The organism is Sulfitobacter sp. 1A13353, from assembly GCF_043557255.1.
GTDB lineage: Bacteria > Pseudomonadota > Alphaproteobacteria > Rhodobacterales > Rhodobacteraceae > Sulfitobacter > Sulfitobacter faviae.
Genome location: NZ_JBIFFS010000003.1, coordinates 1 through 56273 on the forward strand (window position 1 = coordinate 1; position 56273 = coordinate 56273).

Genomic DNA, 56273 nt, shown 5'->3' on the forward strand with positions numbered 1-56273 from the left:
CGATGGTACTGCGTCTTAAGACGTGGGAGAGTAGGTCATCGCCAAACCTAATAAGTTCCTAGACTACAGTATCTCTCTACGATGATCAGAATAACAAAACCGCCGCAGCGCAAAGCTGCGGCGGTTTTGCGTTGGAGGGGGCTTTCTGGCGGCCTTCGAACTTTGGCGGCGCGAACGTTAAGCGTGCCGAAGAAATTCTCAAGAAAAATTACCTTTTTCTGTTCGAATGCGCTTGCAGCTCCCGCACTATAAGTCTAAACGGAGGGCATTGGCGCGGGATGGAGCAGCCCGGTAGCTCGTCAGGCTCATAACCTGAAGGTCGTAGGTTCAAATCCTACTCCCGCAACCAATATTCGCGAAGTATCGCTTTCAGAAAGACCCGCCCTCCCGGCGGGTCTTTCTGCATTTGGGGGGATGTCCCCTTGCTCTATCCCTGTTCAAATTCGTGTTCCGCCAGCTTTGCGAAGAAGACTATTTGCGTCGGTAGAAGGGAAGAGAGTTTAGCACAGGGGCGGGTCAGCGGTTCAGCGCCCGGTTCGAGCGTCTCCCATTGTAATGCGCCTCACCGTATCTGCCCCCGCAGCAGCCAAACGAAAAACACGCCGCCGATCAGTCCCGTAACGATGCCGATGGGCATATCGTCGGGGGCCATGATGGTTCTGGCCACGATGTCCGCCCATAAGAGGAACACGGCGCCGCATAGGGCTGAGATAGGGAGCAGGCGGCGGTAGTCGCCGCCGACCAAGAGGCGCACGATGTGGGGGATCATCAGGCCGACGAAGCCGATCACGCCTGAGAAAGCGACCATGACCCCCGTGATCAGGGCGCCAATGACGAAGATCGTGAGCCGGAAACGCGCCACGGGGATGCCGAGGGTGGTGGCGGTTTCATCGCCGACGGTCATGGCGTTCAGATGGCCTGACCTGAGCCAGAGATAGGCGCCGCAACCCAGTAGGATCACGGCGGGGTAGATGAGTTGGTTCCATCCCGCCAAGCCGAGGCCGCCGAGCATCCAGAACACCACCGTATGTGTGGCCCGTGGATCGCCAAGGAAGATCAGCACATTGGCGGCGGACATGACGATGAAGGACACGGCGACGCCGGCCAAGACCAGCCGGTCGGCGCTGGTGGCGGCTGCGAATTGCGTGACGGCGAGAACGATCAAGATCGCACCCAGCGAGCCGAGGAAGGCGAGCAGGGGGACGGTCAGCCCTCCGAGGAACAGCCCCGTGTGCAGCAGGGCCAGAATGGCGCCGAATGCGCCGCCTGCCGAGATGCCCAGCAGATGCGGGTCTGCTAGCGGATTGCGGGTGACGGCCTGAAGGCTTGCGCCGACGATCGCCAATCCCGCGCCGACGAGACAGGCGAGGATGGCCCTCGGCAGGCGGATGTTCCAGACGATGGCCTCCCGCCCGCCGGACCAGTCCACGGCCACGGCGCCGGGGGCGGCCTTGTTGGCCAAGATTCCCCAGACGGTTTTGACGGGGACCACGACGGCCCCCACGCTCACCGCAATCGACAGCGATGCCAGCAGGATTGCGATGCCGAACAGGCAAGTGATCCACACCCCCCGCGTGGGTTTCCGAGGCGCTATCGATCGCGGTTTAAACGTCATGAATGCTCACTGCCCCGAAACGCGGTGGCGAGGGTTTTGACCGCTTCGATGTTGCGCGGGCCGGGTGTGGCCTCGACATATTCCAGCACGACGAAACGGTCGTTGCGCACGGCATCGATGTCGGCGAAGGCGGGGTTCTCCATCATGAAAGCGCGCTTTTGATCGGCGGTGACTTCGCCATAATTGACGATCACGATGACTTCGGGATCGCGCGCGACCACGGCCTCCCAACCGACGGTGGCCCAGCTTTTCTCAAGGTCGTTCATGATGTTCGTGCCCCCCGCGGCCTCGATCAAGGCGTTTGGCATGGCATAGGCCCCGGCGGTGAAGGGCACATCTTCGCCGCTGTCATAGACAAAGACGCGGGGGGCGGTCTCAAGCGGGGGCAGCGCCGCTAGGAATGCGTCGAGTTCAGCTTGGTAGCCTTCGATCAAACTTTCCGCGCGATCCGAGACGTCGAAGATCGTGCCGAGATTGCGCATGTCGTTATACATATCCTCCATCGAGGATGGGGCTTTTTGACCGATATGGATGCAGCTTTCGGTGAGTTCATAGACTTGAATGCCGAAGGGGGCGAGCGTTTCTGGCGTCACTTCGCCGCCGACCTTCATGCCGTAGTTCCAACCGGCAAAGAAGAAGTCTGCATCCGCCCCGATCAGCACCTCCCGCGAGGGGTATTTCGACGACAGTTCCGGCAGCGCTGCGACACCTGCGGTCATCTCTTGGTCCAGTTTGTTCCAGCCCGAGATGCCGGTATAGCCCACCATGCGGTCTGCGAGGCCGAGCACCAGCATCATCTCAAGCAGGTTCACGTCATTGGCGACCGCGGCTTGGGGTGGGTGATCGAAGGTGACTTCGCGGTCGCAGCTTTGCACGGTGGTCTGGGCGAAGGCCGATCCGGCGATCATCAGGGCGGCGAGAGTGGTGAGAGTAAGTTTCATAAGAGTTTTCCGTTTCAATCTGGAAGGGCAAAAGAGAAATGCGCCGCGCCGCTGGGGGTGAGCCGCTCGCGCTGCGCGTCGACGCGAAATGTTCTTGAGACGAGATCATCGGTCAGAACCGTATTTGGCGGGCCGAAGCCCTGCGGATAGCCGTCTTTCAGCACCAGCACCTCGTCACAGATGCCATCGGCCATATTGAGATCATGAAGCGAGACGACGATGGTCATGTTCAATCCGCGGATCAGGGACACGATTTCAAGCTGGTGGCGTATATCGAGGTGGTTGGTCGGCTCATCCAGGACCAAGACCTGCGGCTCCTGCGCCAAGGCGCGGGCGACCATGACGCGCTGCCTTTCCCCGCCCGAAAGGGTGCCGACATCGCGGTGGGCGAGGGGGTGCAGGCTGAGCCGGTCCAAGACGCGGTCGATGATCTGCTCGTCCTTGCGGCTGGATGACGAAAACGCCGCGCGATGAGGCGTGCGGCCAAGGCGGACGATCTCCAAGACCGTCAGCCCAAAGGACGGCGTCTGTTCTTGCAAGACAGCGGCGATGCGCCGCGCGGCGGCACGGGCGGAGAGGGACCAAATATCCTGCCCGCCCACATGGATCGATCCCGTTTGGGGCGGTTGAAAACGGTAGAGCAGACGTAAAAGGGTGGATTTGCCCGCGCCATTCGGCCCCAACACGCCCAGAACGCCGCCCGCTGCGACGGTAAAGGACGTAGGGTGCAGAACCGGCTGGCCCGATTTTCCCGGCGCCCAGCTTACATCCTTTACTGCAAGGTCGGCGGCTCTCATGAGACGCGCAGGTGGCTGGGTTTCAGCTCGATCATCGCCGCGGGCACCCGCGCAAGGGTGGATTTGCGCAGTTTGCCGGGGCGGTCCAGCGAAGAGCACCAGCCGTCATTCAATGTGGCATAACGCTGGGCGAAGGCCACAAGGTCGTCGATGTCTTCGTCAGGGTCGATGTCGCCAAAGAGGTAGGTCGCCTTTTTGCTGGCGTGATAGGCCACCGTGCAGGGGCGGTCGCAGCCCGCCATACAGGCCACGCCCGCGATCTCGAAACCCTCAGGGATCGCCGCGCCGGCTGCCGCGATTGCGGCGCTCAGCCTCTGGATTAGGTCAAAGCCCGGCCGGCAATCCTTGCCCTTGTGTTTGCATGAGGTGCAAACCGTAATCCTGTGGTTTTGATGCGTATCCATGTCGCCCTCCGCGATCGCGCGGGGGATCGAGCAGCCATGTTCTACAGCAAGGGAGTTTCCCTGTCGCCATCATGTTCTCCTAACCAGACACCCCGTCTGGGTTGAGTTGCAATTACGGCCCTCTCGGTGCCGGTGATGGCAGGTCTCCTGACTCGCGGATCGACGCTCGCCCGAACCTTCCCAAGCCTAAAGCTCAGTGGTTTTGCCGGGGTCGCTCACCGCTCACAGTTGCGGGGGCAGTTACGGTTTCGGCGCGCGCTGCTTGCCTTACCGTATTCCCTTTTCATCCCAGACGCCGCTGCGGCGGCTGGAAACCATCGCCATGATCTGTGGCCGAAGAGCCATGCCGGGTCAAGCTGCTATCCCGCCTGTCGCTCCGGCCCATCGCGCCGGGCGCGTAGCATATCGAGGCTCCGGTTCAGTTCGGGGTTGGTCATATCGCGGGCGATGACGACAATGCGGGACTGCCGGTCGTCCTTTGGCCAGTCGCGCAGGGGGACGGGCGGATCGAAAAGATGCTGCACGCCGTGAAAGACAAAGGGGATGGGGACGTCTTCCAGATGCACGATGCCTTTGACCCGCAAAAGATCGGACCCGCGCAGCCTGACCAGCGTGTCGAGCCAAAGGTCGAAAGCCTCGGCCGGGATCGGTGCGTCTAGAACGATGGAGGCCGACCCGATCCGCGCATCATGTTGGTGGGTTTGCATCATGGGGGCGGATGCCGTGGGCGCGGCGAAGCCCGAGAGGTTGTCAAGCGGATCGGACTTTTCGACGGGCGTGAGCCATTCCATAACGTTGCTCGCATCAACCGCCCGCCGCATACCGCTGAGCCCCCAGAGCGATGCAACCGGGATAAGCCCGCGTTCGGCCTTGATGATGCGCGCCGTTTGATTGAGGTCGCGCAGCCTGCCTTCAAAGGCGGCAAGCGCTTGCTGGGTCACCAAGTCGGATTTGCTGAGCACCAGCAGATCGGCCATCGCCACCTGCGAGACGGCTTCGAACTGCTGATCCAGCGTGTCCGGCCCATTCGCGGCATCGACGACCGTCACAACCCCGTCCACGCGGAATTTGCGGGCCAGATAGGGATCGGCCAAAAAGGTCTGGAGAATGGGGCCGGGATCGGCCAGCCCCGTCGTCTCGATCACAACGCGGTCGAATTGCACGCGCCACGTCTGCCTGCGGCGCTTGAGGTCTTGCAGCGTCCGCGACAGATCCCCCCTGATCGAGCAGCACAGACAGCCCGATTGCATGAGAATGACCTCTTCGTCGGCGGTTTCGATCAGATCGTGGTCAAGCCCGGCCTCGCCGAATTCATTCACGACGACTGCGATTTTGGGAGCCTCTTCGCTTGCGACGATGTGATTGAGCAGCGTGGTTTTCCCCGCGCCGAGGAAGCCGGTCAGCAGGGTGACGGGAATGCGTTTGTCGGTGGCGGGCATGGTTTGCGGGCTCTGCTATGGATTATTTCAGAAACGTTATAACATCACAATATGAGGTGCAACCCGTAGGCCGGTGCCCCGAGCTTGCCAAATCCATGCGCTCAGCGCCTAAATTTTGGCAGGTCCACCTCAAACCGCCCAATCGAAGGGCGTTGTTGCTGCGCCGCAGAAAGCGACCTTGGGTTAGGGCTTGTTCCAACGCGCCCTGAAATTGAGGCTGCAGAGGCCTCGCTATGGGGCGGCGCCAAGGGAGTTGTCCGGCAAGGGGGCATCCGCGCGCGATAACAATAAACGCTGTGTGGAAGAGGCATCATCGCGTCTTTGCTTTTCCGCACACCAAACGGGGATACCGTCATGAAATTTTCCACCAAACGCACAGTCACGGCGACCGCTGCCCTTCTGCTCGCAGGTTCAGCCGCCGCTGCAGCCTGCGACGATCCGATCAAGGTTGGCGTGCTGCACTCCCTCTCGGGGACGATGGCCATTTCCGAGACGACATTGAAAGACACGATGGAGCTTTTGATCGCGCAGCAGAACGCCGCGGGCGGCTTGCTGGGATGTGAGATCGAAGCGGTCGTCGTTGACCCGGCTTCCGACTGGCCGCTGTTCGCAGAAAAGGCGCGTGAGCTTCTCACCGTCTCGGAGGTGGATGTCATCTTTGGCTCTTGGACCTCGGTCTCGCGCAAATCCGCGCTGCCCGTTCTGGAAGAGCTGAACGGCCTGATGTTCTACCCCGTCCAATATGAGGGCGAGGAAAGCTCGCGCAATGTGTTCTACACCGGTGCGGCCCCGAACCAGCAGGCGATTCCGGCCACCGATTATTTCCTTGAGGAACTGGGCGTCGAGAAATTCGCGCTGCTGGGCACTGACTATGTCTATCCCAGAACCACCAACAACATTCTTGAGCAATATCTGCTGGATAAGGGCATTCCCGAAGAGAACATCTTCGTCAACTATACGCCTTTCGGCCATTCCGACTGGTCCACGATCGTGTCGGATGTAGTCGAACTGGGCGCGGATGGCTCGCAGGTGGGCGTGATCTCAACCATCAATGGCGATGCGAATATCGGCTTCTACAAAGAACTGGCCGCGGCGGGCATCTCTGCCGATGACATTCCGGTCGTCGCCTTCTCGGTCGGGGAAGAAGAGCTTTCGGGCCTCGATACCGCTGACCTCGTGGGCCATCTCGCGGCTTGGAACTACTTCCAATCGGCTGAATCCGAGCAAAATGACGAATGGGTCGCCGCTTGGAAAGAGGCGATGGGCGAAGACCGGGTAACCAATGACCCGATGGAGGCGCATTACATCGGCTTCAACATGTGGGTAAACGCGGTCACCGAAGCGGGCACCACCGATGTGGATGCGGTGCGTGTGGCGATGTATGGGCAGGAATTCCCGAACCTCACCGGCGGGACAGCTGTCATGCTGCCCAATCACCACCTCGCCAAGCCTGTGTTGATCGGTGAAATCACCGAAGACGGCCAATTCGACATCATCAGCCAGACCGAAGAAGTGCCGGGCGATGCATGGACGGATTTCCTGCCTGAATCGGCGGTTCTGGTCTCCGACTGGAAAGACCTCGAATGCGGCATGTACAACAAAGAGACCGAGACCTGCGTTCAGTTGACTTCGAACTACTGAACCCAAGCGCCGGGCGCGTTTTCAGCCGTGCCCGGCATCCGTTTTGACCACTCCCTCTCCGAAAGCCCCATACCTCATGGTTCGAATGCTGCTCAGCCTGATGTGCTTGCTGGCCTCTGTCGGTTTTGCATCCGCTCAGGACCTCCAGTCCCTTTTGCAGACCCACGAAGCAGAGGTGATCAAACCCTCGCGTAAATCGGTCGGTGTCCTATTGGACGATCTGGTGGCCTCGGGCCTGCCGCAGGTGCCAGCCTTTCTGGAGCAATGGGCCGAGCGGAACGTCTGGCAAGACGATACCTCGGGCCTGTTCTACTTTGGGGCCGAGGCGGATGATACGCTCGCGCTGCGCGACATAGATACGGGCGAAGAGGCCACTGCGCCCTCGGATGGGTTCAGCCAATTGCGCCCCAATGGCGGCGTGCGGCGGGTCATCGGCACGGCCTTGGTGCAGTTTCAACTGTCCGATCCCGATCCTGCGCGCCGCCGCGCCGCGCTTGAAAGCATCGCGCGCCGCAGCGATGCCAGCCAGCTTGGCCCGCTCGTGGCCTCACTTGATGGAGAGGATGATCCCGCCCTGCGCGCCCGGAAGGCGCAATTGGCCAATTTCCTGACCGCGCGCTTTGGGCAGGCGGCTGATGAGCGCATTCGCGCGATTGAAAGCCTTTCCTCTGACACCTCCCTCGAAGCGCGGGCGGTGCTGAGCCAGATCCTCTCGGCCAAGACCGGCGTGGCCGAACAGCAGCCCGAGGGCAACATCGCCCGCATTCTTGATCCAATGGCAGCACCCTTAGCAAGCTATGAGACGCTGGTGGAGGCGGGCCTCGCCCCTGGGATCGTGCCACACGGCGAGATACGCGCGGCGCTGGAAGCCAAGATCGTCGATGGCCGCGTGGGCGGCGTCCCTCTGGCGCAATTGGATGACCCGGCGCGCCGGGTGGATGCCTATCGCGCGCTTGCCGAGGTAGGCAGCGTGCCGCCTCTGGTGACGCAGGATGATATCGATACCGCTCTGCAGAACGCGGTCTTCTATGAGCGCTACGCAGAGGAGGACGCCGCGATCACCGACGCGGCCCGCGCCACGCTCGACGCGGTCGAAACGCGGGTTGGCTGGGCGCAGACGTTGGATTTGACACTCGACGGTCTTTCGCTGGCCTCGATCTATTTCCTCGCCGCGATTGGGCTCGCGATCACCTTTGGGCAGATGGGGGTCATCAATATGGCCCATGGCGAGTTCATCATGATGGGCGCCTATACGGGCTATGTCGTGCAACTCGTCATCCCCGACTACACGATGTCGCTTCTGATCGCGCTGCCGCTGGCCTTTGCCGTGACCTTTGGCGCGGGCGTCGCGATGGAGCGGCTGGTGATCCGCCATCTCTACCATCGCCCGCTTGAAACCCTCTTGGCGACCTTCGGCATCTCGATCGCCCTGCAGCAGATCGCCAAGAACATCTTTGGCACGCAGGCCCGCCCGCTGACATCGCCCGAATGGCTGCGCGGGGCGCTGGTGATTTCGGATGTGGTTCAGATCAGTTTCATCCGCATCGCCATTTTCGTGCTGGCGCTGATCTTTCTGTTCTTGCTGCTGTATATTCTCAAGCGTACGCGCCTTGGCTTGGAGGTGCGCGCGGTGACGCAGAACCCCGGCATGGCGGCCTCAATGGGGATCAACCCGGACCGCATCAACATGATGACCTTCGGGCTGGGCTCCGGCATCGCCGGGGTCGCGGGCGTCGGCATCGGGCTTTATGCGCAGGTCACCTCCGAGATGGGCACGAATTACATCGTGCAAAGCTTCATGACCGTCGTGGTGGGCGGTGTCGGGTCGGTCTTCGGCACGCTGGCGGGCGCCGGTCTGATCGGTTTCCTGCAAAAGGGGATCGAGTGGTTGAACCCCTCCAATACGCTGGCGGCCCAGACCTACATGATCCTTTTCATCATCCTGTTCATTCAATTCCGGCCCAAGGGCATTGTCGCCCCCAAAGGCCGGGCAGCGGCGGATTGAGCCATGACCCAGACGCACAGCCAACGCAGTTCCTTCATCGGGCGCAATCCTTCGGTTCTCTACTTCCTCGCCGCGCTGGGCCTGTTCACGGCCCTTGTCACGGTGATGTCCGAAGCGGTGGGCACCGGGCTTGTCTCGACCTCTTTCGTCAAGACGCTGGGCAAAACCCTTTGCCTGTGCCTCGTGGCCATCGCGATGGATGTGGTCTGGGGCTATTGCGGTATCCTCAGCCTTGGGCATTTCGCCTTTTTCGGGATCGGGGGCTACGCCATCGGGATGTGGCTCATGTATGCGCGCACCGAAATCATCGTGGCCGACAGCCTCGCCGGTCAGACCATCCCGCCCACGCCGCAGGAGATATCGGACGCCATCGGAAACCAGATTTTCGGCGTTGTCGGCTCATCCGACTTTCCGCTGATCTGGGCCTTTGCGGACAGTCTGTGGATTCAATTGGCCTTCGTCGTGCTGATCCCCGGCGCGCTGGCGCTGATCTTTGGCTGGCTTGCGTTCCGCAGCCGCGTCAATGGGGTCTACCTGTCGATCCTAACCCAAGCGATGACACTGGCGCTGGCGCTTTACCTCTTCCAGAACGACAGCGGGCTGCGGGGCAACAACGGCCTGTCGGGCCTGCAAAACATCCCCGGCTTCGCCGACAGCGGGCAAGACATGGTGTCCATCGTCTTCTTCCTCGCCTCCGCCTTGGCGCTCGCATTGGGCTATCTGTTCTTCGCTTGGATCACCGACAGCAAGCTGGGCAATATCATCCAAGCCATCCGCGACGATGAATCGCGCGTCCGCTTCCTCGGCTATCATGTGGAAAGCTATAAGCTCTTCGTCTTTACCATCACCGCCATCGTCGCAGGCATCGCAGGCGCGCTCTATTACCCTCAGGCGGGCATCATCAACCCGGCTGAGATCGCGCCCATCGCCTCGATCTATCTCGCGGTCTGGGTCGCCATTGGCGGGCGAGGCCGGCTTTACGGGGCGGTCATCGGGGCGGCGGTGGTCTCGCTCCTGTCCAGTTGGTTCACGGGGGGCGGCGCGCCCAGCATCGATCTGGGGGTCTATACGATCCATTGGGTCGACTGGTGGCTGGTGCTGCTTGGCCTGAGCTTCGTACTTATCACGCTGTTTGCGCCCAAGGGCATCGGCGGCCTCTTTGACAAACTGGTGCGCAAGTCATGACTTCTCTTTTGGAAATGTCCGGAATCTCGAAATCCTTTGACGGATTTCAGGCGATCAAGAACCTCAGCCTCCAGATCGGGGAGCCGGAGTTGCGCGCCGTCATCGGCCCCAATGGGGCGGGCAAAACCACCTTCATGGATATCATCACCGGCAAGACGAAGCCGGATGAGGGCTATATTCGTTTCGGCGAAGACAGCCGCTCGCTCATCGGCCTGTCGGAAAACCAGATCGCCATGCTGGGGATCGGGCGGAAGTTTCAAAAGCCCACGGTTTTCGAGGCGCAAAGCGTGCGCGAAAACCTTGCCATGGCGCTCAAGAACCCGCGGGGCACCTTCTCGGTCTTGTTCTATCGCAAGAGTGCCGAGGGGGCGGCGCGGCTGGAACAGATCGCCGATGAGATCAACCTGACCGCCCATCTCTTCCGCCCTGCCGGAGAGTTGAGCCACGGGCAAAAACAATGGCTGGAGATCGGGATGCTGCTTGCGCAATCGCCGCGCCTGCTGCTGGTGGATGAGCCCGCCGCGGGCATGACCGCGCATGAGCGCGAGCACACCACCGACATCCTGAAGAGGGCGGCCGAGACCCGCGCGGTTATCGTGGTGGAGCATGATATGGAGTTCGTGCGGCGGCTGAACTGCAAGGTGACCGTATTGCACGAAGGATCGGTGCTCGCCGAAGGGTCACTGGATCATGTGACCAACAATCAGACTGTAATTGACGTTTATTTGGGGCGCACCGATGCTGGAGATTGAGAACCTGAGCCTGAAATACGGGCAATCCCAAATCCTGCACGAAATCACGTTGAACGCGCCCGTGGGGCAGGTGACCTGCGTGACCGGCACGAACGGGGTCGGTAAGACCAGCCTGCTGAAGGCCATCGCCGGGCGGCACCCTTTTTCGGGCGGGCGGATCAGGCTTAATGGGGAGGAGTTGCAGCCGGGACGTGCGGCACTCTCGGCCAAGGCGGGCGTCGGATATGTGCCGCAGGGGCGTGAGATTTTTCCACTGATGCCTGTGCAAGAGAACCTTGAGACGGGCTTTGCCTGCCTGCCCAAGTCCGAGCGCAGGATCCCGGACGACATTTTCGATCTCTTCCCCGTCCTCGCTGAGATGAAGACCCGGCGCGGGGGCGACCTTTCGGGCGGGCAACAACAGCAGCTTTCCATTGCCCGCGCACTCATCGCGCGGCCCAGCGTGCTGCTGTTGGACGAACCCACCGAGGGGATTCAGCCCAATATCATCCAGATGATTGGCCGCACGATCCGGCTTCTGCGGGATCGGGGGGAGTTGGCCATCGTGCTGGTCGAGCAGAACTTCGATTTTGCCTATAACAACGCGGATCATTTCCACGTCATGCAGCGTGGCCGGATCACCCAATCGATCCCAAAGTCCGAAGCGAAACGAGAGCAGCTTTTGGATGCGCTTGCGCTCTAGCTGACCCCTCAAAACGGGATCGCGCAGGACTCCGGATGGGGGTTTAGGCGCGGAAACCTCCTATTATTGTGGGGGCGCGTGGCAGCAAAGTCTTGACTTCCCGACCGTCAAACGGTGTACCTGCGCGAAACCTGAAATAGCCCTAGGAAGGGACCATCATGCACGCCTATCGCAGCCATACCTGTGCCGATCTGAGCCTTGAGAACAAGGGTGACACCGTGCGCCTGTCCGGCTGGGTGCACCGGGTGCGGGACCACGGCGGTGTGCTGTTTTTGGACCTGCGCGACCATTACGGGATCACTCAGGTCATCTGCGACCCTGACAGCCCGGCCTTCGCCGAGATGGAAAAGGTCCGTGCGGAATGGTGCGTGCGCATTGATGGCACCGTAAAGGCGCGGGACGAGAGCCTTGTGAACCCCAAGTTGCCCACGGGCGAGATCGAAGTCTACGCGCGCGACATCGAAATCTTGGGTTCTGCCGCGGAACTGCCGCTTCAGGTCTTCGGCGATCAGGAATACCCCGAGGAGACGCGTCTGCGCTATCGCTACCTCGACCTGCGCCGGGAGAAGATGCAAAAGAACATGGCGCTGCGCTCTGACGTGGTGGCCTCGATCCGCAAGCGCATGTGGGATCAGAACTTCCGCGAGTTCCAGACGCCGATCATCACCGCCTCCTCCCCCGAGGGCGCGCGCGACTTCCTCGTGCCGTCGCGTCTGCATCCGGGCAAGTTCTACGCCCTGCCGCAGGCGCCGCAGCAGTTCAAACAGCTGCTCATGGTCTCGGGCTTTGACAAATACTTCCAGATCGCGCCCTGCTTCCGCGACGAAGACCCGCGCGCCGACCGCTCGCCCACCGATTTTTACCAGCTCGACATGGAGATGTCCTTTGTCACGCAGCAGGACGTCTTCGACACGATCCAGCCGGTGATCGCAGGCATCTTCGAAGAGTTCGGCGGCGGCAAGAAGGTCGACGAGACTTGGGAGCAGATTTCCTATAAGGATGCCGCGCTGTGGTATGGCTCCGACAAGCCCGACCTGCGCAATCCGATCAAGATGCAGGTGGTGAGCGAGCACTTCCGCGATTCCGGCTTCGCGATCTTTGCCAAGCTGCTTGAGCAAGAGGGCACCGAAATCCGCGCCATTCCCGCGCCCACAGGCGGCAGCCGAAAGTTCTGCGACCGCATGAACGCCTTCGCGCAGAAAGAAGGGTTGCCCGGCATGGGCTATATCTTCTGGCGCGATCAGGGCAACGGAATGGAGGCGGCAGGCCCGCTGGCCAAGAACATCGGGCCCGAGCGCACCGAAGCGATCCGCCAGCAGTTGGGTCTGGGCGTCGGCGATGCGGCCTTCTTCCTCGGCGGCAAGCCGAAGAGCTTCGAGGCCGTCGCAGGCCGCGCGCGTAACGTCATCGGCGAGGAGTTGAACCTCACCGACAAAGAGCGTTTCGCCTTTGCATGGATCGTGGATTTTCCGATTTACGAGCGCGACGAAGAGACCGGCAAGATCGACTTCGAACACAACCCCTTCTCCATGCCCCAAGGCGGGATGAAGGCGCTGGAGGGTGATCCGCTCAAGGTGCTGGGCTACCAGTATGACCTCGCCTGCAACGGCTACGAACTGGTTTCGGGCGCGATCCGGAACCACAAGCCCGAGATCATGTTCAAAGCCTTTGAAATCGCGGGCTACGGCGAAGACGAGGTGCGCAAACGTTTCGGCGGCATGGTCAACGCCTTCCAATACGGCGCCCCGCCCCACGGTGGCTGTGCTGCGGGCATCGACCGTATCGTCATGCTGCTGGCCGAAGAGCAGAACATCCGCGAAGTCATCCTCTTCCCGATGAACCAGCGTGCCGAAGACCTGATGATGAACGCCCCCTCCGAGCCCAGCAGCGATCAGCTGATGGAACTGGGGCTGCGGGTCATTCCGCAGGAGTGATCCTGTCTGAATGAAGTCTCGCCCCCGGCTCAGTCGGGGGTGATATTGCCCGGTAGGATGCCCAGCACCAGAACCGGGCAGCCGCCGCTGCGCCCGGCGGCGATGCGGCTGATCAGCTTGTGGGTGCCGGTGGTGCTGGCCCCGAATTTCGCGCTGACGGTCTTGTCGGTCTCATTGCCGAATTTGTCCAAGCAATTGCCGAGCGATTTGAAAAAGTCGTTCGACAGTTCGCGCGTCACGATGACGCCCACGTCGATCACCCCCGCTTCGAAGAAGCTGCGAAAGGCGTATAGGTCGCGGTCGTAGGTCTGGTCCTTGCTGTTCCACTCATAGTCGAACGCCACCCGGCCACGCCAGAAATCGACCATATGATTGTGGATGAAGTCTTCGCGGATGATGCGGTCGACTTCGGGCGCGCTGTCGCCCTTGCCCGCGGTGAGCTGCACCAGCAGGTCGGCCTTGATGCGCACCTCTTCGTGGAAATTCTCGGCTGCCGCATATTGCGCGAAACGGGTGGTGGCCGACATGCGGTTGCCCCCCGGCGCGCGGATTTCATCGCGGCTGATGGTGAATTGGCGCAGCACGCGGATGATCGCGGCCAGTTCCTCGGGCGCGCGCTGTTGCAGCACGGCGGCGGCGCTGCGGTAGCTGGTGACGGAATAGCGGTCGCGCAGATCGACGGGCAGCAGGTCTTCGACAAGCCTTTCGTCGTCGAAAACCGCGTCGTCAATGCGCCGCGCCAGATTACTCAGCCGCGACACTGGAATTGTAGCTGTAGGTCTTCCAATCGGGCTTGTAATCCGCCTCGGCCTGATTGCCCCAAACGGTCCAACCCTCTCGTACCCCACGCCCAAAGAGTTCGAGGTAGGGGCCCCAAGAGCAGCTTTCGATCAGGTCATATTGCTCATCCGGCTTGCGCGAATGCTCGCGCTTGCGGGTTTGCAGCATGTTCACCTGCCGCCGCCCGGCGTCGAGCGTGCGCACGTTCTTACCACGCACGCCGAAAAGCAAAATCTCGGTCACATTGCGGAAGTAAAACCCCACGCCGCGCCCATCACTGCCGCCATCCTTGCGGATTTTGTGCCAGATGATGTTGGATTTATACTCAAACCCCCAAGCCTTGAGCACCTGCAACCCTTCGGGCAGGAGGGCATTTGGCACCCACATGTAGCAATGCGCGCGGTCTTCGAGGTGATCGGCCACGGGCAGGGCGCAGATATCCTCAACCGTCATCGTGGGATAACGGGCCAAGCGCTTATGCTCGGGCGCGACCTTTCCGGTGCGGTTGGTAAAGCGCCACGGCGGGTCCGCCATGACGCATCCAAACCGGTCTTTGCCCAGAAAGTCGCGTAGGTCTTGTGATGGATTATCGCTCATATCCAATATATTGCGTTCCCTCGGGCTTTCTTGCAACCGCAACCTGCCCGGCGGGGCTGGATATCCACAAGAACGTTAAGGGAACACATCTAGCAGGGAAGAGCGGCTTGGGTCAATCCTCAAGGCTGTCTTCGCGCTTTTCCTCGATGAGTTTGGCTTCCTTTTCCTTACGCTTCAGGAACTTGTCGCCGAAGGCCTCGTTCTGTTCCTCGCCGATAACCTTTTTCGCGCGGGTGAAAAGCTCGTCTTCTTCCTCATCCATGTGATGCTCGTAATCGTGCTTGAGCTGCTTGAAACGAGTCAGCCAAGCCGACGAGGACATATCGGTTTCGCGCAATTCCTCCATGATGTCGTCGAGCTGTTGGTGCTCATGCACCGAATGACGGGCGTGATCTTGGCCCCATGTCTCGGACATTAGTGTGGAATAAAAGGTCTCTTCCTCGGCGGCGGCGTGGGATTTCACATCATGGTAAAAGCGGTCCCAAGCTTTGCGGCGCTCGGCGCTGTCGCCTGCGGTATCGGCAATGGTGTTCAGCAGGGCGCGGTGTTCATCATGATCTTCTTTGATCGCGTCATAGATGGAGGGCATGGGAAAATCCTTTGGTGTTACCTGTGGCTAACGCCGCAGCCACCGGCAGGTTCCCGCCTTAGAAGACCGTGCCCTGCGCCGCTTGGCTGGCAACCTCTTGGAACAGCCCGCCGGTTTGCGCGTGAAATGCTGCCAATGCGACGACCACCAGCCCAAGCGCATTCGCGCCCACAACGATCCAGTCGACCGGCTTTGCGGCTGTCGCGCTGTCCTTGGTGTGCTGGCTCATCTCACCCTCCCGGGCCTTTGCGGTTGCGACGATGCTGAAGGCTGATTGTGGCATCAATGTGTAGCTTGGAGGCTGAGACTGGGGTCTGATGCGATTATTTCAAGTTTATTCAGCTTGGCGGCTCGAAAACGCCGGTGCATAACTTTTCCATGAACAGTAAATCTGACCCGCGCCCCGTTGGGCCCCTTGTTGAGAATTGGTCCGAGCCGCCGCGCCCGGCGGGTGAGGTGCTCACCGGCCGTCATGTAGTGTTGGAACCGCTTTCGGCCGAGAAACACGCGGCGCTGCTCTATCCCGCCTATCTGGGGGAGGATCACGTTTGGGATTATCTCCCCTACGGGCCATTCTCGTCGGCGGCGCAGTACCACCGTTGGGTGCGCGACAATGCGGGAAAGGCCGATCCCTATTTTATGGCGGTGAAAGACCGCGCCCGGGATCAATGGCTGGGCGTGGCGAGCTTCCTGCGGATCAAGCCCGAGGCGGGCAGTATCGAAGTGGGCCATATCAACTTCAGCCCCGCGCTTCAGCGCACCCCGGCGGCGACCGAGGCGATATTCCTGATGATGCAATGGGCCTTTGGGGCGGGCTATCGCAGGTTCGAGTGGAAGTGCGACGCGCTCAACCGTCCGTCGCGCCGCGCGGCGCAGCGTCTGGGGCTGAGTTATGAGGGCGTCTTTCGGCAGGCGGCCATCGTCAAAGGACGCAACCGCGACACGGCTTGGTTCGCCGCGATCGACACGGAATGGCCCGCGCTGAAAGAGGCGTTCGAGGTCTGGCTTGCCCCCGGCAATTTCGACGGGCAGGGGCAGCAGAAAGAGCGGCTTGGCGATCTGACCCGCCTTGTCCGGGTGGCGGGGGATCCGACGCTTTAACCCGTCAGGCTAGATCGCCAGCTTTTCAGCAAGGCGGTGCTGGATCATCCCGGTGATGGCTGCGGTCTCTGGCCCCGCAGGTTGGCCCAGGGCACGTTTATGGGCCAAGGCGCGGGCAGCTTCTTCCAAACGTTGGTCATTGGCCGAACGGGCCACCCCGCACAGGAATTGCGCGACGTAATCCAGCGTGTGATTGTCGGGCGCGTCCCCCAGCACGTCAGCGATATGGGCAATGTCATCTTGGAAACCGATCCGGTCGGGGGTGACATCCTCATCCGGCAGGATACGCGGCCCCCGGGGGCGGCGGTCGTCGGACAGTGCGGCGAGGATGGCTTGCTGAAAGGAGGACAGCGAGGTGATCGGCTTGGACAGGAACCCATCCACCCCCGCCGCGCGGGCGTCAGGCTCCATATGGCTGTCGCCAGAGATGGCGATGATCGCCTCGACCCGCGGTGTGCTTTGCATGAGTTCGGCAATCAGGTCCAACCCGCTGCCGTCAGGCAGGCCAAGGTCGACCAGCGCCACGCTGGGGCGGTAGACCTGCAAATGCCGCCGGGCCGAGCGCAGGCAGTCCGCCCGTCTGATCCGCGCGCCCGAGCGCAGGCAGAGCAGGCGCATCGCCTCACAGGCGAAACGGCTGTCTTCGACCACCAGAACGGTAAGGCCTAGCAGAGGCCGCTCCGCCGTGGGGGTGAGGGTCGGTCTTTCAAAGGGGTCGGTATCGTCCATCATCGCCTCCAAGAACAACTGCAGCGCCATCGTTACGCCGCGTTGGCTAATGACGCGTTAACGTGACGCATTGTTGTTTACCGGGGCGGCGGGCATAAAGCTGGCAAATCACGAGGAGCATTCAGGATGATCGGACGTCTTAACCATGTGGCCATCGCGGTGCCGGATCTCGAAGCGGCGGCGGATCAGTATCGCCACGCGCTTGGTGCCAAGGTCGGCGCGCCGCAGGCCGAACCGGACCACGGGGTGACCGTGATCTTCATCGAACTGCCGAACACCAAGATCGAATTGCTGCACCCCTTGGGCGAAGACAGCCCGATCAACGGCTTTCTGGAAAAGAACCCCGCAGGCGGCATCCACCACATCTGCTATGAGGTCGAGGACATCCTCGCCGCGCGGGACCACCTGAAATCCACCGGCGCGCGTGTCTTGGGCTCGGGCGAGCCGAAGATCGGGGCCCATGGCAAGCCGGTATTGTTCCTGCACCCCAAGGATTTCAACGGCGCGCTCGTCGAGCTTGAGGAGGTCTGATCATGGGTATCGTTTCCGGGCTCGTCCTCTTTGCCGTCATCTGGTCGATGACATTCCTGATCGCCCTGCCGATCCGGGTGCAAACCCAAGGCGACGCGGGCGCGGTGGTGCCGGGCACCCATGCAGGCGCGCCCGAGCAGCATCATCTGGGCCGCAAGGCGCTGTGGACCACGCTGGTCGCCGCGATCATCTGGGCGATCAGCGCGACGATCATCCTGTCGGGCTGGATCAGCGTGGCGGATATCGAAGGCTGGCTGCATCCGAATGCGGCACCAACGCATGGTACAGGTGGGTAAAGGTCGCCGCGCCTAGGATCGGGATCAGCAGGTTCAGCAGCGGTACCGAAAGCGGCACCGCCATCAGCACCCCGGCCACCCAGATCGTGCCCGCATGGCGGCGACGCAGGCGCTTGGTCTCGTCCCGCCCGTGGCGGCGCAGCGCGGCGAGGGTGAAATACTCCCGCCCCAGCAGAAACCCGTTCAGCCCCCAGAAGATAAACAGCGCCGCTGGGGCGAAGAGCAGGTAAAGCACCAGCGCCAGCAGGTTCGCCCCCACCAGCACGCCCATGAAATTGACCGTATCGCGGATGGCGTCGCCCATGCTGACTTGGTTCGCGGGGGGCAGATGGGGGTAGTGCACCTCTTCCACCGCATCGGCCACTTCATCCAGAAACATCGAGGTGATCGCCGAGGCCACGGGCACCATCAGGAAGACCGAGAGGACCATCAGCAGGATCAGCGCGCTCCAACTCAGCAGATCGTCGAGCCAGTTGACCTCTCCCAGCACGGGCAGCCAAGCGTCTTCGGGGGTGACCCAGTCCACCAGATAGGCAAAGCCCGCCGTGGCCGCGATCAGCAGCGCCAGCGACAGGCCCACGCCCAAGAGCACCACCTTGCGAAAGCGCGCATCGCCCAATTGGCCAAGCGCCCGGGTGAATGACCTGAGGATCGCGTTTACAGCCATGTGGTGATCCCGTCGATGTCCGGGCGCGGACGCTCCGGCGGCGCGGTGGTTTCGGTGCCAATGTGAATGATGCCCGCGATGCGCTCATGCGAGGCGAGGGCCAAACCCTCTTCCATAAAGCCCCGGTCATGGGCGGGCCAACCGCTCAGCCAATTGGCGCCCCAGCCTGCGGCGAGGGCGGCATTCAGAAGCGCGAGGCAAACCGCCCCGGCGGAATAGGTCTGCTCCAGCGGCGGAATTTTGGGAGAGGGCTTTTGCACCTCGATCACCGCCACGGCAAGGTTGCCCTGATCGAACTGGCCACGCCCCTTGGCGATCTCTTCGGCCCCAAGGCCAAGCGCCGCGCCGCGTGTCTCGACCACCTCGGCCAAACGCGCCATCGCGGCATGGTCGATGACCACGAAACGCCAAGGCTCCAACTTGCCATGATCCGGCGTGCGCGCGGCGGCGGTCAGAAGCGGGCGTAGGGCCTCGGCATCGGGCACCGGCAGGCCCAGTGTCTTGGCCGGGCGCGAGCGGCGGTTTTGCAAAAAGGCGAGGGCGGAAGGGTCAGCTACGGGCATCGGGGTCTCTTACAGGTCCAGTTGCTGCGCCATATCGTCAATCGACTGGCGGAGGAAGGCATCAAAGGCGGGCGAGGGTTGGCGCGCGTTGAGCGACCGCGCCATCGGGGCCGGCGCGTCGATTGCGCTGCCGCTCAGCGCGGCGATCGTGGCATGACCGCAGAAGGGGACATAGGCCTCGGAATAGCCGCCCTCATGCACCAGCACCAGCTTGCCATCGCAAAGCCGCTCGGCGGTGCTGCGAATGCGTTTGGTCATCTCGGCAAAGGTTTCGGCGGTGGCCTGCATCCGTGCCAGTGGGTCGATGATCGCCGCGTCATAGCCGCAGGCGACGATGATCATGTCGGGGGCGAAAGCTTCGATCGCCGGGATCACCACGCGGTCCATCGCATGGAGATAGGCGGTATGGCCCGAGCCTGCGTGCATCGGCAGGTTGATGTTATAGCCTTCGCCCGCCCCGCGTCCGCGATCCTTCAGGCCGCCGGTGTCGATGGGGTAATTCCCCTCTTGGTGGAGCGAGATGGTCAGCACGTCATCGCGGTCATAATAGATCGCCTCGGTCCCGTTGCCGTGGTGCACGTCCCAATCCAGCACGATGACGCGCTTTGCCAGCCCCTTGGCCTGCGCGGCCTCAATGGCGATGGCGATATTGGCGAGAAGGCAGAAACCGTTGGGCAGATCCGGCAGGCAGTGGTGCCCCGGTGGGCGGCTGAGGGCATAGGCATTCTGTAGCTTGCCCCGCGCCACGGCATCGACGGCGGCGATGGACAGCCCGGCAGAGAGCGCGGCCAGTTCATAGCCGCCACGGGCGAAAGGCACCGCATGGCCCAGCTCACCACCCCCCGCATCCGAAAGGCGTTTGAAGTCGTCAAGATAGGTTTCGGGATGCACCCGCGCCAAGGCCTCCCGGTTGGCGGGGGCAGCGCTGCGGGTGTCGAGTTCGGCGAAGAGCCCGGTCACCTCCATCAGGTTCTTCATCCGGCGCTTGGTCTCGGGGTTTTCCGGCAGGCCTCCGGCGGCGAGGGGCTGCACCAGCCCGCCCACCGGCATGGTAAAGACGTAGTTGCCCCCTGCGTGCCAAAAGCAGCGTTCGTCCCAGAAAAAACCTGTGGTCATCTTGTGCTCCCCTTCATCCTTGCGGGGAAGGTGGCGTAGGGCGGCGGGATTGTCCATGGCGCGGGGGGCTCACGCGGGCGGTGGCGCGTGAGGTGGGTGCGGGATTTGGTATTTGAGAAAGGATGAAGGGGGGAAGGGGGCGCTTTGGGTGGAAAGCGTAGGGCTTGGGGTGGCCCTAGCGCCTTTGGGGGGCGCTAGGGGTTTTGGTGGTTAGCCGACCATGCCGACGATCTCATAGGTGCGTTTGAGGATCGGGGCGGTGATCTCGCGCGCTTGTTCCGCACCGCGGGCGAGGATGCGGTCGATCTCGGCCGGATCGGCCATCAGGCGCTGCATTTCGGCGGTGATCGGGCCCATTCTGGAGACGGCCAGTTCCGCCAGCGCAGGCTTGAAGGTGCCGAATTGCTGGCCGCCGACTTCCGCCAGCACCTGATCGACGGATTGGTCGCTGAGGGCGGCGTAGATGTTCACGAGGTTGCGCGCCTCGGGGCGGTCCTTCAGGCCCTCAGCCTCGGACGGGAGGGCGTCGGGGTCGGTCTTGGCCTTGCGGAACTTCTTGGCGATCGTGTCGGCATCGTCGGTCAGGTTAATGCGGCTCGCGGGCGAGGGGTCGGACTTTGACATCTTCTTGGACCCGTCGCGCAGGGACATGACGCGGGTGGCCGCGCCTTCGATCACCGGTTCGGTGAGCGGGAAGAAGTCGACGCCGTAGTCGTGGTTGAACTTCGCGGCGATGTCGCGGGTCAGCTCTAAGTGCTGTTTCTGGTCCTCGCCCACCGGCACATGGGTGGCGTGGTAGATCAGGATGTCGGCGGCCATCAGCGCGGGGTAGGCGAAAAGCCCCAGCGAGGCGGCTTCGGCGTTTTTGCCGGCCTTGTCCTTCCACTGGGTCATGCGGCCCATCCAGCCCATGCGCGCGACGCAGTTGAAGACCCAAGCCAGTTGCGCGTGCTCAGGCACTTGGCTTTGGTTAATCAGGATGGATTTTTCAGGGTCGATGCCCGAGGCGATGAAGCCGGCGCAGAGCTCGCGGGTGCTTTTCTTCAGGTCCGCCGGGTCTTGCCAGACTGTGATCGCGTGCAGGTCAACCATGCAGTAGATCGATTGCACGCCCTTTTCCTGCGCATCGGCGAAACGTTTCAGCGCGCCGAGGTAGTTGCCCAAATGCAGGTCGCCCGAGGGCTGAATGCCGGAAAACACGCGCGGGGTGAATTGGGTCTCGGACATCGGGAGGCACCTCTGGGCTGGAAAGTCTTGCGCGGCAGGCTTACTTCTGGCCGCGAACCCCGTCAAGGAGCGCCCATGCAAGACCCAGACCTCCAGCCCCCCGTGAACCCGCTGCCGCCCGCGGTTGTCATTCTGTTTCTGGCCATTGCCGGGGTCGAGGTGGTGCTCTCTCTGGCCGAGGCCGGGCTGGTGGGCGGCCCCGCTGCCGTGGGCTGGCGGCTGGCGCTGGTGCGCGACTTTGGTTTTTCGGGGCTGATCTTTGACGCGATGATTGGCGCAGGCCAGTACCCGATCGAACATATCTGGCGGGTGGTGACTTACCCCTTCATCCATCTGGGCTTTACCCATGCGATCTTTGCCGTGGTGCTGCTTTTGGCCTTGGGCAAGTTGGTGGCCGAGGCGATGGGGCAATTGGCGTTTGTGGTGATCTTCGTGCTGTCGGGCATTGGCGGGGCGCTTGTTTATGGGGCGCTATTGAACGATCCGGTCTGGCTCGCCGGGGCCTATCCCAATGTTTACGGGCTGATCGGTGGCTATAGTTTCGTGATGTGGCGGCGGCTGCTGGGTTCGGGCGGGCCGCAGTATCAGGCCTTTACGCTGATCGCGCTGCTGATGGGGCTCCAGCTGTTCTGGGGTATGTTTTTCGAGACTGGCTTTCTTTGGGTGGCGGAGCTCGCCGGGTTCATCTGTGGTTTCGGGCTGAGCTTTCTGGTCGCGCCCGGGGAATGGACGCGACTGCGGGCGCGGTTGCAGCAGCGTTAACCGCGCCGCATCGCCGATTTGAACTCCGACAGGCGGAATGCGCCGATCAGCTGGCCGACACCGAAGTAGCTGACCGCGGCGATCACAAGCAGCAGCACCAGCGCCAGTCCGCGCCACCACGGCATGCCGAGCATCGGTTGCAGCGCGGCATTGCCCAGCCAAAGCGCGACGCCCATGGCGGCCGAGGCGATGAGGATGCGCCAGATGCGTTTGTGGAAGCGCGCGTCGAACTTTACCGCATCGCCAAAGCGCCGTGCGCCGATCGCGAGGCAGGCGAACATCGTCCAGCCTGCCAGCGTCGTGGCGACCGCCGGGGCGATCCAGCCGATGAAGGGGGCAAGGCCGACGGCGAGCGCCGCGTTCACCACCATGGCGATCACGGCGAAATGGAAGGGGCGGCGGGTGTCTTCGCGCGCGAAATAGACTGGTTGCAGGATCTTTTGCAGCACGAAGGAGGGCAGGCCGAGGCCGTAAACCATTACCGCCGTGGCAATCGCGGCGGTGTCATCGACGCCCGAGGCGCCGCGCTCGAACAGCACGGTGACCAGCGCGAAGGGGATCACGATCAGCGCGACCGAGGAGGGGATTGTCAGGGCCAGCGAAATCTCGGCGGCGCGGCTCAGCGCGGTTTGCGCACCTGCGTCGTCTCCGGCCCGCAGGCGGCGCGACAGGTCGGGCAGCAGCACGATGCCCACGGCGATGCCCACCACGCCCAAGGGTAGTTGATAGAGGCGGTCGGCGGCGAAGAGCCATGAGACGGCCTTGTCATATTGGCTGGCCACCAATTGCCCGACCACGAGGTTGATCTGCATCACGCCCGAGGCCAGCGCAGCGGGCAGGGCGATGACGATCATCGCGCGCATGTCGGGGGTCCAGCGCGGGCGGGAGGGGCGCAGCGGGAAACCCGCTTGGGCCGCGGCGCGCCATGTCAGCGCCAGCTGTGCCACACCGGCGACGGGGATCGACCAGATCAGCCAAAGCGCCACTTCGCCCCCGGTAAGCGCGGCAAAGGTCATGGCGGCGATGACGAAGATGTTCAAGAGCACCGGTGCTGCGGCGGCCACGGCAAAGCGTCCGGTGGCGTTGAGGATGCCTGAGAACAGCGCCGACAGCGACATGCAGAGGATATAGGGAAAGGCGATGCGGCCAAAGGCGACCGTCATGTCAAAGCGCGGGTCTCCGACGAAACCTTCGGCGGTCAGCCAGACCAAGCCGGGCATGAAGATCATGCCCAAAGCGGTCAGCGCCAGCACCACCAGCGACAAGCCGTTGAAGGCATCGCGGGCGAATGTCCCGGCGCCTTCCTCCCCCTCCAGCTTTTTGGCGAACATCGGCACGAAGGCCGCGTTGAACGCGCCTTCGGCAAAGAAGCGGCGGAACATATTGGGCAGGCGGAAGGCGGCGACGAAAGCGTCCATGACCGGGCCGGGGCCGATGAGTGACAGCAGCAGCACTTCGCGCAGGAAGCCGAGCACGCGGCTCAGCAGGGTCCAGACCCCGACAGTGAAAAAGCCGGACATAAGACGGATAGGTTTCATCGGAGGAGCCTTAATTTGCGCTGCGGTGATCCCTAGCGCGGGCGGTCACCCGGTGCAATCGCGGTGAGCGGCAGGAAATGCCCCGCCGCCCGCTGGGGCAAGGCGGCGCTTATCCCCCCGTGGGGTAGATGAACCCATTGATCGGATAGGTGCTGCCAAAGGCGCCCGGCTGGCTTTCCAAGCGCACGGCGGACCAGTCGTTGTCGTCGGAGACGTCGATCACCGCCATTTTCAGCGAAACCTCGTTGCGCTTCCAATTGGCGTGATCCACCCGGATTTCGCGGGGTGAGACGATGTCGGAAACCACAGCGATATGGCCCATCGGCATGGAGCGGGTGGCGCTGAAGGCCATCACAGCACCGACGACAGGGGCATCGCCGCGCGGGTAAAGCCCCTTGGCCTTGCCCCACCATGTCTCCGCATTGCCGCGAATCTGGATGCCGCTGACATTGCGGGCGAAGGGCACGCACCAAACGCGCTGGCCCTTGGCGCGCATGTCTTTGGCGGTCTGGACGGCCATGAAATGCCGCTGGGGATCGATGCCGCCGAAATCATAGGTCTGCGGGAGGTCAGGCGCTTTGGCGCAGGCTGCCGTGAGAAGAAGTGTGGCGCAAAGGGCCATCAGGCCCCGGTTCGGCAGTGCGGCGCGTGTCACGCTCATATGTCCCTCATTCATGGAATCCCGTCTCAGCGGCGGGTTGCAGGGATTTTGAGGATCTGATGCGCAAAGCAAAGCGGCCAAAGAGCGGGTGGCGAAAACCCGCCGATGAGGCGGAGGCTGGGGGCTAGCCCTCCGCCCGCTCGACCCCTGCGGCAATCGCTTCGCGCAGGCGTTTCTCCAAGGTGCGCTGCTTGGCCTCGGTATAGTATTTCAGGCCGAACATATCCTTGACGTAGAAAGTATCGACCACCTGTTCGCCATAGGTCGCGATCACCGCATTGGCGATATAGACGTTGGAGGCCGCCAAGGTGCGCGTCAGATCATAGAGCAGACCGGGCCGGTCGCGGGTGTCGACCTCGATGATCGTGTAGATTTCCGAACCTTCGTTGTCGAAGGTGATATGTGTGGGCACTTTGAAAGCGCGCTCGCGCTTCTTGACCTTGTCGCGGGATTTCAGCGCGTCGCGGGCAACGATCTCACCGCGCAGGGTCTTGAGGATCATCTCGCGCAGCCGCGGCAGGCGGCTGGCCTCATAGGGCTGATCTTCGCTGTCCTGAATCCAGAAAGCGTCAGTTACGAAACCGTCCTTCGTCGTGTAGCTGCGCGCATCCACCACATTGGCGCCGACCAGCGCCAGCGCGCCTGCAAGCCGGGCAAAGATGCCGGGGTGATCGGCCATGACGAAACAGGCCCGCGTCGCACCGCGGTCTTCGTCGGGGTGCAGATCAATGCGGATATCGTCATTGCCGATGTCGCGCAGCAGTTCCGCAAAGGCGACATGCGCGGTGACATGCAGACCCTGCCAATAGGGCGGATAATGGCGGGCCGTCTCGCGTTGCAGGTGTTTGCGCGGCCAATCGGAGAGCGCGGCGCGCAGGGCTTTCTTGGCCTCCGCGCCCCGGTTTTCGCGGTTGAGGTCTTCGAGCCCGGTTTCCAGCGCCCGCTCGGTCTGGCGATAGAGCGCGCGGATCAGCACCGCTTTCCAATTGTTCCATGTGTTCGGCCCGACGCCACGAATGTCGCAGACCGTCAACACGCAAAGCAGGTCGAGCCGTTTGACCGTCTGCACCGCCTTGGCAAAGTCGCGCACTGTGCGCGGATCGGCAATGTCGCGTTTCTGCGCCATGTCGGACATCAGCAGGTGATAGCGCACCAGCCATTCCACCGTATCGACCTCATCGCGTTTCAGCCCCAGCCGCGGGCCAATGCGCCGTGCCAGTTTCGCGCCGATGATGGAATGGTCCTCGGGCCGCCCCTTGCCGATGTCATGCAGCAGCAGGGCCACATAGAGCACCTTGCGGTTCACCCCACGTTTCAGGATCGAGGAGGCGACGGGCAGTTCCTCTTCCAGCTCGCCCTTTTCGATCCGGGCGAGGTTGGCGATACATTGGATGGTATGTTCGTCGACGGTGTAGGAATGATACATGTTGAACTGCATCATCGCGACGATCGGCTCGAACTCAGGAATGAAGGCGCCTAAGACGCCCAATTCGTTCATCCGCCGCAGGGAGCGTTCGGGATTGCCGTGTTTCAATAGCAGGTCGAGGAAGATGCGCCGGGCTTCGGGCGTGCGGCGCATATCATCGTCAATCAGCGCGAGGTTGGCCTTGATCAAGCGCATCGCATCGGGGTGGATCAACATGCCCGTGCGCAGTGCCTCTTCGAAGATGCGCAACAGGTTCAGCTTGTCTTGCAGAAACTCTTCGTCGTCCTTCACCGCGATGCGGTTGTGGACCACCTGAAACCCGTCGCGGATTTTCGGGCGGCGGCGGAAGATGCGTTCCAGCAGCGGTTCGGCCTTCATATGGGAGGCTTCGAGCCCGCTGACGAAGATGCGCGTCAGATCCCCCACCGCGGTGGCATGGCGGAAATAGGCCTGCATGAAAATCTCGACGCCCCGCCGGCCCCCGATGTCCTGATAGCCCATCGCTTGGGCGACCTGCACCTGCATGTCGAAGGTCAGCTGTTCCGTCGCGCGCCCGGCAATTAGGTGAAGATGCCCCCGCACGGCCCAGAGAAAAGCCTCGGCCTCGCGGAAGGTGTCGTATTCATCGGCGCGGAAAACGCCGAGATCGACCAGATCCGCGACCCGGTCGACGTCATGGATGAACTTGGCGATCCAGAACAGCGAATGCAGATCTCGCAGCCCGCCCTTACCTTCCTTGACGTTGGGCTCGACCATATAGCGCTCACCCTGTTTCAGGTGGCGGTTGTCGCGCTCTTCCAGTTTCGCTTCGATGAAATCCTTTCCCGCGCCTGAGAAAAGTTCGTTCTTGAGCCGTTCGGAAAGCTCTTGCGCAAGGGTCACATCGCCGTCGATGAAGCGGTTCTCCAGCAGGGCGGTCTGAATGGTGAAATCATCCGCCCCCAGCCGCAGGCAATCTTCGATGGTGCGCGTGGCGTGGCCGACCTTCAGCTTCAAATCCCACAGGATATAGAGCATCGATTCGATCACGCTCTCCGACCATGCGGTGGCCTTGTAGGGAATGAGGAACAGCAGATCGACATCGGAAAAGGGCGCCATCTCTCCCCGGCCATAGCCGCCGACGCCAATCATGGCGAGCCGTTCACCCTCGGTCGGGTTCGGGTTGGGGTGCAGCACTAGCGTGGCGATCTGCAAGACGCAGCGCAGCAGTTGGTCGGTGAGATAGGTGTAGGAAGAGGTCATCGCCCGCGCGTCGAATGGCGATTCAGCAAAGCCCGCCGCAATGGCCTTGCGGCCCGCCTGCTGGGCTTCTTGGATCAGGGGAACGATCTCGGCCCTGAGGGCTGCGCCCTCCAGCGTGCTGTCGCGCTGGGCGAGGGCCTGCCAGATGGCCGTGTCGTCAAAGATTTGTTCGGGCGCGCAAATCAGGCGCGGGTGTCGACGCGCGCCTGATGTTGTTGTCGGTTTCGCGAGGTCCAATTCAGAAACCAGCCCCGCCAAAGCCGCGCGGTGCCGGGTCGAGCACGACGACGCGGTTGTCGCGGATCGTGGCCACGGCCAGCGCACGTTCGTTGGTGCCATCGCGGCGCAGGCGGAAGATGCCGCTGGCGCCTTGGAAACCCGCCCCTTGGGTCAGCGCGGCCCCGGAAAGCGCGTTGGATTTGCCGCCCTTCACCAAGGAGCCGATTGCCGCGATCCCGTCAAATGCCAGCCCGGCCAGAGGGTGCGGATCACTGCCATAGGCCGCGGTGTAACGGTTCGAGAAGGCACCGCTCGCCGCCCTGTCGGGCAGGGCGAACCAGCCGCCCTGAACGCCGGGCAGTTCCAGCGTTTGGGCGGGGATGTCCCAACGGGTCAGGCCGACATATTGTGTGGTCGCCGATTGGATACCAGCCTCGGGCAGAAGCTGCGCGAAAAGCGGCAGAGCACTGGCCGAGGAGGTGGTGAGGAAGAGCGCATTGGCGCCGCTGCCTTCGATGGTCGCTTTGACGCGCGGCACGGCGGCCACGACCGACTCTTGGCTCAGCGCGTAATCGACGGTGCCTGCCAGCGTCGCGCCATTGGCGCTGATCGCTTGAACGATCGCGTCACGGCCCAGTTGTCCGGCAAGGTCCTGACCATGCAGCACGACCATTTTGTCTTTGCCGTTGCGCTTTGCAAAGCTCACCAACCGGTTGGCGGTATTGGCAAAAGTCGGCCCAAGCACGAAAACATTGCCGCCCGCGATGGTCGGGTTGTTCGAGAAGGAGATCACGTTAACCCCGGAGGAGGCCACGGCCACCCCAGCCGCATTGGCCGCTTCGCCGTAAACCGGGCCAAGGATGATCTTGGCCCCTTCATTCACCGCCTGCGCAGCGACGGATGCGGCTGTGCTGGCATTGCCTGCGGTGCCATAAACGCGCAGGTCGATCTGGACGCCATCCAGATCGCGCATCGCAAGACGCGCGGCGTTTTCGAGGTTCTTGGCCAGCAACTCATCACCGGCCGTGCCGCCCCGCGGAACCAAGAGCGCCACGGGGACGGGGGCCGCAGGGTCAATGCGCGGGCCGCCGGAATTGGCGCCGCCCGTGGCGACAGGCTGACAGGCCGCCAGCAGGACCGCGAAGAGCGGCAGCAAGAGCAGGTGCATCTTCTTGCGGATGGCGCGGAAACAGGCAATCATTTGTATTCACTCCCCGGTGGTGGCAAGACGACGATGGTCGCCGGAACATGGCCGCGATCATAGTGACTGCGAAAGGCGGGTCCAGCGTTGAAATTTGACAAGACAGAGCTAGCCCCGGGACTTTATTTCGTGGGCGTCCCCATCGGCACCGCGCGCGATATCACGCTGCGCGCGCTCGACACGCTGGCCTCGGCGGATCTGCTGGCGGCAGAGGACACGCGCAGCCTGCGGCGGCTGATGGAAATTCATGGGGTGCCGCTTGATGGACGCAAGGTGCTGGCGCTGCACGATCACAGCGGCACATCGGTGCAAGAGCGGCTGATCGCGGCCATCCGCGAGGGCAAATCGGTCGCCTATGCGTCGGAGGCGGGCATGCCGCTGATCGCCGATCCGGGGTTTGAATTAAGCCGGGCCGCAGCCGAAGCGGGCGTGATGCAGACCTGCGCGCCGGGGCCATCGGCCGTGCTGACCGCGCTGGCCTTGGGCGCCCTGCCGACGGATGCATTTTTCTTTGCGGGTTTCCTGCCCAACAGCAAATCGGCCCGGATCGCGGCGCTGGAAAAGCTGCGCGACGTGCCGGGGACGCTGGTGTTCTACGAATCGCCCAAACGGCTCGGCGCCATGCTGCGCGATGCGGCAACCGCACTGGGTGTGGGGCGCAAAGCGGCAATGTGCCGGGAGTTGACCAAGAAATTCGAAGAGATTCAGCGCGATACCCTCGAAAATCTCGCCGAGCTTTATCAAGCGAAGGCGCCAAAAGGCGAAGTGGTGGTGCTGATTGATCGCAGCCGTTCAGACTCTGTTAATCACCTTGACCTAGAAACAGATTTGCAACGGGCGCTTACAGATATGTCGATGCGTGACGCTGTCGATTTGGTGGCGCAGGCCCATGGCCTGCCGCGGCGGCAGGTCTATCAAGCGGCATTGGCGCTCGGCAAAGGTTAGAACGCGGATCGGAGCGATGAAAATGGCACAGGGCAATACGGGGATACGAACTGCGGCCAAACGCCAACGGGGGCGCATGGCCTATCACGCCGGGATCGCTGCCGAGAACCGCATCGCGCAAGACTATGAAAGGCGCGGTTTTGCCATCGCGCGCCGCCGTTGGCGGGGCCGCGCTGGTGAAATTGATTTGATCCTGCGCGATGGGGCTGCCTTGATCTTTGTCGAGGTGAAACAAAGTCGTAGTTTCGCAAGGGCTGCCGAAAGCCTTTCTGCCAGACAGATGCAACGCATCTACCGCTCCGCCGAGGAATTTCTTGCCGGCGAACCTGCAGGAAGCCTGACCGAGGTGCGCTTTGACGTGGCGCTTGTCGATGGGCAGGGGGCTACCGAAATCATCGAAAACGCCTTTGGCCACGGCTGACCCATTGCGCATAGGCCCCTGCTGCGCCATCTAAGAAGCGATCCCAGAAGCCTGCACCGTCGGTCCGGGTCGGATCACGACAAAGGTAAGCAGCGGGGGACGCCGATGAAAATCGCCTTTCAAATGGACCCGATCGGGGACGTGAACATCAATGCCGACAGCAGCTTTCGGCTGGCCGAAGAGGCGCAGGCTCGGGGGCATGAGCTGTTCTTCTACACGCCCGACCATCTGGCGTACCAAGAGGGGCGGATCACCGCGCGGGGCTATGACTTTACGGTACAGCGCGTGCAGGGCGATCACGCCCGGTTCGGAGAAGAGCGCGAGGTCGATTTGGCGGATTTCGACGTGGTCTGGCTGCGCCAAGACCCGCCTTTCGACATGCATTACATCACCTCGACCCACCTGCTGGACCGGCTGAAAGAAACCACCTTGGTGGTCAACGATCCCTTTTGGGTCCGCAATTACCCCGAGAAACTTCTGGTTCTCGACTTCCCCGATCTGACGCCGCCCACCACGATTGCGCGCGACCTTTCGACCATCAAAGCCTTCAAGGCGAAGCATGGCGATGTAATTCTGAAACCGCTTTACGGCAATGGCGGGGCCGGTGTGTTCCGGCTGGACGCCAATGACCGCAACCTCACCTCCCTGCATGAATTGTTCACCGGCTTCTCGCGTGAGCCGCTCATTGTTCAAAAATTCCTGCCTGCCGTATCCAAAGGTGACAAGCGCGTCATCCTCGTGGACGGGGAGCCGGTGGGCGCGATCAACCGCGTCCCGGCGGCAGGCGAGACACGGTCGAACATGCATGTCGGCGGGCGGCCTGAGAAGGTCGGGCTGACCGAGCGTGATCGGGAGATCTGTGCGGCCATCGGGCCATTGCTTAAAGAAAAGGGCCAAATCTTTGTCGGGATCGATGTGATCGGTAACTATCTGACCGAGATTAACGTGACCTCTCCCACCGGCATTCAAGAACTGGAACGGTTCGATGGCGAGAATATCGCCGGAAAAATCTGGGAGGCGATTGAGGCCAAGTGCGGGTGAGCCTGCGCCAGCATCTTCTGAACCGCTACCTGCGTCTGACAGAGAAACCTTTGCTGGCGCATGCAAACCCGCAGTTCCTGCGGGCCACGATGGAGATGCAGGCGCGGCTCTTTTTCAAAGGGCCGCGCGAGGTGCATGCAGAATGGCGTGATCTGCCGGGGGCGGGATCGGCGCTTTGGCTTACGCCGCCGCAGGCCTGTCAAGGGCGTGTGATCCTCTACGTTCATGGCGGCGGGTTTGTGTTTGGCAGCCCGGAGACGCACCGGGCGATGGTCGCGCGCCTTTCCCTGCTGACTGGCGCGCGGGCGGTGCTGCCGCGCTATGCGCGCGTGCCCGAAGCGGCCTTTCCCAAACCTGCGCAAGACATCCGCGCGGCGTGGGATGCGCTGCGCCAGATGGGCTTCGCCGCGGGGGACATCGTGATTGGCGGCGACAGCGCGGGCGGCGCGCTGGTTTTCGATCTTTTGGCGCAGCTTTGCCGCGAGGGGGCGGCGCTGCCTGCTGGCGCCTTTGGGCTTTCCCCCTTGTTGGACCTGACGTTTTCAGGCCCAAGCTTCACTCAGAATGCCGAAAGCGACGTGTTGTTGCCCGCCGCCCGCGCGACGGAAATGGCGCGGCTCTATCTTCAGGGGCAGGATGCGGAGAGCCCCCGGGCGAGTCCCATTCTTGCGGATTTCAACGGCGCACCGCCCGTCTGGCTCACCGTAAGTGACAGCGAAATCCTGCGCGATGACAGCCGCCGATTGGCGGCCCGTCTGCGCGAAGCGGGCGTGTCGGCCAGTTTGCAGGAGCTCCATGACCTGCCGCATGTCTGGCCGCTGTTTCAGAACCACCTGCCCGAGGCGCGGCAGAGCCTTGCTGCCCTCGCCGATTGGATCAATGCCGTGCTGCCGGATCGGGCAGGCGAAAGCTGATCGCCTCGGCCATATGGGGGCGGCGGACCTCGGGTTCCCCCGCAAGATCGGCGATGGTGCGCGCGACACGCATGACCCGGTGATACCCGCGCGCTGACAGGGAGAACCGTTCCGCTGCGCGCAGAAGCAGCGCGCGCGCTTCGGCATCCGGGCTGACGACGGTTTCAAGCAAGTCACCCGCCGCATCAGCATTGGCCGAAATCCCGTCATGCGGCGCGTAGCGCGTGGATTGAAGCGCCCGCGCGGAGGCGACCCTTGCCGCGACCTCGGTCGAGGTTTCTCCGTTGGCGGGCAGGTTGAGGTCGCTGTAGCTGACGGGCGGCACGTCGACGCGTAGGTCGAACCGGTCCATCAGCGGGCCGGAGATACGCCCGAGATAGTCTTCGCCGCAGGCCGGGACACGGGCGCAGGCGCGGGCCGGGTCGGGCAGGTAGCCGCATTTGCAGGGGTTCGCCGCCGCGACGAGCATGAAGCGGCAAGGGTATTTCACATGGGCATTGGCGCGCGCGATCATGACCTCGCCAGTCTCGATCGGTTGACGCAGGGTTTCGAGGACCGTGCGGTTGAACTCGGGGAATTCGTCCATGAACAGCACGCCGTTATGGGCCAGAGATGCCTCCCCCGGACGCGCCTGCCGACCGCCGCCGATGATCGCGGCCATAGAGGCCGTGTGATGCGGCTCGCGAAAGGGGCGGCTGCGGGAAATGCCGCCCTCATCCAGGAGCCCGGCGAGGGAGTGGATCATTGAGGTCTCAAGCGCCTCCGATGCCGTCAGCGGCGGCAGGATGCCGGGCAGCCGCGCGGCCAGCATGGATTTGCCCGACCCCGGCGTGCCGACCAGCATCAGGTGATGCCGCCCGGCGGCGGCGATCTCCAACGCGCGTTTGGCGCGTTCTTGGCCCTTAACCTCGCGCAGGTCGCGGCCCGCCAATGCGAGGGGCACCTCGCCCGGCTCGGCGGGGGCGATCGGTACTTGCCCGGTGTAGTGGCGCACCACGTCGCCCAGATTGGCGGCGGCGATGACCTGTGTCTTGCCCACCCATGCGGCCTCCGCCCCCGACCCCGCGGGGCAGAGCAGGCTGCGGTCCTCGGCGGCGGCGGCCATGGCGGCGGGCAGGGCGCCGACCACGGGCATCAGCGTCCCGTCGAGCGAAAGCTCCCCCAAGGCCACTACATTCTGGGTAATGTCATCCGGCAGGATATCCAGCGCCGAGAGCAGCGCCAGCGCGATGGGCAGGTCGAAATGGCTGCCTTCCTTGGGCAGGTCGGCGGGGGAGAGATTGACGGTGATGCGTTTGGACGGCAGCGCGATGGCCAAGGCGCTGAGCGCCGTGCGCACCCGGTCGCGGGCTTCCGAGACGGCCTTGTCCGCCAGTCCGACGATCGAAAAGCCTGGCAGCCCGGCGGTGACCGCGCATTGCACCTCGACGATGCGGGCGTCGACCCCTTGAAATGCGACCGTATAGGCCCGCGACACCATTACCCCTGCTCCGTCTTGCTATGGTTAATCGGTAGGCAAAACGGGTTTAGGAATGGTTAACGGCGCTGTGGCTCAGGGCGTATGATTGATCCCTTCAACCCGCCATTGGCCGTTGTCGTGGGACAGATGCGTCACCGAAAGGTTGTCGATCTTATGGGCCATCGCCTCCAGCGGGCCGCCGCCTTGGGCCTGCTGCACCTGCGTGAGGATCACGCCGAAATGGGCCACGGCGATCACATGGGCATTGGGGCGGGCCGCGTTGATCCGTGCCACAACTCGGTCGACGCGCGCCTTGGTCTGGTTCCAGCTTTCGCCCTCGGGGGCCATGACATCGCCGGGGGTCTCCCAATAGGCGCGGCTGAGGTCCGGGTCACGCGCGGCGACTTCGGAGAAATGCAGCCCGTCCCAAGCGCCGAAATGCAGCTCTCGCAGCCCATGCTCATGGGGCAGGCGGCGGCGGGCGGGCTGGGCCAGCGCATCCGCCGTATGCACAGCGCGGATCAGGTCCGAGGAGACGAGCAGCGCCTCATCCGGCAGGTGCAGGTTCAACCGTGCCAGTCGGGGCGCATCGGAAAGGTCCGCCGGGACATCGCGCCAGCCGACGAAGTTCTTCTCATGGGTCGGGCCGTGGCGCACCCAGTGCCAAATGGTCATGGCATCTCCCCTTTCAACAGTTGCGGCAGGCCGACGACGACCTGCACCACCGTCTCGGCCTCGGCGGCCAAGGCGATGTTGAGCCGCCCCTGCGCCTCGCGGAATTGGCGGGCCATGGCGTTTTCGGGCACGATGCCTTGGCCGACCTCATTCGAGACCACGACCCAATGCGCGGCGCAGCCCCGCAGGGCCTGCAAAAGCTGCGCCTGCGCGGCCTCCAGATCGCTGCCTTCCATCAGGTGATTGCTCAGCCACATGGTCGCGCAGTCGATCAGCACGATTTCGCCGGCGGGCAGTTTCGCCAGCGGTTCGGTCAGATCTAGCGGGCATTCGACGGTGCGCCACCCCGCATCGCGCCTTGCTTGATGCTTGTTCACGCGTTCTTGAACTTCGTCATCCCAGATGCGACCAGTGGCGAGGTAAGTCTTTGACATGCCGATGGAATTTACGAGGGCCTCTGCCCATTCCGACTTGCCCGAGGCCGCCCCGCCTAGGGCAAAGGTAGTTCTAGGCAACATCTTCTCACCAAATATTTGAACCAAATGGCATGTCTCTGCGTATCTCCACCAAAGGCCCATCACAAGGTGCGCCGCGCATTTCTCAAGGGGGATACCAAATGTCATTGCAAACCGCTCGCGAATTTTCACTCACCCGCACCGCAATGAAGGCCGAATTGCTCGATGCCGAGACGGAGTTGGAATTGGCCTATGCGTGGCGCGATCACCGGGATGAGGCCGCGTTGCACCGTTTGATCACCGCCTACATGCGTCTGGCGATCTCGATGGCGGGCAAGTTCAAGCGCTACGGCGCGCCGATGAACGATCTGATCCAAGAGGCCGGTCTGGGCCTGATGAAAGCCGCCGACAAATTCGACCCCGACCGCGGCGTGCGTTTCTCGACCTATGCGGTTTGGTGGATCAAGGCGAGCATTCAAGACCATGTGATGCGCAATTGGTCGATGGTGCGGACAGGGTCGACCTCCTCTCAGAAATCGTTGTTTTTCAACATGCGACGCGTGCAGGCCCGTTTGGAGCGTGAGGCCACGGCCATGGGCGAGACGTTGGATAAGCACCAGCTGCGCCAGATGATTTCGACCGAAATCGGCGTGCCGCTGCATGATGTCGAGATGATGGAAGGCCGTCTGTCAGGGTCGGACTATTCGCTGAACGCCACGCAGAGCGCTGAGGATGAGGGCCGCGAGTGGATCGAAGCACTGGCTGACGAAAGCGCGCAGGCGGCGGAGCGTGTCGAGGAAGAGCATGACACGGCGCAGCTGCGGAACTGGTTGCTGGCGGCAATGCAGGGTCTGTCCGAGCGTGAGCAATTCATCGTGCGCGAACGCAAACTGCGGGATCCTGCGCGTACTCTGGAAAGCCTCGGCGATGAGCTTAGCCTCAGCAAAGAGCGGGTCCGCCAGCTTGAAGCCGCGGCCTTTGGCAAGATGCGCAAGTCCCTCGAGATGCAATCGCGTGAGGTCTTTGCCTTTCTGGCCTGACCCCATATCGCGATGCCCGCCAGGGCTGGCAGATTTCGCCGCCCCGGATTAAGGTCTCCCTAATGCAAACGGGGGGCCTTTATGCTGTCGGGCAAACATATTCTGCTGATCATCGGCGGCGGCATTGCCGCCTATAAATCCCTCGATCTGATCCGGCGTCTGCGCGAACGCGGCGCCAAGGTCACACCGGTCCTGACCCGCGCGGGCGAAGAGTTTGTCACCCCGCTTTCCGTATCTGCCTTGACCGGGGTGAAGGTCTTTCGCGATCTTTTCGACCTCGGTGATGAGGCCGAGATGGGGCATATCCAGCTCAGCCGCGCGGCGGACCTTTTGGTGGTTGCCCCCGCCACGGCAGACCTGATGGCCAAGATGGCGCAGGGGGCGGCGAATGATTTGGCCTCAACCTTGCTTTTGGCCACCGATACGCCGGTGCTGCTGGCACCTGCGATGAACGTGCGGATGTGGCAGCACCCCGCGACGCAGCGCAACATCGCTACTCTGCGCGGCGATGGCATCACAATGGTCGGGCCGAATGACGGTGACATGGCCTGCGGCGAATACGGGCCGGGACGGATGGCCGAACCGCTTGAGATTGTCGCGGCAGTCGAGGCGCGGCTTGGGCAGGGGCCGCTTGCGGGCAAGCGCATCCTCGTCACCTCCGGCCCCACGCATGAGCCGATCGACCCGGTGCGCTATATCGCCAACCGCTCCTCGGGCGCGCAGGGCACGGCGATCGCGCGGGCGCTGGCGGATCTGGGGGCTGAGGTCGTTTTTGTAACCGGCCCCGCCGAAGTCGTCCCGCCCGAAGGCGTCGAGGTGGTGCCGGTGCAAACGGCGCAAGAGATGATGCAGGCGGTAGAGGCCGCACTGCCCGCGGATGCCGCTGTCTTTGCCGCCGCGGTGGCCGATTGGCACGTGCAGGGGGCAGGGGACCGTAAGCTGAAGAAATCGAAAGACGGGCTGCCCAGCCTGACTTTCGCGGAAAACCCCGACATCCTGAAAACCGTCAGCCAGCGCGGCGAAGGTCGCCCACCGCTCGTCGTAGGCTTCGCCGCCGAGACCGACGACGTGCTGGCCCATGCCACCGCGAAACGGGAGCGCAAGGGCTGTGACTGGATCGTCGCCAATGACGTCTCCCCCGCCACCGGCATCATGGGCGGGCGCGAGAATGCCGTGACACTGATCACCGAGACCGGGGCCGAGGATTGGCCGCGCATGGGCAAAGATGCCGTGGCCGCCCGTCTGGCCGAACGTATCGCCGCGGCACTTGCCTGAGGGGGCGCTATGACCACGATCAAACTCTGCTGGGCCGATGGCGCGGACCGCAGCCTGCCACTGCCCGCCTATGAAAGCGCCGGGGCGGCGGGGGCGGACCTGCGGGCCAATCTGCCCGGCGGCACGGTCACCTTGGCCCCCGGCGCCCGGGCGCTGATCTCCACCGGGTTGCAGATGGCGATCCCGCAGGGGTTCGAGGTGCAGATCCGCCCGCGCTCGGGTCTCGCGCTGAAGCATGGGATCACCCTGATCAACAGCCCCGGCACCATCGACAGCGATTATCGCGGCGTCGTGGGGGTGATCATGGGCAATATGGGGGCGGAGGCCTTCACCGTCGAACATGGCATGCGCATCGCCCAGATGGTCGTGGCCCCGGTGGGGCAGGCGGGCTTCGATCTGGCCGAGCGCCTTGATGAGACCCCGCGCGGCGCGGGCGGGTTCGGCTCGACGGGGGCGCGGTGATGCTGGCTGTTTTGATTATCGCGGCGGCGCTTTGGTTCGGCGGCGGCTTCCTCGGCCTGCCGCGCGGGCTGCGCGCGGGGCTGATCGGGCTGATGTATCTGGCGTTGGTCGCGCTGCATCTGCTGTTTCCGGCCACCCACCCGCTGCGGCTCGCCACCGGCGGCAGTGCCGCGCCTTGGCTGCTCTTGGGCGGTTTCATCGTGCTGGTGCTGCTCTACCGGCAGGGGCTGGCGACCCTGCGCGCGCGCGCCACGCCGGACGCGCCGACTGAAGACCCCACCTCGGGCCGTTTTTCGGAGAGTGAGTTGAACCGCTACGCCCGGCACATCGTGCTGCGTGAGGTCGGCGGCCCCGGGCAGAAGGCGCTGAAAAACGCAAAGGTGCTGGTGATCGGCGCGGGCGGTCTCGGCGCGCCCGTATTGCAATATCTCGCCGCGGCGGGCGTCGGCACCATCGGGGTGATCGACGATGACGCGGTCGAGAACGCGAACCTGCAACGGCAGGTGATCCACAAGGACGCCGCCATCGGCACGCCCAAGGTCTTTTCCGCGCAGGCCGAAATGCTGGCGCAGAACCCCCATGTCACCGTGCGCCCCTACCACCGCCGGCTGACCGACGAGATCGCCGAGGAACTGGTGGCCGACTATGACCTCGTGCTCGACGGGACCGACAATTTCGACACCCGCTACCGGGTGAACGCGGCCTGCGTTGCGACGGGCACGCCGCTGATCTCGGGCGCGCTCAGCCAGTGGGAGGGGCAGCTCAGCGTCTTTGATCCCGCCCGCGGCGCGCCTTGTTATCGCTGTATCTTCCCCGAAGCGCCGGCGGCGGGGCTTGCGCCCTCCTGCGCCGAGGCCGGGGTGATCGGCCCGCTGCCCGGAGTGATCGGCACGATGATGGCGCTGGAGGCCGTGAAGCTCATCACCGGGGCGGGCAGCCTGCTGCGCGGCGAGATGATGATCTATGACGGGCTTTACGGCGAGACGCGCAAGATCGGCCTCAAACGCCGCGCGGGCTGCGAAACCTGCGGCGGGTGATTGCAAGTCACCCCGGCGCGCCCCATCTTGGGCGCAAAGGAGACCTGCATGACTAACCCGCTTCTGACCGATTGGGAGACTCCCTTCGGCATCGCCCCCTTTGACCGCATTTCCGACGATGATTTCGCCCCCGCTTTGGAGGAGGCGCTCACCGCCCACCGGGCCGAGATCGACGCCATTGCCGAGAACCCCGAAGCCCCCAGCTTTGCCAATACCATCGAGGCGCTGGAAGCCTCCGGCGATGCGCTCGACAAGGTCCTGAGCGTGTTCTTCACCGTCGCAGGCGCCGACAGCAACCCGGCGCGCGAGGCGTTGCAGCGCGACTTCTCACCCAAGCTCGCCGCGCATCAATCGGCGATCTCGGGCAATGCGAAGCTATTTGCCCGTATCGCCGCCGTCTGGGAGGCGCGCGATACGCTCGACCTGACCAAGGAACAGGCCCGCGTGCTGATGCTGACCCACCGCGGCTTCGTCCGGTCCGGGGCCGCCCTGACGGGTGATGCCGCCGAGCGGATGAAGGAGATCAAGGCGCGGCTTGCGGTGCTGGGCACGCAGTTCACCCAGAACCTGCTGGCGGATGAGCGTGACTGGTTCATGGAGCTTTCCGAGGACGACCTGACCGGCCTGCCGGACTTCGTGATCGACGCCACCCGCGCGGCGGGACGGGAGAAGGGCGCGGATGGCCCGGTGGTCACGCTGTCGCGCTCGCTGATCACGCCCTTCTTGCAATTCTCCGACCGCCGCGACCTGCGCGAAAAGGCGTTCCGCGCTTGGGAGGCCCGCGGGGCGAATGGCGGCGAGACCGACAACCGCGAGATCGCGGCCGAGACGCTGGCCCTGCGCAAGGAACGCGCCGAACTGCTAGGCTACGAAAACTTCGCCGCCTACAAGCTGGAAACCGAGATGGCCAAAACGCCGGAGGCGGTGCGCGAGTTGCTGATGTCGGTCTGGAAACCGGCAAAGGCGCAGGCCGATGCCGATGCCGAAGTGCTGACCGCGATGATGCGCGAGGACGGGGTGAACGGTGCGCTGGAGCCGTGGGACTGGCGCTACTACGCCGAGAAGCGGCGCGCCGCAGAACATGATCTCGATGAGGCGGCGCTGAAACCTTACTTCCAACTCGACCGGATGATCGACGCGGCCTTTGACTGCGCCAACCGGTTGTTCGGACTGGAATTCGCGCCGCTGGATGTGCCGCTCTACCACCCCGATTGCCGGGCGTGGGAAGTGACGCGGAACGGGCGTCATGTGTCGGTCTTCATCGGCGATTATTTTGCGCGCGGCTCGAAACGCTCGGGCGCGTGGTGCTCGGCCATGCGGGCGCAAGCGAAGTTCCCGCGTGAACAAACGCCCGTGGTGGTCAACGTCTGCAATTTCGCCAAGGGCGATCCGGCGCTCTTGTCCTACGACGACGCGCGCACGCTGTTTCACGAATTCGGCCATGCGCTGCACCAGATGCTGTCGGACGTGACCTATGAAAGCGTCAGCGGCACTTCGGTCGCGCGGGACTTCGTGGAATTGCCCAGCCAGCTTTACGAGCATTGGCTGGACCAGCCGGAGGTTTTGCAGAAATTCGCGACCCATGCGCGGACGGGCGAGGCGATGCCGCGCGAGATGCTCGACAAGGTGCTGGCCGCGGCGACCTTCGACATGGGCTTTCAGACGGTGGAATATATCGCCTCCGCCCTTGTCGATCTGGAGTTCCACGACGGCGAACCGCCTGCCGATCCGATGGCGAAACAGGCCGAGGTGCTGGCCGAGATCGCCATGCCGCAGGCGATCCGCATGCGCCACGCCACCCCGCAGTTCGCACATGTCTTCTCAGGCGACGGCTATTCCAGCGCCTACTACAGCTACATGTGGTCCGAGGTGATGGACGCGGACGCCTTCGCCGCCTTCGAAGAAGCGGGCGGGGCCTTCGATGCCGAACGCGCCGAGGCGCTGGAGGAACACATCCTCTCGACCGGCGGCAGCCGCGATCCGGCAGAGCTTTACACCGCCTTCCGGGGGCGTCTGCCGGGGGTTGAGGCGCTGCTCAAGGGGCGCGGGCTGGCCGCCTGAGCTTTGCCGCGTCCGGGCTCAATACCCCCGGTCGCGGTCCACCAGATGCAGCAGAGGCTCGCCGGCCTCGCTGCGGCGGATGTTTTCCGCGATGACTTCCGAGGCCGTGTCGTTGCGCGTGGCCGCCGCGATATGCGGGGTCACGGTGACGCGCGGATGCGCCCAATAGGGGTGATCCTCGGGCAGCGGCTCCACCCGGAAGACATCCAGCGTGGCATGGGCGATCTGCCCGCTGTCGAGCGCTGCCAAGAGCGCATCGTCGTCGATCAGCGGCCCGCGACCGGGGTTGATGATAAAGGCACCCTCGGGCATCTGCGCCAGCGTCTTGGCATTCAGAACGTTCTGCGTGGCGGGCGTGTCGGGCATCAGGAGAACGGCGATCTCGGCGCGTTTGAGCGCTTCCGTCAGACCTTTTTCGCCATGCAGGCAACGCACGCCCTCGATCTGCTTTTCACTGCGTGACCAGCCGGTCACGTCAAAGCCCAGACCCACCAGCGCCTCGGCCACCGCTTGGCCGAGCGCGCCGATGCCCAGCACCGCCACGCTGCGCTCGCGGGCCAGCGGCGGCGTGCGCGGCGCCCATTTGGCATCCCTGCGCAGGATATCGGTATCCATCCCCAGATGATGGCGCAGCACATGGCCCGTACACCATTCGACCATGCCGTGGGTCAGGCCGAAATCGACCATCCGCGCCAGCGGGATTTTCAAGGTCTCGTTGCCGGTGATCGCCTCCACCCCAGCCCAGAGGTTCAGCACCGCCTTGGCGCGGGTGTAGGGGGTGAAGTCCTGCAAATCGCTGTTGGGGGCGTAGACGATATAGTCGACCTCTTCGGGCGGCAGGTCGGTGGCCAGCGTGAAATCCTGCCCCGGCAGTGCCTTGCGCAGCGCTTCGTTCAAAGGCTGTTCGTAGCCGTCCCAGCGTTCGGCTTTGGCGGCGAAGAGAATGTTGATCGTCATGGATTACCTCGGTCTATGAACATGCGCCGATTGCACCAAGCCGAAGGCCAGCAGCAGCACCAGCATGGCCGAGCCGCCATAGCTCACCATCGGCAGCGGCACGCCGACCACGGGGGCCAGCCCCATGACCATCGACATGTTAACGGCGAAAAAGAGAAAGAAGTTCAGCGCGATGCCAAGGGTCAGCAGGCTTGAGAACCGGTCCTTGTTCTTCACCGCCGAGGCCACGCAGAACAGGATGATCAGCGCGTAAAGCCCCAGAAGGGAGACGCCGCCGACGAAGCCGAACTCTTCGGCCAATGTGGTGAAGATGAAATCGGTGTGTTTCTCAGGCAGGAAGTTCAGCCGCGATTGGGTGCCCTGCATATAGCCGCGCCCCGACCAGCCGCCCGAGCCAAGCGCGATCTTGGACTGGGTGATGTGATAGCCTGCGCCAAGCGGGTCTTGGCTGGGGTCGAGAAAGGTGTCGATGCGGCGGTATTGGTAGTCTTTCAGCAATTGCCACGGTGTCCCGCGCGATTGGAATACGGCGGTGACCAGCCCGATGGCGGCGGTGATGACGGCGGCAAAATAGGCCCAGTGTACGCCCGCGAGGAACATCAGCCCGCCCCCGGCAGTCAGCAGCAGGATCGAGGTGCCAAGGTCGGGCTGTTTCAGCACCAGCGCGGTGGGGATCACGATGATCAGGATCGGCACCAGCACCCAAAAGGGGCGCGAGACCTTCTTGACCGGCAGCCAGTCGTAATAGGCGGCCAGAAACAGGACCAGCGTGATCTTCATCAGCTCCGACGGTTGCAGCCGCATGAAGCCGATGTCGATCCAACGCTGCGCGCCCATGCCGACCGAGCCGAAGAGTTCGACCGCGACCAGCAGCACCAAGGTCGCCCCATAGGCCACGCCCGACAGGTTGCGCCAAAGCCAGATCGGCACCATCGCCACGGTGAACATGATCGCCATGCCCATGGCGAAACGTTTCATCTGCGGTTCGGCCCAAGGGGAGAATGACCCGCCCGCGACCGAATAGAGCATCAGAAAACCGACGCCCGCGACACTGGTCAGCAGGATCGCCAGCGGCCAGTTCATAAAGAGGATCTTGCGCAGCCCTGTGGGGACGGATTTGACCGTATGCTCAAGATAGCTCATGCCTGATCCTCCCCCTCTAGATTGGCGGTGGTCTCGGGCGTGGTGTTGCGCAGTTCCTCTTGCTGGGTGGCGATGCGGCCCCGGTCGGACTTGGGGTAGGCTTCGAGTGGCGGCTCGCCGCCCGCCATGGCCTGCAACATCACGTCGCGCGCAATCGGGGCTGCGGCTGTCGAGCCGCCGCCGCCGTGCTCCACCAATACGCAGGCTGCGTATTTCGGTTTGTCATAGGGCGCAAAGCAGACAAAGAGCGCGTGGTCGCGGCGTTCCCACGGCAGGTCGGCGTTGCTGGTCACGCCGCGGGCGCGTTCGGCGGCGGTGATGTTGCGCACCTGACTGGTGCCGGTCTTGCCTGCCATGCGCATCGTGTCATCGATGATGCGGCTGCGGTAACCGGTGCCGCGGCGGTCGTTCACCACATCGTACATCGCCTTGCGCAATTGGCGCAGATTGTTTTCGTTCAGCCCCATCGGTTCGCCCGCGCCGCTGGGTTGCTCCACCCCGTCGATGGATTTGATCAGCCGCGGCGTCACCGCGCGGCCCGTGGCGATCCGCGCGCTCATCACCGCCAATTGCAGCGGGGAGGAGAGGGTGAAACCCTGCCCGATAGAGGCGTTGACCGTGTCGCCGACGACCCAATCCTCACCCCGGGCCGAGCGTTTCCACTGCTTCGTGGGCGCCAGCCCGCCCGCGACCGACGACAGCGCCAGATCATGTTTGATCCCAAGGCCAAAGCGGTTCGCCATGGCGGTGATCTTTTCGATCCCGACCTTTACCGCCAGATCGTAGTAATAGACGTCGCAGGATTGTTTCAGCGAATGTTGCAGATCGACCCAGCCGTGGCCCGCGCGTTTCCAGCAGTGGAACCGCCGGCCCGCGACTTCCAGATGGCCGGGGCAATAGACCGTCTCATCGGGGGTGACGATGCCCTCTTCTATGGCGGCAAGCGCCACGATCATTTTGAAGGTCGAGCCGGGCGGGTAGGTGCCCTGTATGGGTTTGTTTACCAGCGGGCGGTATTTCGAGTTCAGCAGCGGGTTGTAATCCGCCGAAGAGATGCCGCCGATAAAGAGGTTCGGGTCATAGCTGGGCGAGGAGGCAAGCGCGGCCAGATCGCCATTCTCGCAATCGATGATGACCACGGCGGCGCTTTCCTCGCCCAGACGGGCCTGCACATAGCGTTGCAGATTGGCGTCCACGGTCAGTTGCAGATCGGCCCCGGCCTGCCCTTCGCGCCGCTCCAACTCGCGCATCACGCGGCCCGTGGCGTTGACCTCCACATGTTTGGTGCCCGCCGCACCGCGCAGCAGGTTCTCGGCGCGGGCTTCGACGTTGATCTTGCCGATTTGAAAGCGCGGGATGCGCAGCACCTGATCGGGGTTCTCCAGCGCGTCGAGGTCGGCTTGGCTCACCCGGCCTACACGGCCCACCACATGGGCGAAATCCGCGCCGCGCGGGTAGACGCGGGTCAGGCCCACTTCGGGCGTGACGCCGGGCAGGGCGGGGGCGTTGACGCTGACCTTGCTCACGACTTCCCAACTCACGTCATCAACGATGGTGACGGGCAGGAAGGGGGCAGAGCGCGACATTTCGGTCATGGCGCGTTCGCGGGTCTCCTCGTCGATCTCGATGACTTGGGCGAGCCGCTCCATTACGGCTTCCACGTCGCCCGCATCCTCGCGGACCATGACGATCCGGTAGGAGGGCACGTTATCGGCAAGCTGTATGCCGTTGCGGTCGAAAATCTCACCCCGGGCGGGGGGGATCAGGCGGATGTTGATGCGGTTCTCTTCGGCCAGCAGGCGGAACTGGTCGGCCTGATCGACCTGTAGATAGCGCATGCGCGCGGCCAGCCCGCCCATGAACAGCAGCTGCGCCCCGCCCAAAAGGGCGGCGCGACGCGTCAGGCGCGTGTGGGTTGCATCATTGTCGGCGCGGCTTCGTCTCATCTCATCGCTCCCCGATCACACCCGTTTGCCAAGCGCATCCAGATCGCCCGGCGCGGTCTTGCGCACGCCCATGATACCATGGGTCACCGCCACGATCAGCGGATAAGCGAGCGTTGTCAGTGCCAATTCCGTGAGGTTCAGCGTCAGCGAAGGCGTCGGCACCAGCGCAAGGCTCAGCAAAATCCGGTTGGCAAAGATCACCATGGTCAAGATCACCGCCACGGTCAGCCATTCGGCGGCAAAGCTCGCATCCCGCAGGTGCCGCCCCCGCGATTTGAGGTTCTCGACCCCGATCAGGGCCAGCACCGCCCAAAGGCCGGGCGGGCGTTGCAGCAACAGGTCCGCCAGCAGAAAGACCAGCGCCAGAAAAAGCGAGGGCACGTATTCGGGCCGTCTAAGCCCCCAAGCGCAGGCAAAGCCCAGCAGCAGGTCCGGCCCGGCCCAAGCGCGCGGGGTCGTCTCAAGCGGAAGGAGGTGGAAGAACAGGATCACCAGCGCCAGCGCGACAAAGCTAAGGCGCATGACCCAAAGGCGGCTGCGCGACAGGTCGGTCATGGCTGCACCCCGACCGGCGCTGCCGGATCGGCCAAGGGGCCGTCGGAGGTGATGACATGGGCGGTGTCCGGCACGGTTTCATTGCCGTGATGGCGCAGCACGCGCAGGAATTCCAACCGCTCGTAATCCGCCGCCAGCCGCACGCGCAGCCGCCCGCCCGGATCGGCGGCGACCTGACCGATCAGGATGCCCGCCGGGAACACGCCGCCATCGCCCGAGCTGACCACCCGGTCACCGGGGCGGACCAGCTCGCGGTTCTCGATGAAGTCCAAGGGCGGCGCGGCGCTGTTGTCGCCCGCCACGATGGCCCGCTGGCCCGAAGGCTGGATCGTCGCCGGGATGCGGCTTGAGGCATCGGTCAGCAGGATCACCCGCGCGGTGTTCTTGCCCACGCCCGCGATGCGGCCCACAAGGCCGATGCCGTCCATCGTGGCCCAGCCTTCGACCAGCCCGTCGCGCGCGCCGACGTTGAGCAGCACCGACTGGCGATAGGGCGAGCCGCTGTCGGCCAGCACCGTGCCGGTGATGAAGGTCAGCCGCGGGTCGAGCCGCACGTTGTTGAGGTCCAGCAGCCGGGCGTTCTCTTGCTCAAGCTGAAGCGCCGCCTCTTTCCAGGCCTGCATCTGCCGCAGTTCCGAGCGCAGCTCGCGGTTCTGCTCGCTCAGGCGCTGGTAGCTTTGGAAATCGCGCAAGAGGTTAATGGTGCCGGTGACCGGGGCCATGGCCCAGTCGAGATTGGGCACGAAACGATCCGTCACCTGCGCGCGAAAGCGTTCAACGCGGGGGCTGTCGATGCGCCAAAGCAGGAATATGCCGGTCAGCGCCAATACCAACACGACCAGCAGCAGCCGCCGCAGCGGGCCGGTGAAATCGCTGGAACTGGAACGGTCCTTGGCCATCTGTGCCGAAACTCCCACCCGGTCAGGCGGGGCGTCTTCGCCGCGTGCCGGGTCTGGCTAACTTGCCAGGGTTAACTGTCGTAGTCGATCGCGTGGCGCAGCTGTTTCTCGTATTCCAGCGCTTTGCCGGTGCCGAGGGCCACACAGTTCAGCGGCTCATCCGCGACCGAGATCGCGAGGCCCGTCTGCTCGCGCAGCGCCAGATCGAGGTCGCCCAAAAGCGCGCCGCCGCCCGTGAGCATCACGCCGCGGTCAACGATGTCGGCGGCCAGGTCGGGCGGGGTGGTCTCCAGCGCGGTCATCACCGCCTCGCAGATCTGCTGCACTGGCTCGGCCAGCGCCTCGGCGATCTGGGCTTGGGTCACTTCGATCTCTTTCGGCACGCCGTTCAACAGGTCGCGGCCGCGGATCTGCATCGAGGTGCCGCGCCCGTCGTCGGGCATCCGCGCCGTGCCGATGGAGGTCTTAACCCGTTCGGCCGTGGTCTCCCCGATCAACAAGTTCTGCTGGCGGCGCAGGTAGCTAATGATGCCCTCGTCCATCCGGTCACCGCCGACGCGGACCGAGCGGGCATAAACGATGTCGCCCAGCGACAGCACAGCCACTTCGGTGGTACCGCCGCCGATGTCGACGACCATGTTGCCGGTTGGGTCGGTGATCGGCATGCCCGCGCCGATGGCCGCGGCGATGGGCTCGGCGATTAGCCCGGCGCGGCGCGCGCCTGCCGAGAGCACCGACTGGCGGATCGCGCGTTTCTCAACCGGGGTGGCGCCATGGGGGACGCAGACGATGATCTTGGGCTTCGAGAAGGTCGAGCGCTTGTGCACCTTGCGAATGAAGTGCTTGATCATCTCTTCGGCGGTGTCGAAATCCGCGATGACCCCTTCGCGCATCGGGCGGATCGCCTCGATGCTGCCCGGGGTGCGGCCCAGCATGAGTTTCGCATCCTCACCCACGGCGAGCACTTTCTTGACGCCGTCCTTGACGTGATAGGCCACAACCGAAGGTTCGCTCAGCACGATGCCCTTGCCCTTGACGTAAACCAGCGTGTTCGCGGTGCCGAGGTCGATCGCCATATCAGAGGAGAACAGGCCGCGGAATTGATCGAGGATGGACATAGAGTAGCGGAGCCTTGCAACTATTCGGACAGGCCCGCCTGCATGGGTCCACGCGCGGGCTATTGGCTCTTATAGGGCGCACGGGGTCAGGGTGAAAGGGGCAAGACCGCAAAGGTGGCGCGATATTGCCGCCGCGCTATCATAGAGCGGAATATTTAGGGCGCAGCACAGGCAGAGGACGGCGATACCATGCAGAAGATACAGACACTTGGGGTGCATCACATCACCCTCACCGGGGCGGACCGGCAAAGCTCGATCGACTTTTGGGAGGGGGTGTTGGGGATGCCTTTCATCTTTGACCAGCCCAATCTGGATGATCCGGACGAGGGGCATTTGTATTTCGATCCCGGCGATGGTCGGCTGATCACGATCTTCACCAATGAGAACCGCAAGCGGGTGCACAACCGCACGCCGATGGACCCGGGCTGCGTGCATCATCTGGCCTTCGAGGTGGACCGCGCGATGTTCGATCAGGTGCCCGCGCGGTTGGATGCGCGGGGCATCGGGCATTCCGGCGTGAAGGACCGCGGCTTCATGCATTCGATCTATTTCAAGGATCCGCTGGGGCTGTTGATCGAACTGGCTTGCTACACGTTCATCCCACCGCGCGGGTCGAGCCATGCCGAGGTGATGCTGGAGGCCCACAAGCTGCGCGTGGCGGCGGGGGATGATCATATCCAGCGCCAGCATCTTGCGGATGCGGTGGTGAAGATCGTAGAGCGGGGGCAGGCGTCGCTGAGTGACGATCGCGGGGCGAAGAATCCGTATTGAAGTTGCCACCGGGCCCGGGATCAAGCCGCAGGCGCCGGGCCATCGCCTGACCGCCCGGACGGGGGGCGATTTAGTGAGGCTGGGTATGCCATTTTGAGGGTGCGCCATGGCAGATCAAGAAAGTGGTATGAACTAAGGTTCGGTTCGCCACCCCGCGGGTAGGCGATGCCCTACTTCCATACTGTATACGTAAAAAGGCGGGGTCACCCCCGCCCTATAATTCAACTCACATCTTTATAATTAATCTCGCGCTTGTCCGTGCCGCCCTTCTCGCGCCGCACCAACAGGCGGTTGAGCGCGTGGATATAGGCCCGCACGCTTGCCACCACGGTATCGGTATCCGCCGACTGGCCGGTCACGATCCGGCCCTCTTCCTCCATCCGCACGGAAACCGTCGCCTGCGCGTCGGTGCCCTCGGTCACCGCATGCACCTGGTAAAGCTGCAAACGCGCGGAATGCGGCACCAGCGCCTTAATGCAGTTGAACGCCGCATCGACGGGGCCGTCGCCGGTTTGGTTCGTGGTCTGCTCCGCACCGTCGATCTCAAGCACCATGTCGGCGGTCTGCGGGCCATCGGTGCCGCAAACGACCTTGAGCGATTTCAGGCGAATGCGGTCTTCCTCGGGGTCCGTCGCGGTCCGCATCAGCGCGATGAGGTCGTCTTCGTAGATTTCCTTCTTGCGGTCGGCCAATTCCTTGAACCGCACAAAGACATCCTTGAGCTGGTTGTCGCCCAGTTCAAACCCGAGGTCTTCCAGCTTGGACCGCAACGCGGCGCGACCCGAATGCTTGCCCATGACGATGTTGGTTTCAGTGAGGCCCACGTCCTCGGGGCGCATGATCTCGAAAGTCTCGGCGTTCTTCAGCATGCCGTCCTGATGGATGCCGCTTTCATGCGCAAAGGCGTTCTTGCCGACGATGGCCTTGTTGAACTGCACGGCAAAGCCCGAGACGGCGGCGACCCGGCGCGAGATGTTCATGATCTTGCGGCTGTCGATGCGGGTCTCATAAGGCATGATGTCGTTGCGCACTTTCAGCGCCATGACGACCTCTTCCAGCGCGGTATTGCCCGCGCGTTCGCCCAGACCATTGATGGTGCATTCGATCTGCCGCGCGCCAGCCTCGACGGCAGCGAGGCTGTTGGCCGTCGCCATGCCCAGATCATTGTGGCAATGGGTGGCAAAGACGATCTCGTCCGCACCTGGCACGTTTTCCAGAAGCTTCGCGATCAGATCGGCGCTCTCGCGCGGGGCGGTGTAGCCCACGGTGTCGGGAATGTTGATCGTCGTGGCGCCCGCCTTGATGGCGATCTCCACAACCCGGTAGAGATAATCAAGCTCGGTCCGCGTGGCATCCATCGGCGACCATTGCACGTTGTCGCAGAGGTTGCGCGCATGGCTCACCGTCTCATTGATGCGGTCGGCCATCTCGTCCTTGGTGAGGTTCGGAATGGCGCGGTGCAGGGGCGAGGTGCCGATGAAGGTGTGAATGCGCGGCTGGGCTGCGTGTTTCACCGCTTCCCAGCAACGGTCGATATCGCCTAACTGCGCCCGGGCAAGGCCGCAGATCACGGAATTCTGGCTCTGCCGCGCGATCTCGGAAACCGCTTTGAAGTCGCCCTCTGAGGCGATGGGAAAGCCGGCCTCGATGATGTCGACGCCCATCTCGTCCAAGAGCGAGGCGATCTCAAGCTTCTCGGCATGGGTCATCGTCGCCCCGGGGGATTGTTCGCCATCCCGCAAGGTGGTGTCAAAGATCAGCACACGGTCCTGTTTCGTCATATCTGTCATCCTGGGTTCTTTCTTTGCTGGTATCCTTGGCGCGCAACACATCCCTCTGAGCGGGCGCGCCGAAGGGCACGCTCAGAGGCGGATTAGGTGCAGCAAGTTGGCGCGCAGCAGGCCCGCGCAGTTGCGCGGCAGGGTCGGGATATGGACGGCCTGTGTCATGGCAGTAGTTATACGCCCGTCTTTTCAAATGAAAAGGGGGTGTTGCGGCTTTTGTTTGCCCCTGCGTCAGCGCCGCCTATCTGCCTATAAGCAAGGGAGATCAGGATGCAGCGACAAGCGATACCATGGGCGGCGGCATGAGCGCACGGGTGCTGGTAATTGGGGCCAGCGGCGGGATCGGCGCGGCGCTAAGTGCGGCGTTGCGTGCGCGCGGCGATACGGTGACGGCCCTGTCCCGCACGGGCGATGGGCTGGACCTGACGGATGAGGCATCGGTCAATGCCGCGCTGGAGGGGCTGAGTGGCCCTTTCGACGCGGTGATCGTCGCCACCGGCGCTTTGGAGATCGACGGGGCCACGCCAGAGAAATCGCTGCGTGCCGTCACGCAAAAGGCGATGCTGGATCAGTTCGCGCTGAACGCGGTCGGCCCGGCGCTGGTGCTGCGCCACGCGGCAAGGCTTTTGCCCCGCGACAGGCGGGCGGTTTTCGCCGTGCTTTCGGCGCGGGTCGGCTCCATCGGGGACAACCGTCTGGGCGGGTGGATCAGCTATCGCAGCGCCAAGGCGGCGGTGAACCAGATCGTGCATACCGCCGCGATCGAGCTGACGCGCTCCCATCCGCAGAGCATCTGCGTCGCGCTGCACCCCGGCACGGTCGAGACGCCCTTTACCGAAAAATACCTTGGCCGCCATCCCGCAGTCCCACCAAATGAGGCGGCGGGCAATCTGTTGCGGGTAATCGACGGGCTGACCCCGGAGGAGAGCGGCGGGTTCTTTGACTGGGCCGGAAAGGCGGTGCCGTGGTGAGCCGTTTGATCTTGGTCTTGGGCGATCAACTCTCGCTGAACCTGTCGTCCCTGCGCGCGGCGGATAAGGCGCGCGATGTGGTGGTCATGGCCGAAGTGGCGCAGGAGGCGGAATATGTCCGCCACCACCCTAAGAAGATCGCGCTGGTCTTTGCCGCGATGCGCAAGTTCGCGGGTGCGTTGGAGAAAGACGGCTGGACGCTGCGCTACACCCCCTTGGACGATCCCGAGAATGCGGGTTCCATCGTGGGCGAATTGCTCCGCCGTGCGGAAGAGACGGGCGCGGGTGAGGTGATCGTGACCGAGCCGGGGGAGTGGCGGCTGATCAACGCGCTGACCCACGTGCCGATCCCCACACGGCTTGTGCCGGATGACCGCTTCATCGCCAGCCGCAAACGGTTTGAGGATTGGGCCGAGGGGCGCAAGGCGCTCAGGATGGAGTATTTCTATCGCGAGATGCGCCGCGAGACGGGGTTGTTGATGGAGGGCGACGACCCCGCAGGCGGAAAGTGGAATTTCGACCACGACAACCGCAAACCTCCGAAGGAAGGGCTGGATATCCCCGACCCGCTGACCTTCGCCCCCGATGTCGAGGTGGAGGCGGTGTTGGACCTTGTGGGCGCGCGCTATGGCGACAACTTCGGCGATCTGCACCCCTTTGACTTTGCCACGACGCGCGCGGAAGCCTTGCAGGTGCTGGCGCATTTCATCGCCCACGCCCTGCCGCGTTTCGGCGACTATCAGGACGCGATGCTGGAGGGGCAGCCCTATCTCTTTCATGCGCTGATCTCACCCTATCTCAACCTCGGGCTGCTGGACCCGTTGGAGGTCTGCCGCGCCGCCGAGGAAGCGTGGCAGGCGAGAGACGTGCCGATCAACGCCGCCGAAGGGTTCATCCGCCAGATCCTCGGTTGGCGCGAATATGTGCGCGGCATCTATTTCCTCGAAGGGCCGGACTATGTGGAGCGCAACGTGCTGCGCCACGAGCGGGATTTGCCCGGCTTCTATTGGGGTGCGGATACGCAGATGAATTGCCTGCGTCAGGCGATTGGCCAGACCCAGAAACACGCCTATGCCCACCATATCCAACGGCTGATGGTGACGGGCAATTTCGCCCTGCTGGCCGGGATCGACCCGCATCAGGTGCATGAGTGGTATCTGGAGGTCTACGCCGACGCCTATGAATGGGTCGAAGCGCCCAACACGGTGGGCATGAGCCAATTCGCCGATGGCGGTGTGGTCGCCTCGAAACCCTATGTCTCCTCCGGGGCCTATATCAACCGCATGTCGGATTACTGCAAAGGGTGCAGCTATAGCGTCAGCACCAAGGCGGGGCCGAAGGCCTGCCCCTTCAACCTGCTCTACTGGCATTTCCTTGACCGCCACCGCGAGCGGTTTCAGGGCAACATGCGGATGAAGAACATCTATGCCACTTGGGACCGTATGGACACAGACCGGCGCGCGGCGGTTCTGCGCGATGCGGATAGATGGTTGCAGCGGTTGGACGCGGGCGAGACGGTCTAGGCCGTCTCTGCTTTCAAACGCGGGCCGGGAACGGTTGGCCCCTTGCGCGCCTTCGCCGCCGCCATGCGCCCTGCAATCCTCTGCGCGCTTTGCGGCGCATGGCCCGCTGCCACACAGTCATCGGCGTTGCCGCCGTTCTCCAGCAGGATGCGCAGGATGGCGTCCTCTGCGCGGGCCTCTTCTGTGTCGGAGGCCGGGCTGGGCGCCGGTCCCTGCATCCATGCCCGCGCCGTCTTGCTGCGCCAGTCGCAAAGTGCCCGCACCTCGGTTTGGTAAAGGTCTTTGACCGCGTTAAATTCCCCCGGCAGGGCCACAGTCCCCATGGCGGCGGCGGATTTGTTCTGTGCCGTCAGCAGCATCTCCCCCGCGTCATCGGCCAAGGCGCGCAGCATCAGGCCGCGCAGGGGAGGGGTGAGCGTGTCTGCGCTGACTTCTGCCCCGAGCGCGGCCAGTTCATCCCGCAGCGCAGCGTGCAGATTGTCCGACAGCGGCACGTCAATTTGGCGGACATTCTCGGCCCCCAATGCATCCCGCGCGATTGCCGCCGCGAGCGCGGTATCGTTCCCCTCGGCCTGTTCGATCAGCACCTTGGAAGCGCGGGTTTTGGCAGCGTAGTCCCGCAGCCCCACGACCAAGGCGCGGTAGTCCCGTTCCAGCGCCTCCGGCTGCGGCGCCAAGGCGCTTTCCACGATCCGCCAGCCCTCCGGCCCGCGCTCCAGATCGACATGGGCAAACGCTGTGTCGAAGGCGGGCATCTGCAATGCCAGCTTGCCGCCGGGGTTCAGCGCGAATGTGGCGCCGTCGAAAACCGTCTCACCCTCGCCGCCGGTCATGTTGAGGTGGATCACCGGCAGTTCCGTCTCGATCACCCGCGCGACCATGTGGTTGAGGCGCCGCTCCATCGCGCCGCGCAAATGGGGCGTGGCATGGGGGATCAGCAGCAGTTCGGCCCCCGTCTCGGCCTGCGTTTCGGCCACGTCGCCCTCCCAACCGTCGGCGCCAATGGGGGAACCGATGCGCAGCCCCTCCACCACATAGGGGCCGCTGATCGGTGCGGGATCGAAAAGCGCGCGGGCGGCTGGGGCGTGTTGCAGCACTCTTTGGGCGATCTTTCCGTTCTGAAGGATGAGGTAGGCGTTATGAAGCTTGCCCCCCTCTCCCCAAGGCGCGCCGAGCGCCAAGGCGGGGCCGTCGGCGCAGTCAGCGGCTAACGCCTCAAGCTGCGCCACAACTTCGCGCTGAGAGGAAGGATTTTGCGACAGCCCTTGCGCGTCATGCCCGGTCAGGAAAAGTTCGGGCAGGGCGACCATCTGCGCGCCAGCATCGCGCCCGGCCTGCCATGCGTCGCGGGCCAATGCCGCGTTTCCGGGCAGATCACCGGCGGTGGGGTTCAACTGCCCGAGGGTGAGGCGGAAACGGTCTGGCATGGCAAGGCTCCGGGCTGGCTGGCGTGGGGTGGGTCTAGCAGATCGGACCGGGGGCGAAACCCCCGTGCGCAGAGCTGACCCGCAGCACCGGGTGCGCGGGATCCGCCCAAACCGGCGTGCCCCTCTTGCAAACACGTTGCCTCTGCCCTCTATCACCCGTAACCTCGGGCCAAATGCCACTTAACGAGATCGGGAATTTCCGCCCATGTTGCACCGCAGCCTGCCCCTCTGTCTGATCGCCCTTCTGGCCACGCCGCTTGCGGCGCAGGACGGGCAGGTGCTGACCAAGGAATATGACGACGGCGGCATCTATGAGGGCACCTTTCAAGGCGGTCTTCAGCATGGCACCGGCACCTATAAGCTGCCCAATGGCTATGAATACTCCGGCGAATGGGTCGAGGGGGAGATCAAGGGCGAAGGTGTCGCGCGTTTCCCCAATGGATCGGTCTATGAGGGCAATTTTGCCAAGGGCAAGCCCGACGGTCTGGGCAAGATCACCTTTGCCGATGGCGGCACCTATGAGGGCGAATGGGAAGCGGGCGCGATCATGGGGCAGGGCGTGGCGATCTACGCCAATGGCGTGCGCTATGAGGGCGAGTTTCGCAACGCCAAACACCACGGCAAGGGCGTGATGCAAAGCCCCGGTGGCTATGAATACAAGGGCGATTGGGTCGATGGCGTCAAACAGGGCGTGGGCACGATCACCTACCCCGATGGGGCGGTCTATGAAGGGGAGATCGAAGCCGGCAAACGCAGCGGCGAAGGCACGCTGACCATGCCCGACGGGCTGGTCTATGTGGGCAAATGGAAAGACGGCCAGATCGACGGCACCGGCACGCTGACCCAACCCAACGGCGATGTCTACGAAGGCACGCTGGTCGCGGGGCGGCGTGAGGGCAAGGGCAAGGTCACCTATGAAAACGGTGACACCTATGAGGGCGACTTCAAGGATGACCGCCGCGATGGGCAGGGCACCTTCACCGGCACCGATGGCTATGTCTATACCGGTTCTTGGGTTGCGGGGCAGATCGAAGGCGAGGGGCAGGTGACCTATCCCGACGGGTCGGTCTATGTCGGCACCTTCCGCAATGATCTGGCCGATGGCACGGGTAAAATCACCTATCCCGATGGCTCCACCTATGAAGGCGAATGGGTCGCCGCTGTGATCGAGGGCGAGGGCGTCGCCACCTATACCAACGGCGTGGTCTATGAGGGCGAGTTCAAGGACGCCCGCAACCACGGCCAAGGCGTGATGACCTATGCCGACGGCTACCGCTATGAGGGCGGCTGGCAGGACGGCCAGCGTCACGGGCAGGGCAAGGCGACCTATCCCGACGGCACCGTTTACGAGGGGGCCTTCAGGAACGGCCAGCGTCATGGGCAGGGCAAGATCACCATGGCCAGCGGTTTCGTTTACGAAGGCGAGTGGACCGAGGGCGAGATCGAAGGGCAAGGAGTTGCGACCTATGCCAATGGCGATGTCTATGAGGGCACCTTCAAAGCCGGCAAGCGGCAGGGCAGCGGCACCATGCGCTATGCCAGCGGCGAGGAAGCCTCGGGCGAATGGGAGAATGGCGCGCTGAGTGATGAGGCTGGCGAGGCCGAAGCCTCGGAAGCGGCGGAGGCGGCTTCGGAAGAGGCTGGCGGTGAGGACGCGGCCACCGAAACACCCGCCCCCGAAGACAGCACCGACGCGGATACGTCAGAGGCCACGCCCGCGCAGACCGGCACCGCTGCAGACGGGGGCTGAGCCCCGCCTTTGCTGGACAACGCCCGCGCCCTGTGGCAAGCCCGCGCGCAACAGGAGTACGCCAGATGTCCAACCCCACAATCACCCGTTTCGCCCCGTCCCCCACTGGCTATATCCATGTGGGCAACCTGCGCACCGCGCTGATGAACTACCTCATCGCGCGCAAGGCGGGCGGCACTTTCATTCTGCGCATCGATGACACCGATCCCGAGCGCAGCAAGGAAGAATATATCGACGGCATCAAGCAAGACCTCGAATGGCTGGGTCTGGAGTGGGACCGGGTCGAGCGTCAGTCCGAGCGGCTGGATCGCTACCACGCCGCCGCCGATGACCTGCGCGAAAAGGGCCGTTTCTACGAGGCTTTCGAGACGCCGACAGAGCTGGACCTCAAGCGCAAGAAACAGCTCAACATGGGCAAGCCGCCGGTCTATGACCGCGCCGCGCTGAACCTGTCGGACGAAGAGAAAGCCGCCCTGCGGGCCGAACGTGGTGATGGTGTCTGGCGCTTCAAGCTCGATCACGCGCGGATCGAATGGGATGACGGTATCCTTGGCGATATCTCCATCGACGCGGCCTCGGTCAGTGACCCGGTGCTCATCCGCGGCGACGGGCAGATCCTTTATACATTGGCGAGCGTTGTGGACGACACTGAGATGGGCGTGACCCATGTGGTGCGCGGCTCGGACCATGTGACCAACACCGCCACGCAAATCCAGATCATGCAGGCGCTTGGCAATGCAGCGGTGCCCTCCTTCGCGCATCACTCGCTGCTGACCGGCCCGCAGGGCGAGGCGTTGAGCAAGCGTTTGGGCACATTGGCGCTGCGCGATCTGCGCGAGCAGGGGGTCCAGCCCTTCGCGCTTCTGAGCCTGATGGCGCGGCTCGGGTCCTCCGATCCGGTGGAACTGCGCACGGATATGACAGAGCTGATCGACGGTTTCGACATCAACCGCTTCGGCTCGGCCCCGACGAAATTCGACGTGGCCGACCTCTTCCCGCTGACT

At 63.5% G+C, this 56273-nt stretch carries 53 protein-coding genes, 1 tRNA gene and 1 riboswitch (1 of these 55 running past the window's edge); of the genes, 25 read left to right on the top strand and 29 right to left on the bottom strand.

Annotated features, from left to right (window positions below):
- The first annotated feature begins 272 nt into the window (after nt 1–272).
- Nucleotides 273–349, top strand: a tRNA-Met gene (locus ACGYLO_RS07355).
- A 213-nt stretch (nt 350–562) separates the two neighbouring features.
- On the opposite strand, the gene ACGYLO_RS07360 is transcribed toward ACGYLO_RS07355, so the two are convergent.
- The 5 genes from ACGYLO_RS07360 to ACGYLO_RS07380 all read right to left on the bottom strand — a co-directional run bounded on the left by ACGYLO_RS07360 (nt 563) and on the right by ACGYLO_RS07380 (nt 5196).
- On the bottom strand, nt 563–1567 hold the full coding sequence (locus tag ACGYLO_RS07360; RefSeq protein WP_394374315.1) for a FecCD family ABC transporter permease: 1005 nt from the start codon (nt 1565–1567) through the stop codon (nt 563–565).
- Nucleotides 1568–1611: 44 nt separating this feature from the next.
- Nucleotides 1612–2556 carry an ABC transporter substrate-binding protein gene (locus ACGYLO_RS07365; protein ID WP_271688911.1) on the bottom strand — a complete coding sequence of 315 codons (945 nt, stop codon included), beginning with the start codon at nt 2554–2556 and terminating at the stop codon, nt 1612–1614.
- A 14-nt stretch (nt 2557–2570) separates the two neighbouring features.
- Nucleotides 2571–3353 (bottom strand): ABC transporter ATP-binding protein, encoded by a 783-nt coding sequence (locus tag ACGYLO_RS07370; RefSeq protein WP_271688912.1) that lies wholly within the window; start codon nt 3351–3353, stop codon nt 2571–2573.
- Nucleotides 3350–3757 (bottom strand): DUF1636 domain-containing protein, encoded by a 408-nt coding sequence (locus ACGYLO_RS07375; RefSeq protein ID WP_271688913.1) that lies wholly within the window; start codon nt 3755–3757, stop codon nt 3350–3352. Before ACGYLO_RS07375 ends, ACGYLO_RS07370 begins: the two co-directional genes overlap by 4 nt.
- Before the next feature lie 119 nt (nt 3758–3876).
- Nucleotides 3877–4091: riboswitch (cobalamin riboswitch) on the bottom strand.
- Between the two features lie 25 nt (nt 4092–4116).
- A complete protein-coding gene (locus ACGYLO_RS07380) occupies nt 4117–5196 on the bottom strand; it encodes a GTP-binding protein (protein ID WP_271688914.1) in 1080 nt (359 codons plus the stop codon).
- Between the two features lie 354 nt (nt 5197–5550).
- On the opposite strand from ACGYLO_RS07380, the gene urtA reads away from it, so the two are divergent.
- The 6 genes from urtA to aspS all read left to right on the top strand — a co-directional run bounded on the left by urtA (nt 5551) and on the right by aspS (nt 13395).
- The gene (gene urtA, locus ACGYLO_RS07385; RefSeq protein ID WP_271688915.1) at nt 5551–6837 is read left to right on the top strand and encodes an urea ABC transporter substrate-binding protein; all 1287 of its coding nucleotides are present in this window, start codon (nt 5551–5553) and stop codon (nt 6835–6837) included.
- Nucleotides 6838–6913: 76 nt separating this feature from the next.
- Nucleotides 6914–8842: an urea ABC transporter permease subunit UrtB gene (gene urtB, locus ACGYLO_RS07390; protein ID WP_271688916.1), complete on the top strand. Its 1929-nt coding sequence runs from the start codon at nt 6914–6916 to the stop codon at nt 8840–8842.
- A 3-nt stretch (nt 8843–8845) separates the two neighbouring features.
- Nucleotides 8846–10027, top strand: coding sequence for an urea ABC transporter permease subunit UrtC (gene urtC / locus ACGYLO_RS07395; RefSeq protein ID WP_271688917.1), 1182 nt, complete (start codon nt 8846–8848; stop codon nt 10025–10027).
- Complete coding sequence (gene urtD, locus ACGYLO_RS07400; protein ID WP_271688918.1) at nt 10024–10779, top strand: urea ABC transporter ATP-binding protein UrtD; 756 nt, start codon at nt 10024–10026, stop codon at nt 10777–10779. Before urtC ends, urtD begins: the two co-directional genes overlap by 4 nt.
- Complete coding sequence (urtE, locus tag ACGYLO_RS07405; protein ID WP_394376371.1) at nt 10766–11461, top strand: urea ABC transporter ATP-binding subunit UrtE; 696 nt, start codon at nt 10766–10768, stop codon at nt 11459–11461. The genes urtD and urtE overlap by 14 nt, the downstream gene beginning before the upstream one ends.
- 158 nt (nt 11462–11619) lie before the next feature.
- Nucleotides 11620–13395, top strand: coding sequence for an aspartate--tRNA ligase (gene aspS / locus ACGYLO_RS07410; RefSeq protein WP_271688920.1), 1776 nt, complete (start codon nt 11620–11622; stop codon nt 13393–13395).
- Nucleotides 13396–13424: 29 nt separating this feature from the next.
- Here aspS and ACGYLO_RS07415 read toward each other — a convergent pair whose 3' ends face one another.
- From ACGYLO_RS07415 to ACGYLO_RS07430, 4 genes are all read right to left on the bottom strand, one after another.
- Complete coding sequence (locus ACGYLO_RS07415; RefSeq protein ID WP_271688922.1) at nt 13425–14156, bottom strand: BglII/BstYI family type II restriction endonuclease; 732 nt, start codon at nt 14154–14156, stop codon at nt 13425–13427.
- Nucleotides 14140–14772, bottom strand: a complete 633-nt coding sequence (locus ACGYLO_RS07420) for an MT-A70 family methyltransferase (protein ID WP_067261508.1) — start codon at nt 14770–14772, stop codon at nt 14140–14142. The genes ACGYLO_RS07415 and ACGYLO_RS07420 overlap by 17 nt, the downstream gene beginning before the upstream one ends.
- Before the next feature lie 112 nt (nt 14773–14884).
- Nucleotides 14885–15361 (bottom strand): hemerythrin domain-containing protein, encoded by a 477-nt coding sequence (locus ACGYLO_RS07425; RefSeq protein WP_271688923.1) that lies wholly within the window; start codon nt 15359–15361, stop codon nt 14885–14887.
- Between the two features lie 58 nt (nt 15362–15419).
- Nucleotides 15420–15590: a hypothetical protein gene (locus ACGYLO_RS07430; RefSeq protein WP_271688925.1), complete on the bottom strand. Its 171-nt coding sequence runs from the start codon at nt 15588–15590 to the stop codon at nt 15420–15422.
- Between the two features lie 149 nt (nt 15591–15739).
- Here ACGYLO_RS07430 and ACGYLO_RS07435 point away from each other — a divergent pair, with 149 nt between their 5' ends.
- The gene (locus ACGYLO_RS07435) at nt 15740–16462 is read left to right on the top strand and encodes a GNAT family N-acetyltransferase (protein WP_271688926.1); all 723 of its coding nucleotides are present in this window, start codon (nt 15740–15742) and stop codon (nt 16460–16462) included.
- 9 nt (nt 16463–16471) lie between these two features.
- Here ACGYLO_RS07435 and ACGYLO_RS07440 read toward each other — a convergent pair whose 3' ends face one another.
- On the bottom strand, nt 16472–17191 hold the full coding sequence (locus ACGYLO_RS07440; protein WP_271689918.1) for a response regulator: 720 nt from the start codon (nt 17189–17191) through the stop codon (nt 16472–16474).
- 126 nt (nt 17192–17317) lie between these two features.
- On the opposite strand from ACGYLO_RS07440, the gene mce reads away from it, so the two are divergent.
- Both mce and ACGYLO_RS07450 read left to right on the top strand, forming a co-directional pair.
- On the top strand, nt 17318–17722 hold the full coding sequence (gene mce / locus ACGYLO_RS07445) for a methylmalonyl-CoA epimerase (RefSeq protein WP_067261515.1): 405 nt from the start codon (nt 17318–17320) through the stop codon (nt 17720–17722).
- Between the two features lie 2 nt (nt 17723–17724).
- Entirely contained in the window at nt 17725–18018 is a 294-nt protein-coding gene (locus ACGYLO_RS07450; protein WP_271688928.1) for a DUF1467 family protein, read from the top strand.
- Here ACGYLO_RS07450 and ACGYLO_RS07455 read toward each other — a convergent pair.
- The 4 genes from ACGYLO_RS07455 to trpS form a co-directional block, all read right to left on the bottom strand.
- Complete coding sequence (locus ACGYLO_RS07455) at nt 17951–18685, bottom strand: EI24 domain-containing protein (protein ID WP_271688929.1); 735 nt, start codon at nt 18683–18685, stop codon at nt 17951–17953. The genes ACGYLO_RS07450 and ACGYLO_RS07455 overlap by 68 nt on opposite strands.
- Nucleotides 18676–19248: a nitroreductase family protein gene (locus ACGYLO_RS07460; protein ID WP_271688930.1), complete on the bottom strand. Its 573-nt coding sequence runs from the start codon at nt 19246–19248 to the stop codon at nt 18676–18678. Before ACGYLO_RS07460 ends, ACGYLO_RS07455 begins: the two co-directional genes overlap by 10 nt.
- A gap of 9 nt (nt 19249–19257) precedes the next feature.
- Nucleotides 19258–20364 (bottom strand): class II histone deacetylase, encoded by a 1107-nt coding sequence (locus ACGYLO_RS07465; protein WP_271688932.1) that lies wholly within the window; start codon nt 20362–20364, stop codon nt 19258–19260.
- A 210-nt stretch (nt 20365–20574) separates the two neighbouring features.
- A complete protein-coding gene (gene trpS / locus ACGYLO_RS07470; RefSeq protein ID WP_209217007.1) occupies nt 20575–21591 on the bottom strand; it encodes a tryptophan--tRNA ligase in 1017 nt (338 codons plus the stop codon).
- Nucleotides 21592–21666: 75 nt separating this feature from the next.
- On the opposite strand from trpS, the gene ACGYLO_RS07475 reads away from it, so the two are divergent.
- Nucleotides 21667–22353 carry a rhomboid family intramembrane serine protease gene (locus ACGYLO_RS07475; protein WP_271688935.1) on the top strand — a complete coding sequence of 229 codons (687 nt, stop codon included), beginning with the start codon at nt 21667–21669 and terminating at the stop codon, nt 22351–22353.
- Here the strand turns inward: ACGYLO_RS07475 and murJ are convergent.
- The 4 genes from murJ to ACGYLO_RS07495 all read right to left on the bottom strand — a co-directional run bounded on the left by murJ (nt 22350) and on the right by ACGYLO_RS07495 (nt 28640).
- Nucleotides 22350–23891 carry a murein biosynthesis integral membrane protein MurJ gene (gene murJ, locus ACGYLO_RS07480; protein ID WP_271688936.1) on the bottom strand — a complete coding sequence of 514 codons (1542 nt, stop codon included), beginning with the start codon at nt 23889–23891 and terminating at the stop codon, nt 22350–22352. The two genes, ACGYLO_RS07475 and murJ, sit on opposite strands and share 4 nt — an antisense overlap.
- A gap of 109 nt (nt 23892–24000) precedes the next feature.
- Entirely contained in the window at nt 24001–24552 is a 552-nt protein-coding gene (locus ACGYLO_RS07485) for a CHAP domain-containing protein (protein WP_271688937.1), read from the bottom strand.
- A gap of 124 nt (nt 24553–24676) precedes the next feature.
- The gene (locus tag ACGYLO_RS07490) at nt 24677–27457 is read right to left on the bottom strand and encodes a [protein-PII] uridylyltransferase (protein WP_271688938.1); all 2781 of its coding nucleotides are present in this window, start codon (nt 27455–27457) and stop codon (nt 24677–24679) included.
- A gap of 1 nt (nt 27458) precedes the next feature.
- Nucleotides 27459–28640 (bottom strand): penicillin-binding protein activator, encoded by a 1182-nt coding sequence (locus ACGYLO_RS07495; RefSeq protein WP_271688939.1) that lies wholly within the window; start codon nt 28638–28640, stop codon nt 27459–27461.
- 87 nt (nt 28641–28727) lie between these two features.
- Between ACGYLO_RS07495 and rsmI the strand changes: the two genes are divergently transcribed.
- The 4 genes from rsmI (at nt 28728) to ACGYLO_RS07515 (ending at nt 31961) form a co-directional block, all read left to right on the top strand.
- Nucleotides 28728–29585, top strand: coding sequence for a 16S rRNA (cytidine(1402)-2'-O)-methyltransferase (gene rsmI, locus ACGYLO_RS07500; RefSeq protein WP_271688940.1), 858 nt, complete (start codon nt 28728–28730; stop codon nt 29583–29585).
- A gap of 22 nt (nt 29586–29607) precedes the next feature.
- Nucleotides 29608–30006, top strand: coding sequence for a YraN family protein (locus ACGYLO_RS07505; RefSeq protein WP_271689919.1), 399 nt, complete (start codon nt 29608–29610; stop codon nt 30004–30006).
- A gap of 105 nt (nt 30007–30111) precedes the next feature.
- On the top strand, nt 30112–31047 hold the full coding sequence (gene gshB, locus ACGYLO_RS07510; RefSeq protein WP_271688941.1) for a glutathione synthase: 936 nt from the start codon (nt 30112–30114) through the stop codon (nt 31045–31047).
- Nucleotides 31044–31961: an alpha/beta hydrolase gene (locus tag ACGYLO_RS07515; protein WP_271688942.1), complete on the top strand. Its 918-nt coding sequence runs from the start codon at nt 31044–31046 to the stop codon at nt 31959–31961. Before gshB ends, ACGYLO_RS07515 begins: the two co-directional genes overlap by 4 nt.
- Here ACGYLO_RS07515 and ACGYLO_RS07520 read toward each other — a convergent pair.
- The 3 genes from ACGYLO_RS07520 to cobU all read right to left on the bottom strand — a co-directional run bounded on the left by ACGYLO_RS07520 (nt 31924) and on the right by cobU (nt 34613).
- Complete coding sequence (locus ACGYLO_RS07520; RefSeq protein WP_271688943.1) at nt 31924–33441, bottom strand: YifB family Mg chelatase-like AAA ATPase; 1518 nt, start codon at nt 33439–33441, stop codon at nt 31924–31926. The two genes, ACGYLO_RS07515 and ACGYLO_RS07520, sit on opposite strands and share 38 nt — an antisense overlap.
- A 72-nt stretch (nt 33442–33513) precedes the next feature.
- Entirely contained in the window at nt 33514–34095 is a 582-nt protein-coding gene (locus ACGYLO_RS07525; RefSeq protein ID WP_271688944.1) for a histidine phosphatase family protein, read from the bottom strand.
- Nucleotides 34092–34613, bottom strand: coding sequence for a bifunctional adenosylcobinamide kinase/adenosylcobinamide-phosphate guanylyltransferase (cobU, locus tag ACGYLO_RS07530; protein WP_271688945.1), 522 nt, complete (start codon nt 34611–34613; stop codon nt 34092–34094). The genes ACGYLO_RS07525 and cobU overlap by 4 nt, the downstream gene beginning before the upstream one ends.
- Nucleotides 34614–34711: 98 nt before the next feature.
- On the opposite strand from cobU, the gene ACGYLO_RS07535 reads away from it, so the two are divergent.
- The 5 genes from ACGYLO_RS07535 (at nt 34712) to ACGYLO_RS07555 (ending at nt 40425) form a co-directional block, all read left to right on the top strand.
- A complete protein-coding gene (locus ACGYLO_RS07535; protein ID WP_067265311.1) occupies nt 34712–35590 on the top strand; it encodes an RNA polymerase factor sigma-32 in 879 nt (292 codons plus the stop codon).
- Nucleotides 35591–35671: 81 nt separating this feature from the next.
- Nucleotides 35672–36865 (top strand): bifunctional phosphopantothenoylcysteine decarboxylase/phosphopantothenate--cysteine ligase CoaBC, encoded by a 1194-nt coding sequence (gene coaBC, locus ACGYLO_RS07540; protein ID WP_271688946.1) that lies wholly within the window; start codon nt 35672–35674, stop codon nt 36863–36865.
- A gap of 9 nt (nt 36866–36874) precedes the next feature.
- On the top strand, nt 36875–37327 hold the full coding sequence (gene dut, locus ACGYLO_RS07545) for a dUTP diphosphatase (RefSeq protein ID WP_271688947.1): 453 nt from the start codon (nt 36875–36877) through the stop codon (nt 37325–37327).
- On the top strand, nt 37327–38364 hold the full coding sequence (locus ACGYLO_RS07550) for a molybdopterin-synthase adenylyltransferase MoeB (RefSeq protein WP_271688948.1): 1038 nt from the start codon (nt 37327–37329) through the stop codon (nt 38362–38364). Before dut ends, ACGYLO_RS07550 begins: the two co-directional genes overlap by 1 nt.
- 48 nt (nt 38365–38412) lie before the next feature.
- Nucleotides 38413–40425: a M3 family metallopeptidase gene (locus tag ACGYLO_RS07555; RefSeq protein ID WP_271688949.1), complete on the top strand. Its 2013-nt coding sequence runs from the start codon at nt 38413–38415 to the stop codon at nt 40423–40425.
- 18 nt (nt 40426–40443) lie between these two features.
- Here ACGYLO_RS07555 and ACGYLO_RS07560 read toward each other — a convergent pair whose 3' ends face one another.
- The 6 genes from ACGYLO_RS07560 to ACGYLO_RS07585 form a co-directional block, all read right to left on the bottom strand.
- Nucleotides 40444–41382 carry a glyoxylate/hydroxypyruvate reductase A gene (locus tag ACGYLO_RS07560; RefSeq protein WP_271688950.1) on the bottom strand — a complete coding sequence of 313 codons (939 nt, stop codon included), beginning with the start codon at nt 41380–41382 and terminating at the stop codon, nt 40444–40446.
- A gap of 3 nt (nt 41383–41385) precedes the next feature.
- On the bottom strand, nt 41386–42525 hold the full coding sequence (gene rodA, locus ACGYLO_RS07565) for a rod shape-determining protein RodA (RefSeq protein ID WP_067265296.1): 1140 nt from the start codon (nt 42523–42525) through the stop codon (nt 41386–41388).
- A complete protein-coding gene (gene mrdA / locus ACGYLO_RS07570) occupies nt 42522–44471 on the bottom strand; it encodes a penicillin-binding protein 2 (protein ID WP_067265293.1) in 1950 nt (649 codons plus the stop codon). The genes rodA and mrdA overlap by 4 nt, the downstream gene beginning before the upstream one ends.
- 15 nt (nt 44472–44486) lie before the next feature.
- Nucleotides 44487–45026: a rod shape-determining protein MreD gene (locus ACGYLO_RS07575; protein ID WP_067265291.1), complete on the bottom strand. Its 540-nt coding sequence runs from the start codon at nt 45024–45026 to the stop codon at nt 44487–44489.
- Nucleotides 45023–45925, bottom strand: a complete 903-nt coding sequence (gene mreC, locus ACGYLO_RS07580) for a rod shape-determining protein MreC (RefSeq protein WP_271688952.1) — start codon at nt 45923–45925, stop codon at nt 45023–45025. Before mreC ends, ACGYLO_RS07575 begins: the two co-directional genes overlap by 4 nt.
- 71 nt (nt 45926–45996) lie before the next feature.
- The gene (locus ACGYLO_RS07585; RefSeq protein WP_040700660.1) at nt 45997–47043 is read right to left on the bottom strand and encodes a rod shape-determining protein; all 1047 of its coding nucleotides are present in this window, start codon (nt 47041–47043) and stop codon (nt 45997–45999) included.
- A gap of 189 nt (nt 47044–47232) precedes the next feature.
- Here ACGYLO_RS07585 and ACGYLO_RS07590 point away from each other — a divergent pair, with 189 nt between their 5' ends.
- Nucleotides 47233–47814: a VOC family protein gene (locus ACGYLO_RS07590; RefSeq protein WP_271688953.1), complete on the top strand. Its 582-nt coding sequence runs from the start codon at nt 47233–47235 to the stop codon at nt 47812–47814.
- Nucleotides 47815–48035: 221 nt separating this feature from the next.
- Here the strand turns inward: ACGYLO_RS07590 and ACGYLO_RS07595 are convergent, their stop codons facing one another.
- Complete coding sequence (locus ACGYLO_RS07595; protein ID WP_271688954.1) at nt 48036–49604, bottom strand: 2-isopropylmalate synthase; 1569 nt, start codon at nt 49602–49604, stop codon at nt 48036–48038.
- Between the two features lie 296 nt (nt 49605–49900).
- Between ACGYLO_RS07595 and ACGYLO_RS07600 the strand changes: the two genes are divergently transcribed.
- Nucleotides 49901–50569, top strand: a complete 669-nt coding sequence (locus ACGYLO_RS07600) for an SDR family NAD(P)-dependent oxidoreductase (protein ID WP_271688955.1) — start codon at nt 49901–49903, stop codon at nt 50567–50569.
- Complete coding sequence (locus ACGYLO_RS07605) at nt 50563–52092, top strand: cryptochrome/photolyase family protein (protein ID WP_271688956.1); 1530 nt, start codon at nt 50563–50565, stop codon at nt 52090–52092. Before ACGYLO_RS07600 ends, ACGYLO_RS07605 begins: the two co-directional genes overlap by 7 nt.
- On the opposite strand, the gene ACGYLO_RS07610 is transcribed toward ACGYLO_RS07605, so the two are convergent.
- On the bottom strand, nt 52089–53519 hold the full coding sequence (locus ACGYLO_RS07610; protein ID WP_271688957.1) for a nitrilase-related carbon-nitrogen hydrolase: 1431 nt from the start codon (nt 53517–53519) through the stop codon (nt 52089–52091). The genes ACGYLO_RS07605 and ACGYLO_RS07610 overlap by 4 nt on opposite strands.
- Before the next feature lie 205 nt (nt 53520–53724).
- On the opposite strand from ACGYLO_RS07610, the gene ACGYLO_RS07615 reads away from it, so the two are divergent.
- Both ACGYLO_RS07615 and gltX read left to right on the top strand, forming a co-directional pair.
- Entirely contained in the window at nt 53725–55269 is a 1545-nt protein-coding gene (locus ACGYLO_RS07615) for an MORN repeat-containing protein (protein ID WP_271688958.1), read from the top strand.
- Between the two features lie 65 nt (nt 55270–55334).
- Nucleotides 55335–56273, top strand: partial view of a glutamate--tRNA ligase gene (gene gltX / locus ACGYLO_RS07620; protein ID WP_271688959.1) — the 5' portion only. The gene runs 399 nt beyond the window's last position; only the first 939 of its 1338 coding nucleotides appear in the window; its start codon is at nt 55335–55337; the stop codon falls past the right edge of the window.

Bases quoted from the DNA above. Each gene is read 5' to 3' on its own strand.
- aspS (WP_271688920.1), top strand. From the start codon at position 11,620: ATGCACGCCTATCGCAGCCATACCTGTGCCGATCTGAGCCTTGAGAAC.
- ACGYLO_RS07575 (WP_067265291.1), bottom strand. From the start codon at position 45,026: ATGACCGACCTGTCGCGCAGCCGCCTTTGGGTCATGCGCCTTAGCTTT.
- ACGYLO_RS07365 (WP_271688911.1), bottom strand. From the start codon at position 2,556: ATGAAACTTACTCTCACCACTCTCGCCGCCCTGATGATCGCCGGATCG.
- ACGYLO_RS07380 (WP_271688914.1), bottom strand. From the start codon at position 5,196: ATGCCCGCCACCGACAAACGCATTCCCGTCACCCTGCTGACCGGCTTC.
- ACGYLO_RS07450 (WP_271688928.1), top strand. From the start codon at position 17,725: ATGGGTATCGTTTCCGGGCTCGTCCTCTTTGCCGTCATCTGGTCGATG.
- ACGYLO_RS07485 (WP_271688937.1), bottom strand. From the start codon at position 24,552: ATGAGCGTGACACGCGCCGCACTGCCGAACCGGGGCCTGATGGCCCTT.
- cobU (WP_271688945.1), bottom strand. From the start codon at position 34,613: ATGTTGCCTAGAACTACCTTTGCCCTAGGCGGGGCGGCCTCGGGCAAG.
- murJ (WP_271688936.1), bottom strand. From the start codon at position 23,891: ATGAAACCTATCCGTCTTATGTCCGGCTTTTTCACTGTCGGGGTCTGG.
- ACGYLO_RS07560 (WP_271688950.1), bottom strand. From the start codon at position 41,382: ATGACGATCAACATTCTCTTCGCCGCCAAAGCCGAACGCTGGGACGGC.
- ACGYLO_RS07525 (WP_271688944.1), bottom strand. From the start codon at position 34,095: ATGACCATTTGGCACTGGGTGCGCCACGGCCCGACCCATGAGAAGAAC.
- ACGYLO_RS07440 (WP_271689918.1), bottom strand. From the start codon at position 17,191: ATGGACGATACCGACCCCTTTGAAAGACCGACCCTCACCCCCACGGCG.
- ACGYLO_RS07535 (WP_067265311.1), top strand. From the start codon at position 34,712: ATGTCATTGCAAACCGCTCGCGAATTTTCACTCACCCGCACCGCAATG.
- ACGYLO_RS07555 (WP_271688949.1), top strand. From the start codon at position 38,413: ATGACTAACCCGCTTCTGACCGATTGGGAGACTCCCTTCGGCATCGCC.
- mreC (WP_271688952.1), bottom strand. From the start codon at position 45,925: ATGGCCAAGGACCGTTCCAGTTCCAGCGATTTCACCGGCCCGCTGCGG.
- mrdA (WP_067265293.1), bottom strand. From the start codon at position 44,471: ATGAGACGAAGCCGCGCCGACAATGATGCAACCCACACGCGCCTGACG.
- ACGYLO_RS07550 (WP_271688948.1), top strand. From the start codon at position 37,327: ATGCTGGCTGTTTTGATTATCGCGGCGGCGCTTTGGTTCGGCGGCGGC.
- ACGYLO_RS07520 (WP_271688943.1), bottom strand. From the start codon at position 33,441: ATGGTGTCGCGGGCCTATACGGTCGCATTTCAAGGGGTCGACGCCCGC.
- ACGYLO_RS07585 (WP_040700660.1), bottom strand. From the start codon at position 47,043: ATGTCCATCCTCGATCAATTCCGCGGCCTGTTCTCCTCTGATATGGCG.
- coaBC (WP_271688946.1), top strand. From the start codon at position 35,672: ATGCTGTCGGGCAAACATATTCTGCTGATCATCGGCGGCGGCATTGCC.
- ACGYLO_RS07615 (WP_271688958.1), top strand. From the start codon at position 53,725: ATGTTGCACCGCAGCCTGCCCCTCTGTCTGATCGCCCTTCTGGCCACG.
- ACGYLO_RS07505 (WP_271689919.1), top strand. From the start codon at position 29,608: ATGGCACAGGGCAATACGGGGATACGAACTGCGGCCAAACGCCAACGG.
- urtD (WP_271688918.1), top strand. From the start codon at position 10,024: ATGACTTCTCTTTTGGAAATGTCCGGAATCTCGAAATCCTTTGACGGA.
- ACGYLO_RS07455 (WP_271688929.1), bottom strand. From the start codon at position 18,685: ATGGCTGTAAACGCGATCCTCAGGTCATTCACCCGGGCGCTTGGCCAA.
- ACGYLO_RS07590 (WP_271688953.1), top strand. From the start codon at position 47,233: ATGCAGAAGATACAGACACTTGGGGTGCATCACATCACCCTCACCGGG.
- mce (WP_067261515.1), top strand. From the start codon at position 17,318: ATGATCGGACGTCTTAACCATGTGGCCATCGCGGTGCCGGATCTCGAA.
- urtB (WP_271688916.1), top strand. From the start codon at position 6,914: ATGGTTCGAATGCTGCTCAGCCTGATGTGCTTGCTGGCCTCTGTCGGT.
- ACGYLO_RS07595 (WP_271688954.1), bottom strand. From the start codon at position 49,604: ATGACAGATATGACGAAACAGGACCGTGTGCTGATCTTTGACACCACC.
- ACGYLO_RS07465 (WP_271688932.1), bottom strand. From the start codon at position 20,364: ATGACCACAGGTTTTTTCTGGGACGAACGCTGCTTTTGGCACGCAGGG.
- dut (WP_271688947.1), top strand. From the start codon at position 36,875: ATGACCACGATCAAACTCTGCTGGGCCGATGGCGCGGACCGCAGCCTG.
- ACGYLO_RS07435 (WP_271688926.1), top strand. From the start codon at position 15,740: ATGAACAGTAAATCTGACCCGCGCCCCGTTGGGCCCCTTGTTGAGAAT.
- gshB (WP_271688941.1), top strand. From the start codon at position 30,112: ATGAAAATCGCCTTTCAAATGGACCCGATCGGGGACGTGAACATCAAT.
- ACGYLO_RS07375 (WP_271688913.1), bottom strand. From the start codon at position 3,757: ATGGATACGCATCAAAACCACAGGATTACGGTTTGCACCTCATGCAAA.
- ACGYLO_RS07495 (WP_271688939.1), bottom strand. From the start codon at position 28,640: ATGATTGCCTGTTTCCGCGCCATCCGCAAGAAGATGCACCTGCTCTTG.
- ACGYLO_RS07475 (WP_271688935.1), top strand. From the start codon at position 21,667: ATGCAAGACCCAGACCTCCAGCCCCCCGTGAACCCGCTGCCGCCCGCG.
- ACGYLO_RS07460 (WP_271688930.1), bottom strand. From the start codon at position 19,248: ATGCCCGTAGCTGACCCTTCCGCCCTCGCCTTTTTGCAAAACCGCCGC.
- urtC (WP_271688917.1), top strand. From the start codon at position 8,846: ATGACCCAGACGCACAGCCAACGCAGTTCCTTCATCGGGCGCAATCCT.
- urtE (WP_394376371.1), top strand. From the start codon at position 10,766: ATGCTGGAGATTGAGAACCTGAGCCTGAAATACGGGCAATCCCAAATC.
- ACGYLO_RS07600 (WP_271688955.1), top strand. From the start codon at position 49,901: ATGAGCGCACGGGTGCTGGTAATTGGGGCCAGCGGCGGGATCGGCGCG.
- urtA (WP_271688915.1), top strand. From the start codon at position 5,551: ATGAAATTTTCCACCAAACGCACAGTCACGGCGACCGCTGCCCTTCTG.
- ACGYLO_RS07430 (WP_271688925.1), bottom strand. From the start codon at position 15,590: ATGAGCCAGCACACCAAGGACAGCGCGACAGCCGCAAAGCCGGTCGAC.
- trpS (WP_209217007.1), bottom strand. From the start codon at position 21,591: ATGTCCGAGACCCAATTCACCCCGCGCGTGTTTTCCGGCATTCAGCCC.
- ACGYLO_RS07610 (WP_271688957.1), bottom strand. From the start codon at position 53,519: ATGCCAGACCGTTTCCGCCTCACCCTCGGGCAGTTGAACCCCACCGCC.
- ACGYLO_RS07370 (WP_271688912.1), bottom strand. From the start codon at position 3,353: ATGAGAGCCGCCGACCTTGCAGTAAAGGATGTAAGCTGGGCGCCGGGA.
- rodA (WP_067265296.1), bottom strand. From the start codon at position 42,525: ATGAGCTATCTTGAGCATACGGTCAAATCCGTCCCCACAGGGCTGCGC.
- ACGYLO_RS07420 (WP_067261508.1), bottom strand. From the start codon at position 14,772: ATGAGCGATAATCCATCACAAGACCTACGCGACTTTCTGGGCAAAGAC.
- ACGYLO_RS07425 (WP_271688923.1), bottom strand. From the start codon at position 15,361: ATGCCCTCCATCTATGACGCGATCAAAGAAGATCATGATGAACACCGC.